Origin of the sequence: Deinococcus indicus (assembly GCF_002198095.1) — a bacterium.
Classification (GTDB): Bacteria; Deinococcota; Deinococci; order Deinococcales; family Deinococcaceae; genus Deinococcus; species Deinococcus caeni.
The window spans coordinates 25,001-79,896 of record NZ_NHMK01000016.1 but is presented as its reverse complement, the minus strand read 5'-3'; the positions used below and the strand labels follow the sequence as shown (position 1 = coordinate 79,896).

Sequence of the window (54,896 nt, the reverse complement as noted above, 5' to 3'; positions counted from 1 at the left end):
GAACGAAGGTGCGGGCGTCCCAGGCGGCGCGTTTTTTCAGGAACAGGGTGTCACCTGAGAAGTGGAACAGCCGATTACTCTAACGGCCCAGATCACAACTTGATCTGTCCCAGATAGACCTCCAGGGTGTTCGGATCACGTAGGCATCGGGGCTGACGTAACCAGCGTGCATAGGGCCTCCTGGGGTTGCTTTACCCTACTGCCATTGTCTGAGACTGTGCAACACGGTTTTGCAACGCGAGGAAGTCGATTCGCTCGGGGAGTCATAGAGGGCGCCGAGACGATCGTTTCCACACCGCCTGGTCAGGCATCCACCGTGATTCTGGATGGAGTAGGCAGCAAGGCACTGGCCTTCCCTGTACAGGGGGCACAGGAGCACCGTCCCTCTCCTGCCTCGCTGAAGATTGCCAGTCCATGCCGACAATTGGTGGCATATTGCCATTTTTTTATGGTATTTTAGCTATGAGCAATCATGCCAACCAAAACCACTTCCCGTGTTCAAGCCCTCGTCCGCCACGCGCTGGAGGAACAGGACGCCCGAGGCCACCAGGGTGAACTGCCCGACGGCAAAGTCACCCTGCGCCTCCAGGCCACCGACTTCTACTGGCTCTCCCAGCTGGCCGAGCTCATGGACGCCAGCCGCACCCGCGCCGCCAGTCAACTGCTGTCCGCCGCCATCCGCGACGCCGCCCAGACTGCCGGGCTTCCCACCAAAGGCGAGGCATTTCAGACGGCCTTCCAGGCCTTCCTCGCCCAGGAGTTCCCACACGAGACCTCCCCACCTGCCGACACCTGAACCACCAAGGAGCCGACATGCCTCACCACACCGAACTCATCGCCGCCCTCGCCGTGGGCCTGACCCTTGCCTTCCTGGGCGGCCTGCTCGCCACCCGACTGCGGTTGCCCCCCTTGATCGGCTACCTGCTGGCCGGCATTGTGGTCGGCCCGTTCACCCCTGGGTTCGTGGCCGACGCCAATATCGCCGCGCAACTCTCTGAGATCGGCGTCATTCTGCTGATGTTCGGGGTAGGCCTCCATTTCTCCTTCGGGGATCTCCTGGCGGTCCGGCGCATCGCTATTCCCGGCGCGCTTGTTCAGATTGCGGTCGCCACCCTGCTGGGCCTGGGCGTGACGCAATTGTGGGGGTGGTCCCTGGGGCAGGGTCTGGTCTTCGGCCTTGCCCTGTCCGTCGCCAGTACCGTGGTGCTGCTGCGCGCCCTGGAGGAACGCGGAACGCTCGACACCGAGAAAGGCAAGATTGCCGTCGGGTGGCTGGTCGTTGAGGACCTGGTGATGGTCCTGACCCTGGTGTTGCTCCCAGCCCTCGCCCCGCTGCTGAAGGGCACCACAGGCGCCAGTCTGGATGCGGGCGGCCTGCTCTCCTCCCTGCTGCTCACGGTAGGGAAGGTCGCCGTCTTCGTGGCACTGATGATGATTGCGGGCCGCCGCTTCATTCCCTGGATGTTGGCCCGCGTCGCCCGACTCGGCTCCCGGGAACTGTTCACCCTGGCTGTCCTGGGCACCGCCCTCGGCATCGCGTACGGGGCCGGAGTGCTGTTCGACGTGTCGTTCGCCCTGGGTGCCTTTTTCGCAGGTGTGGTCGTGAGCGAGAGCAAGTTCAGCCATCAGGCGGCGGAGGACGCCCTGCCGTTCCAGGACGCTTTCGCGGTTCTGTTCTTCGTCTCGGTGGGCATGCTCTTCAACCCGGCCATTCTGCTCACGGCTCCGCTGCTGGTGCTGGCGACGGCGCTGATCATCATCGTCGGCAAGACCCTCGCGGCGTTCCTGATCGTCCGACTGCTGCGGTATCCAGTCGGCACCGCGCTGACCGTGGCGTTCTCTCTCGCCCAGATCGGGGAGTTCTCGTTCATCCTCGCGGCCCTGGGCCGTGACCTGAACCTGCTGAGTGAGCAGGGTCAGAATCTGATTCTCGCGGGCGCGATTTTGTCGATCACCCTGAACCCGTTTCTGTTCCGCTTGATCACGCCGCTGAAAGATCGGCTGGAGCGCCGCTCGCCTGCTGCTCCCGGGGCGTCGACCACTGTGCCTGAAGGTGCGGCCATTGAGATGCACGGGCACGCCGTCATCGTGGGGTACGGACGGGTCGGGCGCCTGGTGGGCCAGGCCCTTCAGGCCCGCCAGTTGCCCTTTGTCATCGTGGAGCAGGACGACGCACTGGTCGAGGATCTGCGCGCCCAGGGCCTGAGTGTGATCTACGGGGACGCCGCCCGCACCCAGGTGCTGCGTCAGGCAGGGCTGCCGCAGGCGGGCGTGGTGATCGTCGCCACGCCGGACGCCGTTCAGGCCCAACTGGTCACGGAGCACGTCCGGCGAGTCAATCCACAGGTCCATGTCATTGCCCGGACCCATGACGAGCACACCCAGCAGGCCCTTGAGCAACTGGGCGCCAACGAAGTGCTGTTCGGGGAGCAGGAACTCGGCCAGGCCATCGGAGTCCAGGCTGTCATGGCTCTGGGAACGCGGCCTGTCCTGGGCACACCTCTTGGTCTGGGAGGACGGTGATATGCGCACCCGTCTCATGCCTGACTGGGTTCCCCTGCTGCCTTTCGCAGTGAGTTTCGCTCTGGGTGTCTGGGCTTTCCCGCGTCAGCCGGAGCGCGTCCCGGTCCACTGGGGCGCAGACGGACAGCCGGACCGCTGGGGAAGCCCTGCCGAGGGCTTGTTCTCGATGCCCATCATGCTGCTGTTCGTGTCGCTCCTGATCCTGGCGGTCTCCCGCGCGCAGCCTGCCGCGACGCACCTGCTGCGGACGGTCATCTTCGGGCTTGGCCTGCTCGCGCTGTTCAGTACGGCGGCCCAGGCTTTTGGCGGTGACGGCTTCCGCGTCCCGATGATCGCCCTGGGGAGCCTGTTCCTGCTGACGGGTACCGCGTTGGGCCAGACCCCGCCGAGCAGCCTCTCTGGACCCCAACTGTCCCCCACCACCTTGCGGCGTCTGGGAACTGCATGGACACTGTTCGGCGTCATTCTGATTCTGGTGAGTCTGCTGGCCCCGGTGCCGGGGTTGATCACCGCCACGCTGTTCCTGGGTCTGATCGGCGTCGTTCTGTTCCTGTTCTTGGGCGTGCGGCGCGATCGCCTGCGGTCCGAGGGCTGAGCGGTGCTGTTCAGCGTCGTAGTGGGTGCTGAGCACGCGTCCCCAGTGCTGCTCCTGCACGGTGGGGGGCTCAGTCATCGGCAGTGGACTCCGCAGTTGCAGGGATTGCCCCACCTGCGCTTGATCGCCCCGGACCTGCCGGAGCATGGGCGTAGCCGGGAGGCGGGACCCTTCACCCTGGACGGTGCGGCCCGGCAGGTGCTGGCGGTGCTCGACCAGCACGCGCCGGGCGAACGGGTGGCCGTGGTCGGCAGTTCGCTCGGGGGGGCGGTGGCCCTGCAACTGCTGCGTCTGGCCCCCGAGCGGTTCACCCGGCTGCTGGTGACCGGCAGCGCGGCGGGCCTGAGTCCGCTGGCGGGACGACTGATGCTTTCCAGCATCAGCGTCCTGCGCTGGTTTCAGGAGGAGCGGCTTGTGCGGCAAGCCCTCCGGCAATTTCACATTCCCGAAACTTACCAGGACGTGGTGCGTGAAGACCTGCGCCTGGCACTGAACAGCGCCACACAGCGGCACCTGACACAGGCGCTGATGGCGTTGCGCCTGCCCATGGGGATGGACGTGCCAGTCCTGGCGCTGGTGGGCGCGCGGGAGACCTTTCTGGCGCGGCGGGCGGCGCAGGTCATCGCCCAATCCTTCCCACGTGGTCGCTTCGCGGTCGTGCCGCACGTGGGGCATGTGTGGAATCTTGAAGTGCCGGAGCTGTTCGGGCAGACCCTCAACGCGTGGCTGCAGGACGGTCCTCTTCCCTGGGAGTCGCGGCTGGACAGCGGCAAGCAAACTCGAGGATTGTGACCGAGTTCGTTAGAGTAATTCGCTGTTCCTAATCTCAGGTGACCCCAACAGGTGCGGGAGGGCGGCGCTCGTGGCGGGCGCGGCGGTCCTGACGCGCTTCAGGTGGCGTTCGAGGCGGGCGAGCAGGGTGGGGTTGGCCTCGTGCTGCTGGGGCGGGTCGGTGGGGGGCGGGAGGTGCGTGAGGGTATTTAGGATGGCGCGCCGGGCGGTGTCGGCGGGGTCGCTGTCAGTCGACTCGGGTAGGACGGCCAGGAGGGAGCCTTTCACGACGAGCGGTAGGGGCCACTCCTGGCCGGTCGGTTCTGATCCTGCTGTGGTATCAGCCGGGCGTGCCGCACAACCATTTCTGTCATGGAGGAGGCAGCGAGTGGGACATCGCCTATGGAATGGGTGTGTCACTGGGAGTGGTGGGGTTTGGCGGACGATTGGCTGTACTGATGTATATATGGCCGTAGATACGACGATCCATACACTCCCTCACCACCCATCTCATCACCCCTCCCTCACTGCCGCCTTCCCCCATGCTCATGCCCCTGCTCAAGCACGTGGAAAGGCGGTCATGGGGAAATAAGTCCACTTGGAAGACAGCGAAGACAGACTACAACCCATGGTTTTCTCCTACCTTTTTTATGTACCGCCAGATAAACTATGCGACATGACCCACCCCCACGACCAGCTCGCCCAGCAGGTCACCACCGCCCTCAGGAACGCCGACCCCGACACCCTCATCACCACCCTCCACCACCACCACCTCATCGCCGGCACCCCCGCCCAGCACATCAGCAACATCCGCCCCATCCTCGCCGCCGCCCACCGCGACCACCTCAGCCTCCTCAGGCCCCCCGCCGACTTCCACCCCTGGCTGCACGGCATCCTCGCCAGCAACATCGACGGCACCCCCGCCCGCCCCAACACCCGCAACAGCCGCGTCTCCACCCTCCGCGCGCTCTACAAAGCCCTGCGCCGCCTCGGCCTCCTCACCGGCGACCCCCTCGTCGACTTCCAGAACGCCGCCGCCGAACGCGCCGACGACCCCCTCCCCACCACGCAGGACCTGGAGCGCCTCCTGAAAGCCTCCCACAAGGATCCGGCCCTCCACGCCGCCATCCTCCTCCTCTGGCACCACGCCCTCCCCATCGCCGTCCTCCTGCGCCTCAAATGGAGCGCCTTCACCCCCCAAGACGGCACCCTGCTCCGAGGCGACCTCATCACGCCCCTCACTCCCCAGACCGAGGCGGCACTGACCCGCCTCCACCAGCGCGCCGGGTACGACCCCCTCTACGCGGACACGCACGGCCGCACCGAGCACCTCCGCATGTTCCCCTACGACACCCAGGACGCCCTGCGCCTGCGCCTCCGCCAGGTTACCCGCGACGCCGACCTCCCCTTCACTCCCCCAGGCCTGATCCGCCGCGCCGCGCTGCGCGACCACCCCGGCTCGCCTCAAACCCTCGGCTACACCCGCGACAAGGACTACCGAAAAGCCCTCCGGCACGCGCAGGCGCTCGCAGACGCAACACAGACACCCTGAATCGCCCATCTACCGGACGCCGGATGAGTGGGCCAGGGAGGCTGGTGGCTGGCCTGCCGTCCCCATGTGCGGGCAGGACACCGCACATGCGGCCATCATCCCGACCACCGGGTGAAACAGGGAAGACGGCCGTGTACGCTCGTCCTTGAATCGAGTCTCTACTCGAAAGTGTCCAAGCTTTGGGGTCAGGCCACCCAGCCCGACACCCACGTTCACGCCGCGGCACAGCCGCGTGTGACGCGAGAAAGTGAAGAGGGAAACTCCTTAGCGGGAAAAACGGTCTGAGCCGATAGGTCCGCAACACATCCAGGACGGGCAAATCAGATGCCACGATCACCCTGTCCCCCGCAGGGGACAGGGTGATGACCACGTGCATCCAGCCCCCATACACCCACGTCCGCTCGAACAGGGTGCGCACCTGTCCCGGTTGCATCGTCGTGAACAGGTCTCGCACCAGTTCATCCTCAATTCTGATGTTCTCCCGGATGTGGATACAGTGCCGGATGCGTTTCCAGCGCAGAAACGAGCACCACTCGCGCCCCACGAACTCCCGGTCCGCAATCAACACGGCCCAGCGGCGGGCTGGCATCACCTTGAGGAGCCGGGCGACCAGCAGGATCCGGGCAGCAGTGCAGCTGTTGCCTTGATGCGGCAGAATCAACCAGACGAGGGGAATCACCGCGCCCCCAAGTAATACGCCCAAGACGAGGATGTTCAGCGGCGTCTGGCCATAGTGCCAGGTGGTGCGGTCCATGATCACGGTGAGCTTGCCGTCGGGCAGCAAGGGAAGCAGGACGTCTGTGACGTCCTGCGGCGTGAGCTGAGCGTCGTGGAACACGCGGGCCACCGTCCGGGTTTTTGATTCCAACGTGGCTGATCTAGGGAGATGAAGCGCGATCTTGCGGTGAAGCGTGGACTCGGCCTGGAGCACGGCCAGGAGCACTTCGGCAAGACGACGGAGCGCGTCCGTACGGCGGTGTGGCCAGCGAGTGTGCAGGTAGGTGGCCAACGTGTCAGCATGGAAGCGGGCAGTATCGGGGCTCGTCACAGACCCAGATACCGCCCTTTGTCATGTCGCACTGCGTTCAGGACGCCATTTCTCGTGAAGTGTCAGGTGCTGAGACGCGACCCCCAAGACTGGTCGTCGGTCGAGACCCGGCAATAGATGGCGGCGCGCTGTCCCATTTGAACCTCCTGAAATCCAGAGCCGTTTTTGTTCGTGTTCATCATGCCCGTGAGCTGTCCCCTCTGAAGGACTGTTCAATTGGGACACGCCGATCTGCGGATCGGAATGGGACTTGACCGTGTCCGCCCCAGGGTGGGGAGGGGCGTCCGGTTCGCTGACGGAAGCATTGAGGCCTCATCCGCACCACCCGCCGTTCTCCTTGTTCTTCGGCCTTTCCCTGGCGGACGAGCAACGGCCCACCTGTGCCGTGGGCTGCCGCTGGTTCAGCCTCCAGTTTCCTCACTCAGCAGCCCCAGCTCCATCGCCCGCCGTACCGCCTCGGTGCGGTTGCCTGCGCCCAGCTTCGCCAGGATGTTGCTCACGTGGACCTTCACGGTTCCCTCGCTGATACCCATCTGCTGCCCGATGCGTTTGTTGGGCTGCCCGGCGGCCAGGGCCCGGATCACCTGCACCTCGCGCCCGGTCAGGGCGCCGCTGGGTTCCAGGCGGGCCGGCAGCCGCAACTGCTGCGCGAGTGCCTGCGCGACTCTGGCGTGAATGACCTTCTCACCCCGGTGGACGCGCCACAGCGCGTCCAGAATCTCGTCGATCTCCGCGCTCTTGAACAGGTAGCCCGCCGCCCCGGCGTTCAGACCGCCCGTCATGTCCTCCACCTCCTCGAAGGTGGTCAGCAGCACCACCGGGGGACCATGCCTCCGGCGGAATTCCGCTGTGGCCTGAATGCCGTCCATCACCGGCATCCGCACGTCCATCAGCACCACGTCGGGACGCAACTCGTCCGCGAGGTCCAGCGCCTGCCGTCCGTTCTCGGCCTGGGCCAGTACCTGAACGTCGTCTTCCAAGTCGAGCAGCGAGGCCAGACCCTGCCGCACGAGGGGCTGGTCATCCACGATCAGGACCCGCAGGGGCGTCACGCCTGGGCCGGGAAGGGTAGGGTCAGACATAGCTCGAAGACCTCCTCGTCTTGAGTTACCTGGAGCGAACCGCCGAGCGCCTCCAGGCGCGAACGCAACCCGGCCAGCCCCGCGCCCCCACGTGGGTGCTCCGTCCAGCCGGCGTGGGCGGGGCAGCGCGGATTGCGGACCGAAAGGCGGAGTTCTCGCCTGTCGTGGGACAGCCGGGCAGCCACAGGCTGATCGGGCGCGTGCTTGTGGGCATTCGTCAGGGCTTCCTGCAACCCCCGGTACAGGGCGAGTTTGTGCGAGGACGGCAGGGCGGGTTCCTCACCTTCCAGGGTCAGCGTCACCGGGTCAGGCCAGGTCTGGGCCAGATCACGCAGGGCCTGGTACAGCGTCCCGTCAAGTTGCGGTGCTTTCAGGGTAGACACCACCTCCTGAAGCTGCTCCAGGGCCTCGCCGCTGCGTGCCATCACGTTGTCGAGGGACACCGTGATCCGGGGGTCGGTGCCGCCTGCCCTCTGCTGGAGCTTGCGGACACGCTGGGCTTCGAGCCGCAGGGCCGTCAGTTGATGACCCAGCGTGTCGTGCAGTTCGCGTGAGAGGTGGGCACGTTCCTCCAGGGCCGCGTGCTGCAACTCCAGCGCCTGGTAGGCGTGCAACTCGCGGTAGGCCCGGCGCAGGGCCTCCTGCTTCTCCTCGTTCTGGAGCATGAACTCGAAGGCCGCGTAGGTGAAGCCCCCCTGGGTCAGGGTGACGACCACCAATCCCAGCAGCCCAGACCATTCGTCCGGACTGGTGAAGGTGGGCAGCGGGGGAATCAGGATGTAGGTCAGCAGACTGCCCACGAACAGCGCCGCGAACAGACCGAGGGTCTGCCGCAGGGTCAGCCAGTAACGCGCCACGATGGGCGTGACCATCAGGACCGCCGCCGGACGGTCGGCCCAGACCACGAGGACGGAGAACACCAGGGTCGCCAGCAGCAGCAGGACGATCTCGGGTCGTCCGCGCTGACCGGGCCGGATGGCCCACAGGACCGCCGCGAATCCCAGTCCGGCGACCAGCACGCGCAGGAGCACATGTCCGGCGTCCAGCAGGGGCAGCGTGCTGGTGTCCACCGGACTGATGACCAGACTGCGCAGGAAGGTCGTCAGGACGCCCAGCCCCGCGAACAGCACGATGGGTGTCACGCGGGGACGATGGAGAAATGCCCGGACCTCTGGTCGGTTCAGGTAAGCACGCGCCGTCATGGTGTTTCAGAGGGGTGAAGAGACAGCATGAAGGACAGTGTAGGGGGGCAGGATGAGGCCGCGCGTCTGCTGGGGGCGTATGTCGAAAGATATAGGCCAGCTATGTCTTCTGGGAGATGGCAGATGGGGATCAGATGAGTAGATTGCTCACGTATGAGAATGGAAGCACTGCTCCTGTCGGCCCTGATCCTCGCTCCCACTGCTGGCGCTACCGCCGTGCAAGCTGTTCCCGCTCAGGATTTTCGCGTTAGCTATGCTCAGGTAGCACGGAAGACCACGCCCAGCATCTTCACCAAGACCGAGTTGCCCCAGGAGCTGACCGATGCTGAGATGGACGCAGCGAAAGGCGAATTCGTGGCCCTTGTGGCTACGGCTGCTCGTGCCTGCGCTGCAAGCACTGGCTGCTTGAAAGTCGTGGGGACAGCCGCTGGCAGCTTCGCATCGGGCTTCCTTATGGAGTATGTCCAGGTTAAAGTCGCCGATTGGCTCCCCTGATCCACATCTCTATCTACCATCAAGAGGAAAACCATGAAAAGTAAACTGATTGCCGTCCTGATGAGCGCACTGACTCTCTGTGTGTCTGCCACTGCCTCCGCGATTTCTCAGCCGAAACTCGCAGATACACAGACCTTCTCTACCAAGAACGTCGTAGCTTTTTCCTTTCAAACCCCCCTCTACTCCCTGGTATTGAGGGATGTGAAAACTTTATCTGACGAAGAGCTTGAAGCCGTCGAAGGCGAATTCATTCAAGTCGTGATCGCAGCGGGCGTTCGCTGTGCGGCCAACACTGCCTGTCGCGAAACTGCGCAAAAGGCCGCCATGTGGATCGCTGGGGGAGTTGGTTTCGGTACCGGTGCAGCAGTCGGCGGTTGGTTTGCTGAGAACCCTTGAACTCACTCAGGGCAGAGCCGAACCATTCGTAATGGAAGACTAAACCGGAGTACAGCCATACCGCCATGTGCTGTACTCCGGCGTCTGCACGATAGTGTCCGCTGCCCTCGGAGGATCTTGTGGAGTTGCTCGTCTTTATCATCGTATCTCTGTTTGTGACCCCTATGCTCATTCTTTGGGAGTCATACAACAATGTCTACTATGTGAACCCTCGTCGCTTTCTTCCTGTCGCCATTGGCAGAGTTATCTTCCTTCCTGTGATCTTTCTTTTGGCGCAGCGAGTTTCTCCCGGTGAATACATGGAGAACATTGCTCAGGCGCTCATTCTCACGACTTCTATGGCACTCAGCTATCAGTTGTTCGCGCACCGTATCCACCCCCAGCAGGCTCCCTATCATCTGCGGGCCCATACACGTGCCCGAAAGCTCGCTCTGGCCGCCTTCATTACCTTGATCTTGGTCCTCCCAACGGCGCTCAGCGCTTCCGAAGTCATTCGCAGCGTACTGAGCTATGGCGTGATGCCTTCCATGTTCGCAGCCCTAGTCGCCTTCATCGGGAGGGATAAGCTTGCTCCGTAAGCGTTTTGTGGTCGCGCTGATGATCCTTTTCTCCTCTGCTTCCGCCGACTACCGCACCCTCCGCTACTCCTCCGTCGTCGGCCAGACTTCCGACTTCACCTGCGGCCCGGCTGCTCTGGCAACCCTGCTCACCCACTACTACGGGCAGCCCGTGGCCGAGCAGACCCTCGCAGAGCGTTCGGTGGCCGATATGCAGGCACGCGGAAAGGAAGTGGTGGAAGGCATCACCCTACTGGCCCTGCGGAACGCCCTGACTACCGAGAACGTCCCCTCAGCGGGGTACAAGCTCACGCTGGAGCAACTGCGCGGCGTGCTGGCGCAAGGGCTGCCGGTGGTAGCAAACGTCGTCTATCCGAAGGGGCACTACTACCTCGTGCTGGCGGTGGACGACCAGAACGTGCTGCTGGCCGACCCCAGTTGGGGCGTGCGCTCGCAACCCATCCGCAACTTCCTGAACGCCTGGAACGGGGTCGTCCTGATTCCAGAACCCTCGGAAGCTGAAGCCACTCAGGCCCGGACCCAGGTGGCACTGCAACTCAGTAAGTACAGAGAACGCCTCGAACGCCTCAAGACAGGAGCCTGACCATGTTCAAGAACAACCGATGGCGGGCGGGGCTACTGGCCTCGCTCGTCAGTTTCAGTGGAGCGGGCGCTCAGAACCTGCAACCCATCGACCCCCTCCAGCGGCCCCGGACGGGGGCGGGCAGCGCCAGTTTCAGCGTCAGTGCCGGATACGCCCCTGACCTCCGGCAGACACCGGAGGGCCTGACTTCCAGCGTGTCGGGCGGGCTGGGACTCAGCGCCAGCTACAACGTGACGGAACGCTTCGTGGTGACGGCCTCCACCGGTATCGGCGGGGCAAGAACCGAGACCCTGAACGGTGACACCGTGGACGCGGCTTCCCGCCTGAACTGGAATGGCCTGGACGTGGGCGCGCAGTACACCTTCGAGGGGCGGTACGCTCCGGCGCTGGGACTGGACGTGTCTCTCCCAGTGGCGGGCGGCGGCTGGGCTGTGACGGGCAGCGCCTCTGCCTCTTTGCTGCGCGACCCGGTCATTCTGGACGGCACGCTGGCCGCGATCTGGCGCCCGGAAGGCGCCGCGTCCGTCAGCGCCGGTGCGGGTGTGAGCTTCGTGGTGAACGAGGCTGTGACGCTACGGACAGACGCCGTTCAGAGTCTGACCTTCGGCACCCTGACCGTTCCCTCAACCACCCTGGGACTGGGCGGGGCGTACAAGATTGACGAGCAGAACAGCCTCCAGGCCCGCACAACCCTGAACGTCACCGGGGGCCGCACGACCACCGGCCTGAGCGTGACGTACCTTTACCGCCCCTGAGGTTTGCTCATTTCCACTGCACCTGCATACGGCCTATATCGAAAGATATAGGCCGTTGGTGCGTAGGCGGGGCGTGCATTGCCCGGTAGCGTCAGGGGATGAAGACTGTCCCCCGTCAATGGCTGTCCGCCGCTACCCTCTCCGCCCTGCTGCTTTCCGGCGCCGTGCAGGCCGGGGGGGCCGGTGCGCCGCCCGTCGCCCGCCCCGCTGTCCCCGCTGTGCAACCTGCCCAGACTCAGGCCCAGGCTGGCCGCGCTCTGCTGGACAGGGCGCTGAAGGCCAACGGCGGCGACTCTCTCCGGGGGCTGCGCACCATGCAGCAGCGCTCCGAGATGACCTTCGTGGACGCGCAGGGCCAGCCGGTGCTGGTACTGGGCAGCGTGGCCAGCGTGGATTACGCCAACGGCTGGATGCGGGCCACCACCCGTCAGGGAGAGCAGGTCGTCAACGAGCAGTTCCTCACGCCCGAGGGAGCATTCGCGTCCACCCCCCAGTCGGGCACGGTGCCGCTGCCCCGCCAGGAGGCCAAGAGCCTGACCGACTCCTTCTTCTACGGTGCTCCTGGCCTGCGGCAGGGCAACCAGGGCCGCGAATCGGTGAAGAATCTGGGCGAGCAGACCTGGCTCAAGGTGGAAGGCCGCGAAATCAAGGGCACCGTGCTGGAAGTCGTGACCAAAGGCGTGAAGGCAACCTACCTGCTGAACTCACAGGGACTGATCGTGGCCGAGCGGTATCCGATTGAGGGCCTAGGCGAAGTCATCTCGGTCTATGGCAACTTCCAGGCCATCGGCGGGATGCAGGTTCCAGGGATGACGCTGGGCTTCGCGCCGAACGGCACTCTCCTCTACGTCATCAAGGACCTGGAGACCAGGATCAACGTGACGCTGCCCGCCGACACCTTAAAGGTCCCGGAGTGAAGAGGGCAGCCCTGGTTCTGGCCCTCGCGCTGACCCCCAGCGTGCAGGCGGCCCCGGCGCCCACCGTCACCGCCCAGGACCTGTTCGACGAGGTGGTCTACCAACTCGCTTCCTTCTACAGCGGGCCGTCTGATGTGCGGGCCAGCGACCTGCGCCGCAAATACCTGCCAGAGGTGCAGAAGCTCTGCGGCGGCAAGCCCGAGTGTGCGGCGGAGCAAGCTTACGGGCTGATCAAGCAGTTGCTAGGCGACCTGAAAGACGCGCACACCAACTTCTACACGCCGTCCCAGTTGGAGGAGGTCGGCAAGCTCCTCCTGGGCGAACAGGGGCAGCGCCGGACCTTCGGGGCCGTCACGGAAGCCCTGGGTGCAGGTGGGCGCGTGGTGCTGGAGGTGCTGCCCGGCTCCGCCGCCGAGCGGGCCGGGTGGAAGGCCGGGGACGTGCTGCGGCGGGTGAATGGCGTGGCGCTGGACGGTCAGGCCGGACAGGCGGCCCTCGGCCGGGCGTCGGCCCGGGGCACACCCGCCCGCTTTGAGGGGACGCGACAGGGCAAGACGATGAGCACGGTGCTCACGGCAGCGCCCCTCCAGGTCACGCCGGTCAGCCTGAGCCTGCGGCCAGATGGTCTGGCGGTGTTACGTCTGAGGCATTTCAACACGCCGGGCGTGGGGCAGCAGGTCCACGACGCCCTGCGGAAAGTACAGGCGGCGGGAACGAAGGGGGTCATCTTGGACCTGCGCTGGAACAGCGGTGGACGTGTCGAGGAGTTCCTGCTGAGCGCCGGGGCGTTCACCGACCCCACGCCCCTCTTCTTGAAGACCCGTGTCGATGCGGCGAAGATCGGATACGGCGCGGGCCGGTACCTGGTGAACGGCAAGGCGCAGGAACAGCCGAGGATCAAGACGCCGGTCCGGTACACGGGGCCGCTGGCAGTGCTGGTAGACGAGGGCACGGCCAGTTCCGCCGAGTTCCTCACCCGGACCCTGCTGGGCCGCCCCTCCACCCAGGTGATCGGGGAGGCCACCGCCGGCGTGGGCGACACCGCGACCCGCTTCATTCCCCTGACCGATGGCTCGGGGTTGCAATTGACCTTCGCCCGGATGCTCGACGCCGCAGAGCAGCCGTTGGGAGCCCGTATCACGCCGCAGGTGGGAGCCAGCGTGGACTTGGCCAGACTCGCCCGCACTGGTCGGGACAGCGCCCTGGAGCAGGCCGCCACGCTGCTGAACAGATAGCACCTCACTGGACGGGCCTGAGCACCATTCCAGTGAGGGCCAGATGGGGGGTAGTTGGCTGGAACTAGACTCTGTTGGCGAATTCAGGTGAGGGCTCCCAGACTCCGCATTTCTCGTTGCCGAGTCGCGATGATCCGCCCCGCTGAACAGCAGTTTTCGAATTTGCCAACAAAGTCGAACTATGCCCGACATCACTGAAATGGGAGCGTCCGGGGCCTATCCCCGGACGTGTCAAAAGAGCTCCCACTCGAGAGTTTCGTCTGTCAGAACCTCGTCTATCCAGCCCAACACCACGCTCAGCAGGGCAATATCAAGCTCCGCAGAAGATAGGGTAGTTGGCTGGAAACAGACTCTGTTGGCGAATTCCCGGGTGGGGGTAACAATGCGCTATGAGTCTGCATGCAGCCCCTCTGGCCGAGATCCCGACGCGGACAGCCGAGCTCGTCCGCATCATCCTCCCCAAAGGCAACACCATTACACAACTGCGAGACTGCTTTGGCGCCGTTTACTCCGACGATCAGTTTCGGTCCCTCTACCCGACTCGGGGTCAACCAGCCTACGCGCCCTGGCGGTTGGCCCTGGTCACGATTTTCCAGTTTCTCGAACACCTCAGTGATCGGCAGGCCGCGGAGCACGTCCGCACCCGACTGGACTGGAAGTACGCCCTGGCCCTCGAGCTCGAAGATCTCGGGTTTCACTACAGCGTCCTGAGTGAGTTTCGCGCTCGTCTGGTTGCAGCTGACCAGGGCGAGATGCTCTTCAACACGTTCCTACAGGCATGTCGGGATCACCACCTCCTCAAACCCGGTCGGCAGCGCACAGACAGTACCCACGTTCTGGCCCGGATGCGGATGCTGAACCGTCTGGAACTGATCGGCGAGACGCTGCGCGTCGCGCTGGATGACCTTGCGACCGTCATTCCCGAGACGCTGTGTCAAGTCATTCCTGCCGCATGGTGGGCACGATACGGCAGAAGAGTTGAGGAAGGTTCCCTTCCTCACTCTGAACCCAGCCGTTCTGAACTCGCGCAAACGATCGGTGAGGACGGCTTTTTTCTCATGACCTCGCTGCTGAATGACACCGCGCTCAACCCCTTGCTGGATCGTCCAGCGTTAGCCATGTTGCGGCAGGTCTGGTTGCAGCAATTTCAACGAGAACTTTCAGGCCTGGGTGTTACGCAGATCAAACTGCGTGCCCAGGAAGACACACCGCCGGCCGAATCCAGGCGGTGTACACCACATGAAGCCGAAGCGAGGGCCAGCATCAAACGCCACACTCGCTGGCAGGGATACAAAGTCCATTTCACCGAGTGCTGCGACGAAGCCGGACCCCGCTTGATCACCCACGTGAAGACGACAACAGCAACGCAGCCGGACGTGCAGGTCAACGACACCATTCAGACGGAGCTGATCGCAAGGGCCTTGCGGCCAGAAACGCATCTCGTCAATGCTGGATATCTTTCAGGGGATGGACTCGTCGAGAGCCAGGCGCGAGGAATCGATCTGGTCGGACCCCTCCGCGAATCCAGCAGTTGGCAAAGTCGGACAGCAGACGCTTTTGACCTCTCCGCCTTCGTGATTCAGTGGGAACAGCGTCAGGTGACCTGTCCTGCAGGACAGGTCTCTACGATGTGGTCGGAACGATCACTCTCATGGACGAGACGACCAGCGGTACAGGTCAAATTTTCTGCGTCCAGCTGTCGAAACTGCTCGCTACAGTCGCGCTGCACACGTGCGAAATCCGGAGTGAGAACTCTTGGCTTTCCTGATCGCGTGACATTCGAATTCTCAGGTCACCCCAACCACCGCAACACAGACGCGGGGAGGCATCGTCTCCCCGCATTCACCGGCTTCACAACTGCGCAATTGGTCTTCAGCCCTACGATTCAAATCTTACGTCCCAGTCTGTGCCGAACGTAGTCCTTTCCAGCGTGCAGGCCAGCATCACTGATGCTGGCCTGCAGATCGCCTGTGCGTGCGCTCCCGCTCGACCGTTAGAACTGAAAGCCCATCAGTGTGTACAGCGCGGCGCCCAGTTCGGCGCGGGTCACAGGTTCAGCTGGGCGGGCCGCGCTGGCGCGGAGATCCAGTAGCCCCGCGGCAATGGCCGCCCCCAGGGCCTGCCGGCCGGCGTCGGTGGTGGCCGTGCCCGCGTCAGTGGCGCCCAGTGGTGAGGCCGGCAGCGCCCGCAGCTGTACGAAGTCGTACGCGCCAGCGAGTGCGAGCGCCGTTTCCTCGCGGGTGGCGGGGCGGTCAGGTTCAAACCGGCCCCCGGGGGCCGTGAGCCATCCGCGTGACGTGGCCACACGGATGGCCGCCGCGTCCGCGTGGGTGGCCGGCACGTCACTCAGGTCCGGTACTGTTTTCTCGCCCGCGCCACTGGCGAACACCAGGGCCGCCGCCAGTTCCGCCCGGGTGACGCTGCGCTGCGGTGCAAACAGGCCGCTGGGCAGGGGGGGCAGCAGGCCACGGAACGCGACGGTGGTCAGTTCCGCCTCCCTGGAATGCCCGCGCAGGTCACGGGGCGCGGTGGGCGCCTGCCCGCCCAGGCTGACTGGGGCCACGTCCATGCGCGCATTCAGCACCGTGTACGCGTCCACGCCGGTCACGGAACCGTAGTGGCCCTGCGTGTCGGCTGTTTTGCTGAGGGTCACGCGGTACCCGTACCCGTAGGTGGTGCCCGGCCGGAAGCGCAGGTACAGGCCGGACGTCTGGGTGGCGGTGTTGTCCACGAGGCCGTAGGTGAGCAGCGTGCGGAAAGCGTCGTTGCCCGCCAGGTCTGTGCTCGTGCGGGGGGTGGCTTCGTACTCGTCCCCTGGTTTGATCAGGCTTTTCTTCGGGTTGACGGTGACCGCCAGCGTTGCAGGGTTCACACGGTCGCCGCTCATCAGGTAGTGCAAGCGCAGGTTGCCCAGATGCACGCCCAGCGGACCAGCCTCGCGCGTGGCGGCCCGGGCGTCCATGATGCTCAGGCCGCCGCTGCCCAGCACCTCGACCATGCCGTCGGGCGTGACCAGCATGGCGGTATTTTCATCGAGACCAAACCCGATTTTGGTGGCGCCTGCCGTCAGGTACGTGGCCATGCGGGCGTGTCGGCCGGCGTAGGTGTTGAAATGCTGATCGACAATGCCGGCGCTGAACAGGCCAAATCCAGGGGACAGGGACACGCCGCGCTGGTCCGCCAAGGGCGCCACGCCGAAGTCGAGGCTGTCCATCGGCACGCCGAACGCTGAGGGCATGATGACGCTCTGAATGCTTGCCCCGGCCGATGTGCCGCCAATCACGCCGCCGCGCTCCGCCCAGAGGGCGCGGATGTCTTTCAGGGCTGGCGTGTCGCTGCCGTCGGGGTTTACGAAGGCCTTCTGCAGCCGCAACTGGTCTCCGCCAACCAGCCACACGGCGGTGGCGGCGTTGATCGCATTCAGGACTTCAGGGGCTTTGACGGCACTGTCTGCATTCTTGCTGGTGATGTCCAGAATGGTCACGCGGTCGGCGGGCACGCCCAGGGCTTCCAGATCCTCTTTGAAGCGGCGGCTGCTGCTCAGGCTGCTGCTCGCTGTGGGCACGATCACCACCTTCGCTGCAGTTCGGCCGCCAGCCGCCTGCAGGAACGCGTCATAAACAGGGGCGTTGTCACTGCGCAGCCCACCGCCCACGATCAGAAGGTGTCCCCGCGCGGCTTGCGACGCGCCTGAGAGCGTCAGTGAAGCGAGTGTAAAAGCCAACGTCAACGTCCGTTTCCGCATAGTTCTCCCTCAATTGTGAACTTGGTCAGAATGCTAACACAGGCCCTGCGCCATGCCCTCGGGCACGCTTGCGGCTGGCCGCTGAGCGCGCTGACACGCAGGCAGAAGGCACGTCGCGTTCAGAGCGCTTCATCGCCTGTGGCGCAAAGGAGGAGCCCTGCCCTGATCTGTCAAGGGTTTGGTGGAGCCTCAGTTCGGGATGGGGGCCTGCTCCTCGAAGGCCATCGGTGACCGATAGCCCAACGACGAGTGACGACGACGACGGTTATAGAACACCTCAATCCACTCGAACACCTCTGTCCGTGTCTGGGCACGACCCCACTGCGCTTCACTGAGTCCCATCTCCGTCTTCAACGTCGCAAAAAAGCTCTCCTGGACAGCATTATCCCAACATTCTCCTTTCTCGCTCATGCTCTGAACGGCCTGCAATCTGTCCAGCGCCTGCTCGTATACGTCGCTCGTGTACTGACTTCCTCGATCCGAGTGATGCAGCAGTCCTCCTGGTGGTTTCCGACGCCCTACGGCCATCTCCAACGCCGCTGTGACCAGCGGCGTCTGAAGTCGCTCATTCAGCGCCCAGCCGACAATTTTCCGCGAATACAGGTCCATCACCGTCGCCAGGTACAGCCAGCCCTCATGCGTCGGTAAATACGTGATGTCCGTCACCCACTTCTGGTTCGGGCGGTAATGCTCCAAGGATGACTTCCAGAATCTGACCCTCTCGATGCGAGGGACGAGCAAACTGGGGTCACGACACGGATCGGCCCTGGCTGTACGCTAAGGTTGCGAAAACGGTCATTTCTGCACCGTTCGTCGCGGTCCAGGTCGTCCAGCGCACAGGGGTTGCGAATCGCCATCGCAGAACGCTGGCCATGGCAGCAGGGCAAGGTCACGGACTCGTATCGTGACCCCCCACTCCGACTATGTTCCGGGACGCCGTCTGGGCGATGCCAGGGCCAGCAACGCCACCACCGCACCGACCATGCCTAGCACGACCGGAGTCTGAGGCGCCCACCGCACCTCAGTGGGCGCCGTTCGATTCATGAAGGCCTGCACTGGAGCGCAGCCCTGGTCAGATCCGGACAGCCCCGCGAAGGCTTCGCCCGGATACGTCACAGCAAGCTGCACCACGAACGGATCGCTGTGGAACGCCGAAGTTCTCCCCTGCCCCCCGTGCAACGCGAACAGCAGCGCGGTGCTCAGTCCCAGCGCGACGAGCAGGCTCAACACCGGGGAGAGAACACGCCGCAGGGCAGCGGCGACCGCGAGCGCCACCACGCCGCGCATCCACAGCAGGCCCAGGGCCGCCCCGTACACGGCGTACAGTTGCTCCGGCGGCCACCACGCCGGCACGTTCAGCCCGGCGACGAGCAGCGCCACACCACTGACCAGGGTGGCCAGCGCGAGCAGCCCCAGACCGCTCAGCACCCGCGCGCCGAACAGTCCCCCCGGCGTGAGGGGCGTGAGCGACAGGAAGGCTTCGTCCTGACGCACCCGTGACCCGACCCAGGCCCCGAGCGCGATCAACAGCAGTGCTCCAGCCTCAGCAAACCAGGGCCGGGCAAAGTTCAGGGGCAGCAGGAGGGGCTCGCCCTGGCGCAGCACCCAGCCGCAGGCCGTCGGTCCCAGCGTACCGAGTTGCGTGGCGACGGTCAGGCCGGCGAGGGCGCAGATGACCGCGGTGCCCGGCGCCGCGAATCGCCACGTGCGCCCTTCGATCCAGCGCAGCGCCGGTCCCGGTCCAACGGCGCTCACGCCGCGCCCCGGTCGTTCATCAGGTCGGCGTAGGTGCGCGACAGTGGGCAGGGGCGGGCCTGCACGTCCAGGGGCCGCAGGGAGCTCAGGGCGGCGAGGACGCCGTCTGCCGGACCGCCGAGGTGCACGTGGAGCGTGCGGCCCTCCAGGGAGAGGTCGCGCACACCCTCCACCTGACGCAACTCGTCGAGTGCCCGGGCGGGTAGCACGTCGGGCAACACCACCTGAAGGGTGCTCGACGCGGCACGCAGGTCGTCCAGGTCCGCTGCGAGTCGGATCTCACCGGCCTTCAGGAAGACCGCGCGGTCGGCGAGGCCCTCGACCTCAGGCAGCACATGTGAACTGAGCAGCACGGTGCCACCATCGGCGGCGAAGGTCGCAACGGCAGCGGATAGCCGGTCGCGGTGCTCGGGGTCCAGGCCGTTGCCTGGTTCGTCGAGGAGCAGCACGCTCGCCCCGCAGCCGAACGCGCAGGCGAGGGCCAGTCCCATGCGCTGCCCGGTGCTGAGGGTTCCTGCCCGGCGGTCCAGCGGCACGTGGAGTGCGGCCGCAGCCTCGAGGGCGCGCCCGGCGTCCCACGCGGGATAGGCGCGCGCCCCGAAAGTGAAGTGGGCGCGCGCGTCCTCGCTGGTCATCACGGCGCCGCCTGTGGGGACGAGGACCACCTGCTGGCGCCAGGCGATGGACCCGGCGGCGTGCCTGTCACCGGCGCGCAGCGTGCCGGCGTGTGGCGGAAGGATGCCGGCGAGGACACGCATCAGGGTGGTCTTGCCGCCACCGTTGGGTCCGAGGAGCGCCGTGATCGACCCGGCAGGCAGGTCGAGGTTCACGTCCCGGAGAACTTCGCGTGCGCCTCGGCGGACGTGGAGGCCCTGCGCGATCAGTGCACTCACTGAACCCTCCGGCTGGTGGCTGGTTCATGCCAGACGTCGTCAACCACGGCGTGCGCTTCGGCGGCGCTGACGCCGGACAGCCGCAGCGCGCCGAGCAGCGTGCGGAGTTCCGTGAGGTCATCCGTGAGGGCCCCGCGTCCGAGGACGCTGGTGCCGGCTCCGGCGCGGTTCTCGGTGCGTCCACTGCGTTGCAGGCTCGCGTAGGCTTTGCTGACCGTGTTGGGAGCCAGGCGCAGGTGTGCGGCTAGCGTGCGGATGGTGGGGAGGGTGTCGCCGGGCCGCAGGACGCCGCGATCGATGGCCCGTTCGAACGCCTGCTGGAGTTGCACGGAGACGGGGATGCCGCTGTGGGGGTCGATGGCCGCGGCGAGCCACGTCAGTAGACCGGTCTGCCGCTCGTCTTCTTGTCTCATATAATTGAGACAATGCGACAGGAGGACGGAGAAGTCAAGTGCGAACGTCGTGCGTGCCAGCGAAAAAGTGCTGACTGCAGGACTCACCAATTTTTGTAAGGCAACGGGTCACGACACGAACTCGACTGCCCTGCCCGCTCATCCCATTGCAGCTCAAAAATGTGTGCAGGACGAACGACAGGGCCAAATTCACTTGACCGCGCACCGTGCGATTTCCTGTTGCCATGACCAAGGGTTCTGCAATATCGATTCGCAACACATGAATACCGTGCGCATCGGACCGCAACGCATCGTGCATGAACGACCGTTTTCGCAACCTTAACGTACAGCCAGGGCCCATCCGTGTCGTGACCCCAAACTGGAGATCACCATGGGAAAACAGCGAAAAACCTGGAGCACCGACGTCGGTAATGCTCCAGGTTTGACTTCAAGCGGCGTTACGAGCGTTCGCCGACGAGGTGAGTGTAGACCAGGGCGTGGCGTAGCCGAGCGCCGAATGACGGCGCTCGTGGTTGTACCACCGGCGAAAGTCCGGCATGGCCGCCCGGACATCGGCCATCGAGTGCCAGTCCTAGCGGAACGCGAACTGGTATTTGTACGTCCGGTTGAGGCGTTCGAGAATCCCGTGCCGCCCGGCTGAGACACCTTGCAGCGGACCCAACTGCCATACTGATGGGCGGCCTCGATGCGGAGCAGGCGAGGACGCTGCTGGAGCCGCTGGATAACGCGCGGGGTCTGCTGGGCACACTGGTAATGCTGAACAAACGAGTGCGGCGGCAGCAGGTGGCGGTGCGCGGGCCCGACCCAGTCAAGAAGACGCCCGAAGCCTGATCCGCTCAGGACTGGTGTTCAGTCACCCGGCTGCGCCCGCCGCGCCCGGCGGAACGCCGCCTCCCACTCGGCGTAATGTACCCACGCCGGATCGAGTCCTACCTTGAACCGCGCCACCACGAACGCCGCGTCAAGCCGTCGCAGCACCCCGCACCGCGCTGGACTCAGGTGATGTCGGTAGAGCCGCAGGATCACCGCGACCTTCTCCCGCGCACTCCCCTCCATGAACAATGCCCGGCACACCTGACCCTGTAGCGCGTCGAGCGGATGCCGCACCTCAGGCACGGGCACGTCCACCTCCGCCAGCCACTCCATCAGCGTCACCGTCTCTTCCGGGGTGGGCAGCGCGCCGGGCAGCGGCACGCCCAGCTCGTCCAGCCCCACCACCTGAACCGGGGTGTCCGGGCCGTACTCGGAGAGCAGATCCGCCGCGAACTGCGCCGCCGCTTCCGGCAGATCGAACTGCAACTCGTACTCCCCACCATGCACGAACTCATGCCCGTTCACCCGCACGACCCACCCCGCCGGAGCAACCTCCGGCGTGACCTGAGTCATGACCTCAGGAGTGACGTCCGCCGTACGCTGGGCGGACATCGGCTTGATGTGAATGACCCGTGCGCGTGACATACCCCACGGTACACGCCCTTACCGGCACCAGATAGTGACGCGCGAGACGACCGCCCACGCACCCACGTTGAGTCTCACCCGAGTAGAGTTCAGTCGGCCTCGCTAAACGCTTCACCCGGCACCCCGCGAATCACTCGGCCCGTGATCAGCACCTCCACGCGTGACCCCCGCCGACCCGTGCGGACCTCCTGCACGCTCAGTCGTCCCCCCTCCACATCCGCCGCCAGGGCCCGCAGCTGCGCTGCCACATCTGCCCGCACCTCCGCCTCACTGACCTGAAGCACTGGCAGCGGAGTGACCCGCCGCACCCGCACTTCACCCAGCTCCTCGTACCGGGACTTCACCCCGTCCAGGTAATTCGCCAGCGGCACACACGCATTCCCGTGGAAGCCCTCAAGGCGCGGCTCCCACGCCTCCAACACCGAGGCCGCCTCCTCCGCGTCATACAGCAGCGGCCCGACCGGCAAGCTGAACTGACGCAACTTCCCCAGCAGCAGCTCCTGTATCTCATCCAGCAGCGCCAGCCCCTCTGGATGCTCCCGCTGCATTCGCCGCTCCTCCTCCACGTCCCCCAGCAGCGCCGCCGCCAGCACCGCCGTGTCATCCGTCCGCCCCGTGTGTTCACCCATCAGTGACGCCACGTGATGCCCCATGCGGATAAACCACCCCAGGTACCCATGCGGGTACGCCTCGCCGTTCTCCTTCCCGTCCGTCAACCCCTCATTCGACCCGTACGAGTGCCGCACAAAATCCGGCCACGCCCGGTCTCCACTGGGTTCCGGAGGCTCCATGTTCAGGTTCACACGTTCAGACATGCTTACCAGTGTAGGCACCGCACCCGCCCCGTCCGCCCGCACCTGAGCACAGGAACAGGGGAGAAGACCAAAGCTTCTCACAGCTCTGCTCCACACACAAAGATGTCAGTCAACTCAGGCCGCAGTTCCCACTACGCCAAGTCATTCCAGGTACCCAGCTCTGAATCCCAGGTGCCTGCCGTACGCTCGCCACTCGCCACAGCCCCGGCATAGGCCGCCACCCGAGCCATGAGCGTCTCCACATCAGGCGGCAGACTGGTCAGATCGCCGCGCCAGGCCCGGACATACCGGTCCCACTTGCGCTTCAGGTCTGCATCAACCGCAAAGTCCGGGGCAAGCACCGAGGGGACGTCGTCAAAGCGGGTGTTGCGCTGGGGCCAGCTGCGCTCCATCACGTCCCGCAGCAAGCCGGCATCAAGGCCCTCACGCGAACTGGCCAGCCACAGGTCGTGCAGATCATTCATGCGGCTGACGCCGATGCCGTAATCCACCAAGGCGGCAAATTTGTCCGACACCATCACCTCCAGCGGGTAAGCCGCAAAGCGCACCCCCTCAGGAAGGAGCACCGGCGGGAATTCAAGGTCCATCGGCGGGAGCATCGACCCGGTGTTGAACGTGACATCGAGCTGAAGAGGGAGACGCTGGTTGGTGCCGCGCAAGCCCACGGCCATCACGACGCGCACCCCCGGCACGTCACGCTGCTCGTTGATCATCTCAGCCGTGAACGCCTGCGGGAACTCGAGAGCATCATCAACGGGGAGTGCACCACTGGCATGAGCAATGGCGCAGATCTCCTGAATGATGGCCCGCACCGCATCGACGTCGCTGTCAATGCCCTGGGCTGACAGGTCGATATCCCGCGTCGGGCGCGCCCGGTCTCCATAGCGCGCCAGCATCGTGACGCCCCCTTTGACCACGAAGCGGTCGAGATACGGACTCACCGCCAGGCGCGCCAGGAAGCCCTGCTGCACATAGCTCACCTGCAGATTCGGGAGCGCGGCGTTCATGTTGCCCGTCGCCTGCGCCAGATTCCGAAGCCGGGCGTGGACGCTCGCTCCGCTCAGGGGCCTAGACGTCATGGAACAGCACCTCCAGGTCGCGGCGCAGCTCATCGAGCACCTTGTTCACCTTGGCGGCGTCAAAAAGCGCGCTCCGGCTGCCGCCCTGGCGCAGGTAGTTCTTGAGGCCCTCAAGGTAGAGGGTGCGGCCCTGCTTGGCGCTGTATTTCAGCAGATCGGCCACCGTCTTGGCCGCCGAGTAAGTCACCAGCTTGCGGCCATTCACCCCGATCTCCTCGAGACCATAGTCATACGACGCGGTGCTGAAGTAGACCGCCTCGGCATGGGCGCGCTCGAGGTTGGGCAGGTGGCGGTTTCTCGGAATGGCCACTTGGAAGAGGCTGTTCACCCTGGTGGTCAGGCCGTGTAGCTCCAGCGCCGCGCCCAGGGCTGGGCGCGCCCACGGCACCCGCAGTTGCAGCTCAAGCAGCTGCTCAGCCGCAGCCGAACCTGTGACCGGCGCTTCCACGTCGCGGTAGACGCCGCGCTCAACGCGCTCGATCTTGCCCTCCTTCAGGAGCCGGGTGAAGTACACCGAGGGAAAGCCGCATTCCTCACCCTCCTGGCGGGTAAGGTAGCCCCCACGTGAGTGAAACACTGCGCGCAGCAGGTTCTCGCGCCGGGAGGCGTCATACACCTGCATCTTGTGATTGAAGTGACTCAGGACCTTGACGTTCATGTCCTCATGATCGTCAAACCACCAGGACAGTGGCGCACGAGTTTCAGGCGGCTGATTGGTCAGACACGGCACCGTGCGGTCACTCCGCTCCTGACCAATGGGCGCGCACATCGTCTCCGCTGAAAGGCGTGGCCGCTTCGAGTAGTCGGCTGTACTGGTGTACTTGCAGTGCAACAGCGGCCGAAGCTTGTTTCCACCACATGAGACAATCGGCGCGGCGTCATTTTCGCCACTGGTCAGCATCCACCACTTGTTGTCGTCGAGCGCTGCGGTGGTCTTCCCAACTGCCACGGGATTGGGCTCGCCCAGCACAAACGGCAGACCGGCGTGTTTCTTTTCCGGACTGGATAGTGTTGTTGTCGACATCGGTGCCTCCTGCACGGCATATGTTCCGAAGGGAAGGACGATCAGCAAATCATCATTAAGTTCGGAACTCTATGACATATATTAGATTATCATAGACTTTAGAACAAACCGACGGAATTTATGAGGTAGAACGGAATCTCATCACTCAGCCGCTTTCCAAAGCCCCCACTGGGCTCGGGTGCGCTTGCTTGCGACGTTCAGGATGGGATTCCCCCTCATTTGCGCAGGTGGGGTTGAGCCTCACCGTAGGAGGCAGGCACATGAGAAAACGGACCATGTACACGGCCGAATTCAAGCGGCAGGCCCTCGAACTGGCCGACCGTCCAGACATTGGTTCGAGACGAGCCGCTCAGGACCTCGGCATCAATAGACCTCCTGCGAAAGTCCCCCGCTCCCCTGCGTAAGTGAGCCACGACCGTCTGGAACACCTCCGAAAGCTGAACCGCACGCGCTTCAAACGGCACACTGGGATCCCCCGAAACATTCGCCGAGATGGAACTCGTCCTGAACCAGCGAGAACGCTCCAAGAAGGCGTCCCGACCGTCACGGACGGTGACACCCTGGTGATCCGGGGCGTGAAGGTCCGCCTGCACGGCATCGACGTGCCGGAATCCACTCAGCAGTGTCTGCGGACCGGGAAGACCTACGGCTGCGGGCGGGAGGCGGCATCCGCCCTGGCAGACCTGGTGCGGAACAAGACCGTCACCTGCATCCGCAAGGACACCGACCGCTATGGGCGCCTGGTCGGCGTGTGCACGGTCGGCGGGACAGAAGTGAACCGCTGACTGGTCCAGCAGGGCTGGGCGCTACCCTACCTCCAGTACGGGGGCGGCATTTACAGCGGCGCGGCGAGTCAGGCAAAGGTCTGTACGCGGACACATTCCAGAACCCGTGGGACTACTGCAAGAACCCCCGCAACCCGCCTACAGCCAGGACGGCCCAGACGAATACCCTGCCGCCCATCCCGGCCACGACCAGCGTCACCTACGCGAACTGCGCCGCAGTGCGGGCCGCCCGGACGGCGCCGCTCCTGCGTGACCAGCCGGGATACGCGCCGAAACTCGAACGGGATGACGATGGGGTGGCCTGCGAGTGAATTGCAGCGCAAGCACGCAGGGTACTCCCGCCCCCCCTTGGCTGGCGTGGTTCGTGCTTCGTGGCCTGCAGTCGGGCATGACGCTCGGGCAGCTACTGGGTGGGCACCTGCCTGCGCCGTGGTGGGCCTGGGCGGTCAAGCCGCCAATCGTCCTGCTCATCACGGTGCTCCTCGGCCGGCGCCGCAGTTCGCGCCTCTTCGCCGCAGGGATCATGCTCATCCCCAGCTGGACAGGCGGCCTGCTGTTACACGGCCTCGTCGCGGTCGCCGTGCGGGTCCTGCTGCGCGGCGCCACCAGCTGACGTCATCATCAACCACATACCGCACCTGCACCACGTCCCTGCCTCACCCAGCGGTCAGGCCGCCTGGTGGTCTTCCGTACGCCGCCACACCGCACAAGGCCCCCGCCATTTCTGGCGGGGGCCGACCGTGGAGATCCGTTACAGGTTGCCCTTGAGGGTGCTGGCGACCTTGAAGGCCACCTTCTTGCCGGCGGGAATCTGGATCCTCTCGCTGGTGCCGGGTTTCACGCCGGTGCGGGCGGCGGTGGCTTTGACACTCAGCGTGCCCAGACCGGGCAGGCCCACGCTCTGGCCCGCACGGATGGCATTCACGATGGCCTCCATGGCCGCGCTGACCGCTTCCTCACTCTGCTTCTTCGTCAGGCCAGTCTTCTCGGCGACCATGTCCACCATCTGGGTCTTGGCGACTTTGTTCACTTCGGCATTAGGCGCGGCTTTCGCAGCAGGTGCAGCCTTCTCAGCGGGTTTCTTGGCAGCAGGCTTCGTCGCAGGGGCTTTCGCAGATTTTTTCGTCATGGCGCGAGTCTGACCGTTCCCACGCCCAGACGCAAGAGGACGAGACCTTAAAGGAGTCAGCGTGTACGACGCCGCACCAGCCCTGACGTGGTAAATTCCAGCTCAGCGTGTCCTGCTCAAAGCGGTCGCTCGCTTCACACAAGCACACGGGATGCCACTGCTGGATCTCAGGCTGCCTGACGCCGGCGCACGCGCCGGGCTCCTCCTGCCAGACGTGATCCGCCATCCAAGTGCAGCGCCGCTGAACATCGTCACCTTGCTCGAACAGCACTGCGGACTCGAAGAAATCGATGCTGCGAACCAGTAGGACTTCCGTCAGGGAAGCTGCGATCAGGCCCTCGGAAGCGAATGACAGGATGGACGCTCTCCTGAAGTGAAGTCCCATTCACGCCCGCGTACAAGCCCCTCCCGGCGCTCTCCGCTGAGCGCCGGGAGGGGCTTGTACGCGGGCACCTTCCGGAATCCCTGGGACTACCGCAAGAATCCGGGCAGTCCGCCCACCGCCGACCGCCGGCACGGCCCGAACCAGCATCATGACGCTCGTCCTGGCCACGACAAGCGTCATGTACGCGAATTGCGCTGCTGGGAAGGCGCCTCTCCTGCGTGGGCCGCCGGGGTACGCGCCGAAACTCGACCAAGACGAGGGTGGTCTGCCACCAAATTTCGCCATGTACGTAATCTGTAGTGGTATTCTCGAAAAAGACGCCCTCCTCAAGGGTCAATCCTTCGCCACTCCTCCAGCAGAGGTACGCCATGGCCAACGTCCAGACCCACTTCATCACCTTCCACACCAGGATCAAACTCGCGCAGTACGATGAGAACAAGACGCTCCGTGACGCTCGCGACGAAGTTATCGACGCCCTCCGGGCCGGGCTGAAGACCCTGTTCCAGGACAAAGGCAAGCCAGTGCCCACCTTCACTTCCTTCAATCAGGGCAGCTACGCCATGAACACCGGCGTTAAGCCCCTCGACAGCCGCGAATACGACATCGACGTCGGCCTCGACTTCGACCTGATCACCGACGACCACGACCCCGTCGAGGTCAAAATCTGGATCCGTGACGCCCTCAAGCTTGAGAGCATCACCTCCGAGATCCGCCGACCGTGCGTGACCGTCTTCAAAGACGGATACCACGTCGATCTCGCCGTGTACGCCCGCCCGCGATACAACACCTCCCTGCACCTCGCCAAGGGCAAAGAGAACTCCGGCGCCGCTCACCGCGTGTGGCAGGTCAGCGACCCTCAAGGGCTCAAAGACCTGATCGCCAACCGATTTGCCGGTGACGACGCCCGGCAGTTCCGCCGCACCATCCGCTACTTCAAGCGCTGGCGGGACGAGAACTTCAGTGCCGACGGCAACGCCGCTCCCATCGGAATCGGCCTGACCGTCGCGGCCTACCACTGGTTTCAGGTGCAGAAGACCACCAGTTGGATGGACAACAAGGTCACGTACGACGATCGGCTTGCCCTGGAGCGCTTCGTCCGCACGCTCACCCAGAACTTCACTCAGGTCTGGGATCACGACGAGCAACGCCGGTACCCGCGTCTGGCCGTCACCCTGCCCGTCCAGCCCTCCAGCGACCTCTTCGAGAGGATGACTAACAAGCAGATGGACGCGTTCAAACAGAAGCTCGACGCTCTCCTGACTGCCCTCGAACAGGCCCGGCAGGAGCTCGACGTTCACGACGCCTGCGCCATCCTTGAGGCGCAGTTCGGTGAAGCCTTCCCCGTACCCGACAAGCAGGAATCCTCCAAGACTACACGGGCCGGCATCTCCGGATCGGGGTCGTCTGGCTGCTGAGCCGGGCAGCGCGGCCGCCTCACACGGGCCGCTGCTGCTCACGTTCGCGGCGGAGGTCGGGTGGACTGACGTCCGACTGATCCGGCCTGTTGACCGCCTCGGCACCTGGTACCAGAACCGTAAACTGACAGCCGCCGTGACCGGCAGAACGACCATCAGCGGACGTGACGTGACGCTGCAGGTCGGCCTGCCCAGCAACTTCCCCTACGACCTACCCGTCGTACGCCTCGACCATGCCAGGACGTTCCCCCATACGCCACACGTCGAACTGGACGGCACGGTGTGCTTCATGGTGCCCCGCGGCCTCGTGATCGACCGGCACCACCCGCTGGCGATCCTGCATGACGTGTACGCCCGGGCGGTTGCCACGCTGCACGACGGCTGGACGACCGACCCCGCCGATGAGTTCATGGACGAATTCGGAGCGTACTGGCAGCAGACGTTCCCGCGCTTCCACGTGCAGTCGTTCCTCCACGTCGACGACCGGCTTCGCGCCGTCAGTCTCACGCTGGCCCCACAGCGGATTCGCCGAAATCGCTCTCAGCAGGGGCACTCCGTCGAACAGGACTGGCATCACCGGCAGGCCCAGGCCCAGGAGGCGCGCCGCGCGCTCATCAGTGGCCCCGCACCACGACGACCCGCGCGCGCACTGGGCTGGGTGGCCGACGATGCGGCCGAGCCGGAGGCCTTCACGCACCAGACACAGGCGAGTGGTCGCCGCCACGCCCTGTACATTCCCCTCCGCCCGGACGCCCGACTCCAGCCCCCGAGGCCTGGTGAGCGCTGGTCGGCAGCAGAAATCCGCACGCTGATCCGCGAGCACCTGACTGATGAGAACCTGCGCCACCTCGACGAACTCGTGAAGCCGCGGGGTGACACCCTGCTGCTCATCATGGCGCTCCCCCGCCCGCGCGGCGGCGTTACCCTCATCGGCCTGCGCTACCTCCATCTGAAGGGCCGACATCCTCTCGCGCCACCCGGCCCGGATGATGGCCCGTGGGAGGAACCCGAACCTGTCACCGTGCAGCGCCTGGATCGTCCCCTCGTCACAGCCCGGGGTGGCGGGCGCACGACCCTCAGCGCGAAACGGGTGCTGCTCGTCGGCTGCGGCGCCGTGGGCGGTCACCTGGCGACCATGCTGGCCACAGCGGGGGTCGGCCACCTCACCCTGCTCGATCATGACCTCGTCGCGCCGGAAAACGTCTTCCGGCACGTGCTCGGCCGTGCGGCACTGGGGCGCCGGAAAGTCGAAGCGCTGGCCGCCGACCTCCGGAACCGCGTGCCGTACCTGACCGTGCGGGCCGTTCCGCTCACCCTGGACGGCGCGGTGATGAGTGGGGAGATTGACCTGGGGGCGTACGACCTGGTGATTTCGGCCACGGGGGAACCGGCTGTCGACCTCGACCTGAATGCCCGGCTGCGCCAGATCAACGCACCACGCGCAGTCTTCACATGGCTGGAACCCTTCGGGATCGGCGGGCACGCCCTGCTGTCCACAGGCGACGAGGGCTGCTTCGAGTGCCTGTACAGCCCGGACATCGCGGGCGACACGAATACCTTCCACAACCAAGCTGCCCTCTACGCCAGGACGCAACCCCGCGACTTCAACCTGGACGAGATCGGCTGCGGCAGCTTCTACACGCCGTTCTCCGACCTGGACGCCAGACGGACGGCCGAACTCGCGGTACGGCTGGCCGCTGACGCCTTGGAGGGTCGTCTGAACGACAGCATTATCCGCAGCTGGAAGGGCGACCCGGGCGCCTTCCTGAACGCGGGCTACGTCCTGGCCGAACGGTTCAGCCAGGACGCCGACCGGCTCCTGAGTGGCGGGCCGTACGCGGCCCAGTGGTGCCGAACCTGCGGGACACCGTGAGTCCACCCCTCGTGTTCCTGAAACGCAACGGCGGCCGACTGGGGATCTCCACTGAGGCGCTACGCACCATGCAGTCGTATGTGCAGCGGGAACCCGGAAGTCACGAAGCGGGCGGGGTCATGATCGGCCGGTACGTGACTGGGGGTGAGGACATCGTGGTGGATCTCGTCACGGGCCCCTTGCCCGGCGACCGACGCAGCCGCTTCCGCTTCCACCGGTCGAAGCGCAGCCATCAGGCCGTCCTGGACCGGGAGTGGCAGGAGAGCGGCCACACGCGGACGTACGTGGGAGAATGGCACACCCACCCGGAACCAGACCCGACACCCTCAACGATCGACCTGAACGATTGGCGACGGCGTGTGAAGCGCGATACGTTCCATGGGGAGGAACTACACTTCGTGATCGTCGGCCAGACCCAGCTGCGCGCCTGGGAGATGACCAGACAGACCAGTCCCGAGCTGCACCCTATGAGCCTCATGCATTGCGCACAATCCACATAGGACGGCGCACGTATTGATTGAGCTTGATCTGGAGCAACATGGCGAAAAAATCTAAAGCGGCCCCAACCATTCCACCTACAGCTCCGGCGGCAAAATCAACGAAAACCGGGAAACCGAAGTACGAGAAATCAGACAGACCCACCATTCCCGCGCAGACCCAGCGGGAACTGTGGGGACGAGCCGCAGGACGATGCGAATTCCACGGATGCAACGAGCCGCTGTTTATAGACTCGGTCTCACAAAAGAGAAGTAATCTCGCCACTATCGCACATATCGTTGCTTTCAGTCCTGCCGGGCCTCGAGGGCACGCAATCCGTTCAAAAGAATTAGAGATCGACATCAACAACTTGATGTTGACCTGCAAGAAGCACGGCGACCTGATCGACAACCTCAATTACGTGGATCAATTCACAGAGGAGATCCTACTGGACTACAAACAAACCCACGAATCCAGGGTTCGAGATGCCACCCAGGCCATCGAGAACGCCAAGACTACCCTATTGATCGTGCAGGGACGCATCCTTGGACGGGAAAGCTTCATCAACGAGGAAGCGGCCAAACAGGCGATCAAACCCCGCTGGCCAGGCAGTGACAGCAGCATCATCATCAACCTGAACGCCTACCGCATCAGTGAAGGGCGAGCAGCCTACTGGGAGGCCGCATCAGCGCAGGTCATTGATGAGACCCGTGATCTTCTCAAGAAGAAATTGAATAAGGAAGAGATCAAGCACGTGTCAATTTTTGCTCTCGCACCCGTACCGCTGCTCGTCCTATTAGGCCACGAACTGACCAGCCGACTGGATTTGGATCTCTTTCAGTACCACCGATCCGCTACTTCCAACCGCTGGTGCTGGCAGGCCGGCCAGCCCGGCAGCGACGATGGACTCGACCAGTACGCGCCAGAGAACATCGTCGATGTCGAAGACGTAGCCATTGCGGTGTCCATGTCTGGGATCGTTGAGCGCAGCGCCATCAGCAGGGCCATCGGCCGGGAACATTTGATCTACGAGATCCGGGCTCAGAAACCCGGGCCAGATTTTCTCAAATACAGAGCACAGTTGAGTGAATATGGAACAATGCTGCGCTCAATCCTGACATCCATACGAGCGAACGTGACATCGGCGAAGCGACTTCACCTTTTTCTGGCGTCCCCAGCATCAGTCGCCATTGATAGCGGCCGCAGCTTCATCGAGAAAGCAGATCCAGAGGTGCTCGTATACGAGTTCGACAACCCTAACTACAAGCATGCGCTCACCATCAATTCAGCGAGGACAGCATGAACGTACCGCGACTCTTCAGCATTGTCCGCGAGGTAGACGCTACGGGTATCAGTGGAACAGGCCACGTCTTGGACGGCGTGATCTTCCACACTGGTCAGGTCGTGGTGTGCTGGCGTTCCAATTTCGGCAGCATCACCATCTTTGAGAACTGGGACGCGTTTGAGAACGTGCATTTGAAGGCGCATCCCGAAAACAAAGCGAAGGTGATTTTCCATGACTGAAACCATGACGCAAGCCCTGACGTTCAGCACACGGAAATGGCCTACTCCATGAGGTAACCCCCGTTACGACAAGCGGTCCTGGCCTCACGTCCAGAACCGCCTTCAGTCATGGGTACGCACTCATCAATGGTGCGGACACTTTGCAAGGGCCAGAGGGGCGAAAGCATGGAACACGTCTTCTGTCACGCCATGCCTGCTCACCCCCTCCCAGCCTCCCCCCTCAAGGGGGAGGGGCAAACACGGCGTGTTCATCACTGGTCTGCCCTGAAGTGATGAACCTGTCCGCACCTCTGCTCGCGAATTCTGGCCAATCTGGGTCTGTCGCGGCGATTCGCCGAATTGGAGGAACATCCGTCCAGGTCGCTGGATCTCGGCGTCAAAGCTGCTTGAACCTGTCCGCACCATTGACTCATACGGATTCCGTTTGTTTCGCCAACAATCCGGAACTTCACCGGATTGCCAGCTCCACGTCCGGAGGGGCGTTTCTCTCCTTCTCTGCGGGGCAGCTCTCCGAGTCGCATCCGCTCGGATTGAATGGGCTTTGCAGCCCATTCAATCGGAGTTCGTATCACTCCAAGCACGTCACGAGCCCGCGCTCCAGCGCCAGCAGCGCCGCGGCCGCCGGCACCAGGAACACGTGCTGCATCCGCCCATCCTCCCCCACGACCTGCTCGCCCGTCACATGCATCGGCACGCCCGGACAGAACCACCGCGTCACTCGCGCCCCAGGCCCCCTCGGCGCGTCATTGCAGATCACCGCCAAGACCATCCCCGCATCCACCGCTGCCTGAAAGTGTGCCCGGTAGTTCGCCGCGTCCCCGCCCACCCACCGCACCGGACGAATCTTCACGCCCCGCGGCACTGGCCAGTCCAGCACCACCTCAGGCAGCTCGGGCGGCCACACCGCTTCGGGACTCACGGTTTCACCTTGGGCTTTACCTTCGGCTCATAGGCAGCCTCCACCCGGCACCCCGGCCGCCCTTGCAGCGGCAACGCGTACACGCCCACCCCGAACAACTCCGCCACCTCGACGGCCACATCCGCATCCAGATTCGCCACATCCAGCACCTCCCCCTCCGCATCCAGCAGCCCCACGCCAGCGCAACTGCTCACGATCACCGACGCGGCCTCCGGACAACACGCCACCACCCGCACCGCCAACGCCCGCACCGCCGCCTCTGTCTCACCCACGAGCGCCCGCTGCACCACCACCGTCCACCGGAACGGCTCCGACCACCCCGTCACGCGGCGAGCAGGACTGCCACGCCCCGCTGCACCTCCCCCCACACCCGCGCTGCATGCGACGCCGGCAGATCCTGCACCCGCGCCACCGCCCCCCGCAGCGCCCCATCCGCCCCACTCAATCCCTCCAACGCCAGCAGGTCCTCCAGGTGCAGGGCCATGATCCGGTCCAGGGCGCCCAGCACCCCCACATCACCCCAGATCCGCAGCAGACCGCCCAGCACCTCCCGCGCCAGGGTCCGCGTCAACCACCGTCCATCATCCGCACGGGGCACCTCGCCCAACGCCAACCGCACGACGGTCTCCACGGAGTCGGTCCGAAGGCCAGGGCCAGCATCAATCGCTCGCGTCATGCCCTTCACCCTCACGGGCCTGGGGGTGATCCGCCCGGCCCCCCAGGGGTCTCACGTTCGCCACCCCCACGCATGGCAGGGCGCAGGGCGTGACAGGACATGCCCTACGCGACGGCATCAGCACTCCGGCGAGCTGAACGAGCACCTCCGGCAGGCATCGCCTCGCCCACCACACACCCTCCATCCACAGGGTAGGGTGGGAGGCGCGGGGCCACTGGTTTGGAGAACTCGACCCGCAGCATCGACGCCGTGTCCCTGGGGAGGGACACGGCGTTTCCCCTGTCGTCACCCCTACGCACCCCACCCTGCAGAGCATGAGCGATCCCGGCGTGCCCATCCTCGGCACCGTCCTCCGCGCCTGGCGCACCCCCACCAGCGAAGGCTGCCAGCTCCGCACTCAGGACGGCTCCCTCACCCTGTACGGCCCCCTGCCCCCCGTCACCCCCGGCTGCACCCTCCGCGCCTGGACCCAGGGCTCCACCCTCACCCGCGCCGAACGCGTCATCACCCCCTACGAACTCGCCCGAACCTTCTACAGCCGAATCCGTGCACCCCGGCAGGCCGCCGCCCTCAAAGTGCTTCCCGCTCTGGGCCCCGACCCCCACCACACCATCACTCAGGATGCCGCCACCCTCGCCAGCCGCGTCCCCCCCAGCCTCGCCCGCGCCCTCACCCGCCACGCCCGCCGGGAAAGCCGCCTCTACGGCGCGCTCCAGGCCCTCGCTGATCTCGGTCTCCCCCCAGAACACACCCACGCCCTCCTCAACCAGTACGGCGCCGGCGCACCAGCCGCCTTCCGCAAGCAGCCGTACCTCGCCATCCGCCACGGCATCCCCCTGCGCGTCCTCGACCACGCCGCCCGACTCCAGGGCCTCAGCACCTTCGACCCCCGCCGCGGCCCCGCTCTCGCGTACGAACTCACCCGCCGCGCCGCCCTCGAGTACGGCCACACCTGCCTCCCCCTGCCCGTCCTCGCCGGGGAACTCCGGGACAGTCATGCACTCGACGATGACGAAGCCCAACAGGCCATTGAAGACGCCCTGAACGGTCAGCTCCTCCTGGAAGATGCTCAGGCAGTCTTCCTCCCTGAGCAGCACCGCGTGGAAGCCTGGCTCGCCGACGACATCGCCCGACTCATGGCCAGCACGCCCGCACGGGTGTCCGTCCCCGCCACGCCCGGACTGACGACGGAACAGCGCGCGGCCGTGCTCCTCGCCGCCGGCACGGCCGTCAGCGTCATCACCGGCGGGCCCGGCACCGGCAAGACCACCACCCTCCGCGCGCTCCTCGATGCTCTGGACGCCGCGAACCTCCGGAGCGTCCTGTGCGCCCCCACCGGGAAGGCCGCCAGTCGCATGCAGCAGAGCACGGGCCGCGACGCCACCACCCTCCACCGCCTACTCAGCTACGACGGTCACAAGTTCAGCAGCGGCATCCTCCCCGGCGACGTGTTCGTGGTCGACGAGGTCAGCATGGCGAGCAACGCCCTCCTCGGCGCACTCCTGCGCTCCGTCCGCGATGGCGCCCGTGTCATCCTCGTCGGCGACGAGGACCAGCTGCCCCCCATCGACCCCGGGCACCCCCTGGCCGCCCTCACCCGCACCGTTCCCACCGGGCGCCTCACGCAGACACACCGCCAGGCCGCCGGGAGTCCCATCCTCACCCTCGCCTCCCAGCTCATCAGCGGGGAGAGCCCCGCCCAAACCGGCGTGCCGTTCATAGGCGCGAAGTCCGCCGAGGACATCGTCCGACTCGTCCAGGCCCGCCAGGGCCAGGCACGCCCGATGATCCTCACAGCTGGACGCGCCGGCCCCCTGGGCGTAGACGCCCTGAACCTCGCCCTGCAGGCCGCCCTCAACCCCGGCGACACCCGCCTGCGCGCCGGGGATCCCATCCTCGTCACCCGGAACAACCACAACACCGGCCTGATGAACGGCATGACCGGCCTCGTCATAGGTGCGGGAAAGCAAGTCACCTGCATCATCGAGGACACCGAGCACACCTTCAGCCCAGGCGACCCCACCCTCACCCTCGCGTATGCCATGACCATCCACCGCAGCCAGGGCAGCGAGTGGCCGGACATCATCGTCACCCTCGCCCCGGAACACGAGCGCCTCCTCTCCCGGCAACTCGCATACACGGCCGTCACCCGCGCCAAGGAAGCCCTGACTGCGTCCGGCCTGCGCGCCGCCTGGACGCACGCCGCCCACACGGGCGCCCCCCGCCGGTACAGCCAGCTCGAAACCTTCCTCAAACGCTGAGTGGTCACGGTCACCCCTACGCACCGCCCCAGGATCCGCAAGAGCAGCAGATCGGGGGATACCCCTGTCGGGTGCCCCCACCCCCCCCCGCCCAGGCGGTCACCCCTATGCATGGGACGGTACATCCCATGACGACCGCACAGACCGTCTCCCTCTCACCGCCCACCTGGTGGGAACTGTGCTGGCCGGGCGGCGCCTTCCGCGTCCGCAGCCCAGCCCCCCACCCCGACCTCTTCGACGGCGCCTGGCAACGCCCACTCCAGAGCGGCGTTCACCCCCTCGCCCACCACCTCGGCAACGGCGGCACCGTCCTCTGGTCGGACGGCACTCTCCTCCCCGGCGTCGGCGACCTCACCCTCCCCATCCTCTCCCGCCCCTGGCTCAGCCTCCTCAGTGCCCTGCGCAGCCCCACCGACACCGCGGCCGCCCACCGTCAGCTCCGCAGCGACCTCCTCCACGTCGCCGCGTGTAGCCCCGACCCCACCTGGAGTGCGCCCCAGACGGAACACGGCCTGCACGTGCAGGTGACCACCTGCGGCCCGTGGACGCTCTACCGCCTGCATGCCGGCACCCTCCGCCACTTCATCTTCCCCGAGACCATCCCCGCCTGGGCACTCGACGAACTCGATGCCCGCACCGTGCGCCTCTGGGACGAGCAGGACCCCGAGCAGAGTCCCGTCATCCTCTGGCCACACGCCCGCCCCCTCGACGACCTCCTCACCGCCCTCCGCACCCCCCCACCGGTGAACGTGAAGACCCCACCCACGCCGCCACTCGCGTCGCCCACGCACTTGGCACCCACCTCGCTCTCCACCCGTCCAGCATCGACGCCGACGACGTCATCCGCCTCTGACATGCCGCCCAGAACACCCGGTTTCACCCTCATCGAGATCCTGCTCGTCACCGCCCTCCTCGGCCTGCTCGCAGCCGCCCTGATGCCTACCGTGACCGGCGCGCGGCAGCGCCCGTACAACACGGCCGCCCTGAAGTGCGGCCGGGCCATCGTCACCTTCGAGACGACCGCGCCCCTCACGCTCGGCCGGTACGTCAGTGACGTGGCCGACATGGGCCGCGACGTCAAGGCGGCCTGCATCACGGCCGGCGTGCAGGTCGCCCCGGACGGCGCGCGGGCCACCACCCCGGACGCACCCACGCCGCAGGCCGTCACCACCACCGCCACCGCGTACGCCTTCCAGGTGTTCCACCCGCGTGGGAACGGCTACTACCTCTTCGCCCCCCCGAGTGGCGCGGCCAGCGGTGGCCGGCTCAGCCACCTCCACCGCTGGCCCACCCAGGAGACCCCATGAACCGCACGCAAGGCTTCACCCTCATCGAGCTCCTCGTCGTCATCGCCATCATTGGCGTCCTCGCCGCCATCCTCCTCCCCACCTTCAGTGACGCGCAGAAACGACCCCACGACACGGCCGCCCTCCAGTGCGGCCGGGCCATCATCACGGGCGCCGTGGCGTACCGCGCCGGGAACGGCGGCGCACTGCCCGCCGCGCCCTTCTCCCCGGACACCCTCGGCGCGGACGTCACCGAAGCCTGCGCGGGGCAACGCGTCATGCCGTACGCCGTGCCCACCTCCACCGCCGGAACCGAGTACGCCATCACGAGCGTCGACAGCAAAGGCCTGCCCTCGTTCTTCGTGGCGAACAGCCGCGGCAGCGGCGCGTTCGTCACCACCAACGACGATCCATCCTGCGGTCCGCAGGGCTGCAAACTCCGCTTCCTCCGCTGGTCCGCCTGGGGCCTGTGATGACCCGCACTCAGGGCTTCACCCTCATCGAACTCCTCGTCGTCATCGCCATCATCGGCGTCCTCGCCGCCATCCTCCTCCCCACCTTCGCGGGTGCCCAGAAGAGACCGCATGACACTGCCACCGTTCAGTGCGGCCGGGCGATCATCACCGCGCAGACCACCCATAAGATCAGCACGGGCAGCTACGCGGCCTCCCCGGCCGCGCTGGGCGCTGACGTGACCGAGGCGTGCGCCGGCGTGGAAGTCCAGAGTTACGCCGCAGGATTCGTGCCCAGCGCCAGCCAGGCCGGGAACGGCACGATCGGCGCGGACGCCCTCAACTACAACTTCTGGGTGTACAGCCGCCGGGGCAGCGCCGCGTACTACACCAGCACCGGCGACGGCTGGAAGCTCCGCCCGTACAGCACCTACTGATGCGGCCCATCCCCTGCACCCCGGCCGAGCAGGCACGGAACGTGACCGTGCGCTCCCAGGAACTCCTGGACGACACCCTGCAGATCACGCAGGAACTCCTGCTCATGCTCACTATCACCCTCGAACCGCCACCCCCACGACATGACACGCCGCCGGGCGAGGTCCGCACCAACATCACCACCCGGCACGCCGAACTGCACGCGCGCCTGGAAACCATCACGGACGAGGCCACCACCCTCCGCCGTCTCACGCTCACCCACCCCGGAGGACCCACCATGACCCGCATGCAAGGCTTCACCCTCATCGAGCTCCTGGTCGTCATCGCCATCATCGGCGTGCTCGCCGCCATCCTGCTCCCCACCTTCTCGAGTGCCCAGAAGAAACCGTACGACGTGGCCGCCCAGCAGTGCGGCCGGGCCATCGTGGCGGCGCAGATCCCGTACCGCGCGGGCACCGGGTCCTACACCAGCGATCCGGCTCAGCTGGGACCGGACGTCGCCGAGGCCTGCCGGGACGCGGGCGTGCAGGTCGGCGTGCATAACACCGCGCCCGCCGCCGCGACCTCCGCTTACCTGATGAGCGGCGCGGACGCGAATTCCTTCGCGTTCACGGCCTTCCATCCGCGGGGGAGCGGCTTCTACCGTTACTGGAACGTCTCACCTGCTCCCATCGCTGAAGGAAACCGTCTGAACACCCTGTTCCCGTACTGACCCTGGGCGTTCGAGCTGCCGGCGGACTGGAGCACCGCGCAGTTCGAGGTGCTGGCCGCCCGCGTGAGCCGGTCAGTACCGGACAACTCAGGCGAAACGGCCACCCCGTGAGGGAAGTGACCGTTTCTGGTGCAGGGCCAAGGTCCACACCAGGAGACCTGCATCCACATCAGAGCATATCCTGATTCCTCTTACGGCCAGATGGTGACGTCCCACTGCCCACGCTCCACATCCACCCGGGATAGCCGGATGGTCAGACGACGGGACGGCTCATACCAGACTTCCACGTTCCGAGGCGCAGGCCCCGGATCAATAAGGTACGAATCGATCAGGTGACGGAACCACACAGGTTGTTTCAGTCCGCCGATCAGCACTTGAGTTTTCTGATGGTCCAGCACTTCGAGCTTGTCCAACACGCCTGGGATGATAGGCGTTCCCGATCACAACTGTTCTCTCCGCGCGCCCCAGCCACCCGGCCTGGGGCGCGGTTCATTCACCGCTGGGCACGAGGTGATCCCTATGCGACGCAGGCCACTGGCCCTTCTTCTTCTCGCCTGCGCGGCCCTGCTGGCCGTGCCGGTTGCCGCGGCCGTCCTGGCCCGCAAGCTTCCTCCCGACCCGCCCGGCTGCGCGGTCGGTGCGCGCCTGACCGGGCTACGCAGCCACCTCGGGCAGTACCAGGTGCGGATCGAGTTGCCGCCCACCTGCCCGCCGAACGAGCAGCGGCTCGCGCGGATCATCACCCGGAATGGTGGGCGCCTTCCGCCGATCGGGTACTTCCGCCTGGGCGCCGGGTACCCGCGCCGCATCGACTGGTGGGTGTTCCCCGGCGCGCAGGTCCAGGACCGTCCCGCTCCGAACGTCTGGGTGGACGCGCCCCTCCGGGGGGTGCCGACGTGGTGGTGATGCTCCGCCCGTACCGCACGCAGGTACTCCTCGGGCACGCCCTGCTCGCCCTGGCGGCGTACCTGGCCGTGCCGGTCGAGAAGGCCAGCCTGTGGCCGCTGGAGATCTGGGGCGGGCTGCACATCCCGGTGTGGGTGTGGCCCGCCCTACTGGGCGTGACGGGCATTCCGCTCGCCCGGACCCGGCGGGCGCGCGTGGGCATGCTGCTGTGCCAGTTGAGCGTGATCTGGCTGGTCACAGTCGCGCTGGCCGCGTACCTTGCCGCCGGGTGGAATCCGGTGACGGTGCTGTGCGGGGTGCTGGCCCTGCACGCGCAGTGGACGAGCGTGGACCTCAAGGCCGTCGCGGCGGCCAGCGGGAACGGGTGAACACGTGGATCTGGAACTGATCGGCAAACTCCTCGGGTGGGCCACGGCGGCCACCGTCGCCCTGACCGGGCTGTGGACGTACTTCGGGAAGAGCAAAGACAGCGCCTGGACGCGCCTCGTGTCGGAGAACGACCGGGTGCGCCGGGACCTGCAGGAGATGAAAGCGGACCTCCGGAGCACCAATGAGCGCCTGGAGAAGGTGGAAAGCGAGCTGGAGGAACTGCGCGCGGACCGGCGGACGCTGCTGGACTTCCTGCGGGACGTGGTGAGTGGGCAGTTCCCCCTGGACTGGATTCAGACCCGCGCGCAGGAACTGCTGACGCGCATGGGCAGAGGAGCACCATGACCGACTGGAAAGCACTGATCGCCGCTCGACCGGGTGGCGCGACGACGGCCGCGCTGATCGCGACGTACGGCAACCCGGAGGGCCCCGGCGCGGGTCCGAGTCCGCAGGGCGGCGCGTGGTTCACGCCCAGTCCGGCGTGGGCGCGGGAGAACCTCACGACCATCCCCATCGAGAAACTCCCGCACTGGCCGCTGCTGGGCGGGAAGGCCGTGAGTGGGGTGACGGTTCACCGGCTGGTGGCCGTGCCCCTGATCGCCACGTGGGCGGAAGTGAACCGGCGCGGGCTGGCCGGGCGGCTGCGGACCTTCAACGGGTCGTTTGCGCCCCGGCACATGGGGCACAGCCGCGCCCGGCCGTTGAGCGTGCATGCGTTCGGCGCGGCCCTGGATTTCGACGCGGCGTGGAACGCGTACGGGGTGCCGCTCGCGCAGCAGCAGATCGACCGGGACGTGATCCGGGTGTTCGAATCCTGCGGGTGGGAGTGGGGAGGCCGTTGGAGCGACCCGTACGAGGACGGCATGCACCTGCAGTGGACCGACCCCCTGCCCGGCGTGCCGCAGCCCGCGTGGCGGGACGCCATGGCGCGCGGGGAGGGCAGCGCCCCGAAGCCCAAACCGACACCCGCTCCGGCGCCGGTGACGGTGGTGAAGCCCGCCCCGCCCGCACCGGTCGTGCTCGTCCCAGATGGCCAGGGTGGCTGGCGCGACGTGGCCGGGCAGCGGACCACCCTGCCGGGCGGCACGGTCGTCAACGCGACCGACCCCGCCCGGATCTGGATTGCCGAGCGCTGAACATCAACGACCAGGGCGGCCACCTCCAGCGCGGGGGTGGCCGCCCGCTTTCGACCCCTGGGAGGGTGACATGAAACGAGGACTGAAGTGGATGGCTGGAACCGTGCGGCTCGTCGACGCGCAGGCGCGCTGGCTGCTGGCGCTGTTCTTGCTGGCGTGCGGGTACGCGTTCGCGCAGCCGGTCGTGCCGGACCTGGGCGCGGACCCGCTGGGGTGGCTGCGGATGATGGCGGGGAACCCGGTGGCGCTGGGCCTGGTGGTGTTCGGGCTGGTGGAGACGTGGAAGCGGAACGCGGCGAGGCGGGAGCCGCCGCTGAACTGGCAGCCGTGGCGCTGGTGGACGCTGGCGTTCCTGATCGGCATGGGAAGCAGCGTGGCGCTGAGCTTCGGGGCAGGCCTGCTGCCGGGCGGGGCGCCGCTCACCCTGGCGGACCTGCCGACCGCGTTGCTGAACGGGGTGCTGGCGGGCGTGGTGGCGATCGCCGGGCGGGACGGGACGCGCACGGTCCTGGGTTGGATCTGGCCGGCTGGCGGGGCGGGCAGTGCGGCCGTTCAGGCAGGCGGCACGGGGCCTGCGACCCTGCCAGTGGGGCAGGGTGAGGGTGAGCCCGACGCGCCGCCCGCCTCGGCCTTCCAGGCGGCGGAAACGACCCGCCTCCCATTGGGCCTGCTGGGACATTCGCAGCAGCCGGTGACGCCGGAGCGCACACTGATGCCAGCCGTGCTGGCCAGTCTGCGCCAGGTCCTGGCGGAGTCGCTGCCCGAGTGGTTGACGGCCGCGCAGGCGTCGGAACTCGCGGTCGAACTGACGCCAGTGATCGCGGATCTCGCGGACGGCCGCGCGTACCTGAGCGCGGAGGACCGGGAGCAGGTGCTGAACGTTCTGCAGGGCGCGTTGGTGGAAGTGGCGTGATGCTCGTGCTCCTGGCGTGAGGCAAGGGGGCCTTCTTTGCTTCCCGCCGACTGGAACGCGGGGCCCTGAACCACCGGGCGCGACCGGAAAATTTGTAACCATGGATCCCTTGTGCCTGTTCCGTAAGGAAAGCTGTCAAGTCCTGTCACGACTCGCTCAAAGCCCTTTTGACGGCGATGCAGTCTAATGGCCTGTAGCTATGACGCAGAGTCCCGCCCCCCGCATTGACCTCCCCACCTTCGCGGTGCAGGCGGCGCTTGACGCGCTCACGGACACCATCGCCATCGTCGACGGCGACGGCGTCATCGTGGCCGTCAACGCCGCCTGGACGAACTTCATGCTCGACAACGGGGGCGTGCCTGATACCTGCAGCGTCGGAGCCAATTACCTCAGTGCCTGCGACAATGCCCAGGGCGTCTGCTCCGACGAGGGTCCCCCGGTCGCGCAGGGCCTGCGCGACGTCCTCAGCGGACAGCGGGCGTCATTCACGCTCGAGTACCCCTGCCACAGCCCGACCGAGCAGCGCTGGTACCGGGTGCAGATCCGACCGTTCGCCAGCGGCGCGCACCGCTACGCCACGGTCCTGCACGAGAACGTCACCCGGGACCGTCTCGCGGAGATCCGCTCCGAGGACCTGGACGCGGAAGTTGCGCAGGGCGTCCGGCAGCAGACCGCTGGCCTGAGGCACGAGAACAGTGAACTCGACGCATTCATCGGCGCGGTTTCCCACGACCTGCGCGCACCAGTGCGGCACCTCAGTGGATTCTTGACCGTGCTGCGGCGCACTGCCGCGACACGACTGAACGACAGTGACCGCCGCTTACTGGACGTGCTGGACGCGTCTACCACCCGACTGGATCACATGATCAACGAACTGCTCGGGCTTTCCCGCGCGTCCCAGACCGCCCTGCGGATCGGGCCGGTCAACCTCGCGCAGGTGGTGCTCCGGGCCTGGGCGAACATGACTCCGGAAACGCAGGGCCGGGAGATTGAGTGGGTAGCCGGAGACCTGCCAGTGGTAGAGGGCGACCCGGACCTCTTACGACTGGCGTTCGAGAATCTGCTGAGTAATGCCATCAAGTACACGACTGGACGGGAAACGGCGCGTGTCGAGGTAGGGGCCAGGGAGGAAGATGACAGCTGGGTGGTGTTCGTCCAGGATGACGGGGTCGGTTTCGACCCGCGGTACACGCACCGGTTGTTCGGGCCGTTCCAGCGGCTCCATCATGAGAAGGACTTTCAGGGGGTGGGGCTCGGGCTCGTGAACGTCAAGCGAATCATTGAGCGTCACGGGGGAGAGGTGTGGGCGGAGAGTCATCCGGGGGACGGCGCGACGTTCTTTTTACGCTTCCCCAAACCGGGGAAATCGTAAGGCTACAGGCGTCAGAACTGCCCACTGACTGGAGCCCACTCAAGGCTAGGCGTGTTCCGTTTCTTCGCCCTTCAACACCCGGAGGGTATCCAGTACGGAAGGGGCGTCCTGACCTGGGGTGACGTTCTTCCAGTGGTGTCGGATCACGCCGGTTGGATCGATCAGGAAGGTTTCCCGGCGCGGCCGCTGGACCGTTTCGCCCGACCACACGTCGTCTAGCAGATCGAACTCACGGCTGAGGGCCTGGGTGCGGTCGTTCAGGATCGGGTAGTCGAGGCGGCACAGGTCGCGAAACCGCACCTGGTCGCGTCTCGGGTCTCCGTTCACGCCGATGACTGAGGCGCCCAGTCCAGAGAAGGCCGGCAGGTGCGCCTGGTACTGGCGGGCCTGCAGTTGGCAGTGGGTGGTGGCAGTTTTGGGAAAGAAGAACAGGACGGTCCACTGTCCGGGCGTGAAGTGGAAGGTCTGGTTGTCGTCCTGCCGGGCGGTGAAGGGGGGAACGTGATCGCCAGTGGAGAGGGCCATCTGTCCAGCAAGAGTTTCCACGCGAGAGAGAACAGCGACCAGCACGAAGGCCCAGGAGGCAGGGGCTTGAAATTCCCCGGTCTCATGGGCCTTGATGCGAAGTGACTATGCCTCGCATCCCCAGCCTACCGCACAGCATCATCACCGCCCAGCTGAACCGGGTCACCAGCCTCAGTGGCCTCGTTCCCTACAGCACCCTGCGGAAAAGTGCCATCTCCAAAGAGATGGCGCGGGACTCCTTCGCATCGACAGAAGACCTCCAGCGTCGAGCCAGGAACGCGCCTTCCGGCGCGTTCCTGGCCATCGATTTCGTCATGGTGCCGCACGCCGGACGGACGATGGAAGGCGTCAATTACCACTACAGCGGTCAGGCCCAGACCCGTCTGGGCCATCAGTTCACCTCCGCGGCCCTGGTCAGGTTCGGTGAAGATCCAGTTCCGTTGCTGGAGCGCTTCAAGGTTTCCCAGCCCCTTGAGACGACCTGTCACCCGTACCGCACCGCCACGCAGGAAATGATCCACGTCGTCCAGGATTGCCTCGCGGCGGGCGTCCCCATGGCGGGTCTGCTGCTGGATGGAGAGTTCGGGCGGGACGCCGCCGTGACCTTCAGTCGCGAGCATCAGATTCCGGTCTTGATTCGTGCCAAAGCCAATATGACCGTGCAGTTCGAGGGTGAGGGACTCACCCTCGGTGCGCTGAGCCGGCAGTTCCCTCCGGAACGCTGTCACCTGTACGCGGAGTTCGGGTGGCGTGTCCGTCGATTGTCGGTTGCCCGTGAGGTCGGTGGGTTCGATGTCCTGATCGTGTGGCGCAAGGTGCAAGGGGAGTGGACACGGTTTTTCCTGTTCAGCACGTTTGGTGGTGACGTCACGGTTCGCTCACTGCTGCGGGCCTGGAAGGCCCGCTGGGGAATCGAGGTGATCCACCGGTTCTTCAAGCAGAACCTGGGGCTGGGACGCTGTCATTGCCGGACGATGCAGGCGCAGGAGAACTGGGTGTGGTGCGTGGTGGAAGCCTTTCACGCGGTGCTAGGGGTGCGTCGGGAAGGACCGGGCATGACGTGGCGAGCCGCACAACGGCAGGCAGCTCAGAATGCGGAAAAGTACGTCCTGACCGGGCTTGAGCAGGACGGACCCCTGCTTGACGCCGCGTGACACGACATCAGCAGCGAAGTGGAAACTCTTGGTCCAGTGTAGGAGGGCGTCTGTGAACGCCCTGAGGAGGGCGCGAATATGGGCGGGTGGTAGCTGGGGGCCTGATTTTGTTACGGGAGTTCGATGGGTGGATCTGCCGGGACGTGGTAGGAGAGCGGGAATTTCTCGGCGTGCCACGTTTCTGGGTCGCGGGACCAGGTGAGCGGCTGGCCAGCGTGCTCGCCGGCAGCGGTTCGAGCGGCGGCGGCGGTGTCGTAGGGGCCGAGGTGGCGGACGACCTCTGCGGTTTCGACGTGCGCGACGGTCACGTACACGCCGGGCTGCGTAGGTTCGTTCATACGGCTTCCCTTGCTGCGGGCCACAGCAGGCGCGGGACGTAGATCAGCACCCCGATGCCCCAGACCACCCCGAACACCAGAAGAAGCCATTCCGGAGCGCTGGTTCCCGATTGCGTGACTATCTGCCACAGCAGGTACGTGTAGGCAGCCACACTCGACAGGCAGATCAGTAGCGGGTGCAGCAGCGTGGGAGTTCGCATCTTGGAAGTCACCATCAGGCGCAGCTTAATGGACACTTTCTCCTGTGGTCAGGCACGAACGGCACTCAGGTGCTCCCGCAGCATTTCCCGCAGGGAATCCGGAGTGTATGTCCCCTCGGCTCGCAGACGGACCAGCGGCAACCCTGCACTCCGGAACGCCACATCCTTCACCGCGTCGCGGTACTGCTGCTGCGCGTTGTCGTGACTCGCGCCATCCAGCTCAATCGCGAAACGCGGCTGGTGATCCGGCAGGGACACGATCAGGAAGTCCACATGCTTGTCACGCAGGCGGGCGTACGTTCCCTTCTGCTGCCCAGGGTGACGCGTGGTGATGAAGAACAGGTCGTTCAGCCGCACGTTCGGGAACACCCGGTACCCAGGCGGGAGGCAGGCCTCAAGCGCTGCAAGGAACGCCACTTCGCTTCTCGCCAGGAAGTACTGCTTGACGCGGACGGGCAGGTGATCAGGCACTCCATCCGGCATAGGCGTGGCTTCGGTCGGTTTGGGGGTGGGCTGAGTGGCGGGGCGGCTCGTGCTGGCGGGCGTGCCAGACCGGCTTGGTACATCCGGACGGAATGTGACGCGCGAACTGCTCTGACTGGGTGGCGGGGTGGTCAAGACGTGACGAAGCATCTTCAGGACCCGCGGGGTCAGTTTGACACCCACACCAATGCACACGCCCATGAAGACGAGGGCGATCACCATGCTCAGGAATTCCACGCGCGCAGGATGTCACAGACTCCCGCCTGGCGCGGGCGCGTTTGCGTGGCCATCCAGGGTGACGAATCTCGTCGCCAATCGGACTCCGTCGCAGTATCCACGGGCATGTTCGCTCCCTTCCGGCGGCTGATCGTGCAACACTCAGCGTCACGATGGATCTCGACACCTTCATTGCCCGCTGGGCCGCGTCCGGCGGGGCTGAGCGCGCCAACTACGGCCAGTTCCTCAGCGAACTGTGCCGCGTGCTCGGCGTGCCCGAACCAGAGCCGACCCGCCCCGACGACGCCGACAACGCCTACGTCCTGGAACGCACCGTGTACGAGGTCCATGACGACAGTGCGCCCACGCCGCGCCGCATCGACCTGTACCGCCGAGGGAGCTTCGTGCTGGAGGCCAAGCAGGGCGTCGAGAAGGAAGCGGCGGAGGAAGAAGAAGTGCGCGTCCGGGCCAGCAAGGGCAAGAAGACCAAGAAGGGTCACGGGACGCGCGGCACGGCCGGCTGGGACACCTTCATGCGCCGCGCCCGCACGCAGGCCGAAGGGTACGTGCGCCTCCTGCCGAAAGAGGAGGGGCGACCCCCGTTCGTGCTGGTCGTCGATGTCGGCCACGTCATCGAGATCTACGCGGAGTTCACCCGCAGTGGCGGCGCGTACCTGCCCTTCCCGGCCGCCGGGCCACACCGCATCACCCTCGAGGACCTGCGGCGCCCCGAGATCCGCGAGAGGTTGCGGGCCATCTGGATGGACCCGCTCAGCCTGGACCCGAGCCTGCACGCGGCGCAGGTCACGCGGCAGGTGGCCGTCACGCTCGCGCAGATCAGCCGCAGCATGGAAGGCCAGCACGACCAGGACGGGAAGGCCCTGACGCCCGAGCGGGTCAGTGCGTTCCTGATGCGGATGATCTTCACGATGTTCGCCGAGGACGTCGGCCTGATCGGCGGGTTCAAGTTCCGCGGGGCGCTGCAGGACATGCGCCGCGATCCGGACGCTTTCGTGCCGACCGTGGACGAACTGTGGCGGAACATGGCGACCGGCGGGTACAGCGTCGCGCTGCGCGAGAAGATCAAGCACTTCAACGGCGGCCTGTTCGAGAACGTCGAGGTGCTGCCCGTCACGCCGGCGCAGCTGGAGTTGTTCATCGCGGCGGCCGAGCACGACTGGAGTCAGGTGGAACCCAGCATCTTCGGCACGCTGGTCGAGCGGGCGCTGGACCCCACCGAGCGGCACAAGCTGGGCGCGCACTACACGCCCCGCCCGTACGTGGAGCGGCTGGTGAACCACGTCGTCCTGGCGCCCCTGCGGGAGGACTGGGCGGGTGTGCAGATCGAGGTGCAGGCGGCCATCGAGAAGGGCAAGGACCCGGAGAAGGCCCGCGTGAAGGCGCGCGGACTGGTCGAGGCGTTCCTGTCGAAACTGCAGCAGCAGCGCGTCCTGGACCCGGCGTGCGGGACGGGCAACTTCCTGTACGTCAGCATGGAGCTCGTCAAGCGCCTGGAGGCGGAAGTCATCGAGACGCTCGTGGATCTGGGTGGGACGCCGCCGCTGACGGACGTGAGCCCCGAGCAGTTCCTGGGCCTGGAACTGAACCCGCGCGCGGCGCGCGTGGCGGAGCTGGTCCTGTGGATCGGGTACCTGCAGTTGTACGCCCGCTCGCACGGCGGGGCGGGACCGGCCGAGCCGATCCTGAAGGCGTACCGCAACATCCGGCAGACGGACGCCGTGCTGACGTACAGCAGCCGGAAGCCGCACGTCGATAAGGCCGGGGTGCCCGTGACCCGCTGGGACGGCGTGACGCTGATCAAGGACCCGGTGACGGGGCGGGAGGTGCCGGACCCGGCGGCGCGGGTGCAGGACACCGTGTACGTGAAGCCCGGCAAGCCGCTGTGGCCGGCGGCGGACTTCATCGTGGGCAACCCGCCGTTCATCGGGGCGGGGCCGATGCGCGAGGCGCTGGGCGACGGGTACGTCCAGGCCCTGCGCGCCACGTACAAGCCGAAGAAGGACGTGGTGGGCGTGCCGGACAGCGCGGACTTCGTGATGTTCTGGTGGCACAAGGCGGCGGTGCAGATGGCGAGCCTGCGGCGACTGCGGCGGTTCGGGTTCGTGACGACGAACTCCATCAAGCAGACGTTCAACCGCCGCGTGATCGAGGATCACCTGACGGCGAGCGTGAAGGACGCCCATCCGCTGAGTCTGGTGTACGCGGTGCCGGATCACCCGTGGGTGGACGAGGCGGACGGCGCGGCGGTGCGGATCGCGATGACGGTCGTGGCGCGCGGGAAGCGCGACGGCCTGCTGGAACGCGTGGTGGATGAGCAGGCTGGGGAGAACGGCGAGTACGACGTGAAGACGACGGCGATGGTGGGGCGCATCAACGCCGACCTGACCGTTGGGGCGGACGTGACCCAGGCTGGGCCGCTGAAGGCGATGGACGGCATCAGCAACCCTGGCGTGAAGTTGCACGGCTCCGGGTTCATCGTGCCAGTGCGCGCTTTGCCAGATCCGAAGACCGGGCAGAAGGAGACGGACGCGCTCGATCTGGGGTTGGGGCGCGTGCCGGGCATCGAAGCGCACCTGCGGGAGTACCGCAACGGGCGCGACCTGACGTCCAGGCCGCGGGACGTGCGGGTGATCGACCTGTTCGGCCTGACGGAAGACGAGGCCCGGACGCGCTTCCCGGAGATGTACCAGCACGTCCGCCTGACCGTGAAGCCGGAGCGGGACGCGAACAACCGGGCCACGTACCGGGACAACTGGTGGATCTTCGGTGAGCCGCGCAGTGCCTTCCGCCCTGCCCTGGCAGGCCTGCCGCGCTTCATCGCGACGGTGGAGACGAGCAAACACCGCTTCTTCCAGTTCCTGCCCGACAGCATCCTGCCGGACAACATGCTGGTCAACATCGCCCACGATGATGCCTACGTGCTGGGCGTGCTGAGCAGTCGCGTTCATGTCGTCTGGGCGCTGGCACAGGGCAGTCGCCTGGGTGTCGGCAACGATCCCCGCTACAACAAGTCCCGCTGCTTCGAGACGTTCCCCTTCCCGGTCCCCACGCCCGCGCAGCAGCAGGCGATCCGCGAGAAGGCTGAAGCGCTCGACGCCCTGCGCAAGGCCCGCCTCGCCGCGCACGCCCACCTGACCATGACGGACCTGTACAACGTCCTGGAGAAGCTCCGGGGCGGCGCCGAACTCACGGACCGGGAACGCCGCACCCTGCAGGACGGCACCGTGACCGTGCTGCGCGAGTACCACGACGAGCTGGACGCCCTGGTGCAGGCAGCGTACGGCTGGGAGGGGGCGTTGGGTGATCAGGAGATCCTGTCGCGCCTGACGGACCTGAACGCGTTGCGGGGGCAGGAGGAACGCGCCGGGACGATCCGGTACCTGCGCCCCGACTACCAGGACCCCAGAGGCACGGCCGTGGGCGACCTGGGCATGAACGTGCAGGCCCCGGCGGCGGCGGCGCTGGCGAAGCCCGCGTACCCGGACCGACTGGCGGAGCAGTCGGCGGCGGTGCGTCAGGTGCTGGTGCTGGCGGAGCGGGCGCTGTCGGCGGAGCAGGTGGCGGCGGCGTTCAGCGGCGTGCGCGCCGGGACGGTGGACGAACTGCTGGAGCTGCTGGTGATGATGGGTCAGGTGCGGCAGGTCGGCACGGAGACGGTGGCGTATGCGGCGTGAGGTGGGACTGCTGCTGGGCATGAGCCTACTGGGATCCGCGCAGGGTCAGGGGACGCCGACCAGCTCGACAGCGGACGCGATGGTGAAGTCGCTGGGTGCGGCCTTCGCGGCGTGCGGGACGACGCCGGTGCTGAGCCGACCGTTGAGTCTCGCGGCGGCTGACGTGATGAACGGGTACGAGTTGCAGGCGGCGTTGCAGCGGCAGCAGTTCCGCGCGCACGGCCTGTACCTGGCGGGCATGACGTACAACGGCGACGTGGGCTGGGTGAAGGCGCAGATCACGCGGCAGTGCGGGAAGTTCGTGGGGTTCCGGTCCTTCGGACTGTCACTGGACGGGACGCGAATGAAGTTGATCCTGGCGACAGAGGCGCGGGTGGACCTGAGCCAGTCGCAGCGGTGGATGACGGAGTTCCTGGAGGCGACGAACCGGGCGCGCTTCCAGGGGCAGAAGTGCGGCGGGAAGCTGATGAACGCCGTGCCGCCCCTGAAGTGGGACGCGCGCCTGGCGGGAGCAGCGGCGCGGCACGCGGGCGACATGGTGCGCCTGAACTTCCGTGGGCACGTGAACCCGGTGGATGGGAGCCGGGCGCAGCAGCGGGCCGCGGCGCTGGGGTTCGTCGGAGTAGCAGGAGAGAACGTCGCGTACGGACCCATCACCGCACAGGAGGCCGTGAAGAACCTGTTGACCAGCCCAGGGCACTGCGAGAACCTGATGGACCCTCACTGGACCCTGTTCGGCGGCGCGGTGAACAACGGCGTGGCCGGGTCGATCTTCCCGACGTACTGGGTGCAGGTGTTCGGCGTCGAAACCCGCTGACGCGGCTGCGTACCCAGCGTGAGGTTCTGCGCTCAGCCTGAACTGAAGTCCGCACCTGCTGGAGGGCGGGCGTCACATCTGCTCGAAAGTCGCCGCTGAGAGTGATACGAACGGGGAACCCCGCCTGAGCTCCCACCCCTGCGCGCCCGCGCCGGGTCAACCTTTCCGCTCGGGCGCAGGAGACGTGCATGGGATGGTTCCTCGCGGTCGTGTTCTTCAGTCTTTACGTCTACACCGTCACCAGCGGAACCCGCCGCTTCAAGCAACTGGAAGCCCAGAAGGTGCTGGGAGACCAGCAGCACCGGGCGTTGCAGTCGACCCACGCGGCAGATGCGGACACCGCAGGGCGCCGCATCGCTGAACTGGAAGGCGACCTCGACAACATCCGGCGTGACTTCGAAGGCATCCAGGAAGCCTTCAGGCCATACCACGGCCTGCTGGACATCAACGCCCAGTACGCCAAGGTGGAGAGGGCGCTGAACGACAAGCAGAACGCCGCCCGCGACCTGGACCTGCGCATCGCGCGGCTTCAGAAGGAAGTCGATCCACTCGACCTCGAAAGCATCGCGCGGGACTTCGGGCTGTACGAACCCAAGTACGACTTCGGGACGTCCGCGCTCTACAAGCACGAGCTGGAGCGGGTACGCAAAGCGCAGAAGGAACTGATCCGGCAGGGTGGCGCCGTGAAGTCGCCGACCACCTGGACGATCAACGGGAACGAGGCGCTGGGCCGCAAGATGCTCAAGGAGATCGCGCAGCTGCAGGCTCGGGCCTTCAACGGCGAGTCGGAGGCGCTGATCCAGAAAGTGCGGTTCGACAACGTGCTCAAGATCGAGAGCCGGCTCGTTGAGCTCTGGAAGAAGATCAACGTGCTGGACGGCGAAACAGGCAGTCACCTGACGCTGCCGTTCCTTGAGTTGAAGTTGCAGGAGCTGCGCCTGGTGCATGAGTACCACGAGAAGAGGCAGATCGAAGCGGAGGAGCAGCGTGCGATCCGCGAGCAGATGCGCGAGGAGGAACGCGCCCAGAAGGAACTGGACCGCGCCCTGGCGGATGCGGAACGGGAGGAGCAGCGCTACGAGGTGGCTCTCGAACGCGCGCGGCGTGACGTCGAGTCCGCCGTGGGCGCGCAGCAGGAGCGGTTGCAGGGCGAGATCGCGCGGCTCTCCGAGGCACTGGCGGCAGCGCACGCGCGGAGTGAGCGGGCGATCTCCATGGCGCAGCAGACCCGTGTGGGGCACGTGTACGTGATCTCCAACATCGGCAGCTTCGGGGAGAACGTGTACAAGATCGGGATGACCCGGCGGCTGGAGCCGCTGGAACGCGTTCGCGAGCTGGGGAACGCGTCCGTGCCGTTCAACTTCGACGTGCATGCCGTCATCTACAGCGAGGACGCGCCGAAGCTGGAGGCGGATCTGCACCGGGAGTTCGCGGCCCGCCGGGTGAACCAGGTGAACCCGCGCAAGGAGTTCTTCCACATCACGCTCGAGGAGATCGCCGGGTTCGTGCAGCGACATCACGGGCAGATCGAGTTCACGATGGCGGCGGAGGCTGCGGACTACCGCAAGACGCGCGCCATGACCGCGTGAGGGTGAAGCCAGTATGAGGTAGAAGTGTATCGGCACAGACGCGCTTATTGGCGACCCATGCACTTTTGCGGGAATTGCCTGCACTGCGCATTCCACATGCACAGCTGAGATTGGGTACTGCTACGCAAAGTGTCTTGCGGCGCGTGTTGCACAGACCCCAGGATGCGGACATGCCGAAACCGTCCCGAACTGTAAAGCCCGCCGCCACTGCTTCCAAGATCGCCAAAACCGAACTGGTCGACCGGGTCGCCGCCCAGACTGGTCTGACCAAGAAACAGGCCGGTGACGCATTCGACGCCCTGGTCGATGGCATCGTCAGCGGCCTGAAGAACGGTCAGAGTGTGGGTCTGCCCGGCCTGGGAACTCTGAGCGTCCGCGCGACCGCCGCCCGGACCGGCGTGAAGCCCGGCACCAGCGAGAAGATCCAGATCCCGGCCGGCAAGAAGATCGGCTTCAAGGTCGCCAGCGCCCTGAAAGACACGCTGTAACCCGGCAGGAGCAGCGCCGGGCTTCACGTTCGAGGCCCGGCGCTGCTATCTATTCTTCGCCTGCTTGAGCGGGTGGAGACGGCCACGCACCCAGCAGAACGCTGACGGTAATCAATCCCAGGCCAGCCCACTGCGGGCCGCCCAGATGACGTCCGGCCAGCAGGTCCAGTGCGATGGCCGTTGCCGGGCTCAGTCGGGTCAGCAGCGAGATCTGCACGGGGGATGTGTCGCGGATGCCCCTGAACCAGAGCGCATAGGCCAGCGCCGTACCCACCACGATCAGATAGGCCAGCCACGGGAGTTGAGCAGGGGTGAGGGCAGGCAGGGGGCCGTCCAGCCACCAGGCGACGGGCAGAAGCAGCAGGCCGCCCCAGCACAACTGCCATGCAGTAAGGGCCACCAGGGACGCCCCGGGCGGAGTGTTCCACGTACCGGCCAGCAGATACCCGCCGGACGCGGCCATCACGCTGACCAGCCCGGTCAGCAGACCTGTTGCGTCGGCCTGCACGCCAGGGGACAGCACCAGCAGGGCCACCCCTGCCAGCCCCAGGACGCCGGCCTGTAGCGCCGTTCGTTGTGGCTTCTGGCCCAGGACAGCGTGGTTGAACGCCAGAATCAGCAGTGGGCCCAGGGCGCCGAGCGTGGCGGCGAGTCCGCCGCCCAGGTGGGCGGCGCTGATAAACAGGGTGCTGAAGAACAGACTGAAGTTCAGTGCGCCCAGCAGGGCACTTTTCCACCACCACTCCCCGCGCGGCCACTGCCGGACAAAGAGCAACAGGAGGAGACCTGCGCCCAGTGCCCTCAGCGCTGCGGCGCTGGTCGGCCCAACCGGGTGGAGGTTCTCCAGAACGACGTAACTGGTTCCCCAGCTGATGGGAGCTGCGGCGGCAATGAAGAGGGGCGAGGGTCGCACAGACTTATTTTACGCATAAAAATTTTATCTATAAAATAGATGATCGAATTCCTATACTGCACCCATGACCCTCCTCGACCTGCTGGACCGCATCCAGCGCGACTGGCAGAGCTGTGAACCAGCGCTGGACACTTCGCCCATGCTCACCTTCATCACGTTGACGCGCGCGCAGGCGCTGCTGGACGAACACGTCCGCGCCACCGCGCCACACGCCGATCTGACCGCCGCCACCCGCGACCTGCTGTTCACCCTGTACCGCTCCGGCAACCCGGGCGGCCTGAGCCCGGGCGAACTGGCGACGCTCCTCGCTGTCTCGCCGGCCAGTGTCACCGGCAGCCTCGACCGCCTGGAAGCGCGCGGACTGCTGCGCCGCACGCCCGATGCCCAGGATCGCCGTGCCCAGCGTATCCACCTGACGGAGGCCGGGCGTGACCTCGTGCGCGATCACCTGCCTGTTCATCTGCGCCGCGAGGAGGAACTGCTCAGTCCACTGAGTGTGGCCGAGCGCCAGCAACTCGACCAGTTGCTGCGCCGCCTCA

At 65.9% G+C, this 54,896-nt stretch carries 62 protein-coding genes and 2 pseudogenes (1 of these 64 cut by a window edge); 39 read left to right on the top strand and 25 right to left on the bottom strand.

The window, feature by feature from the left end; all coding sequences use genetic code 11:
* Positions 1-472 precede the first annotated feature (472 nt).
* The 4 genes from CBQ26_RS12145 to CBQ26_RS12130 are packed head-to-tail and all read left to right on the top strand — an operon-like array spanning position 473 to position 3,910.
* The gene (locus CBQ26_RS12145; protein ID WP_244898037.1) at positions 473-796 is read left to right on the top strand and encodes a hypothetical protein; all 324 of its coding nucleotides are present in this window, start codon (positions 473-475) and stop codon (positions 794-796) included.
* 17 nt (positions 797-813) lie between these two features.
* Positions 814-2,523 carry a cation:proton antiporter domain-containing protein gene (locus CBQ26_RS12140; protein WP_088248895.1) on the top strand — a complete coding sequence of 570 codons (1,710 nt, stop codon included), beginning with the start codon at positions 814-816 and terminating at the stop codon, positions 2,521-2,523.
* A gap of 1 nt (position 2,524) precedes the next feature.
* Positions 2,525-3,118 (top strand): DUF1648 domain-containing protein, encoded by a 594-nt coding sequence (locus CBQ26_RS12135; RefSeq protein WP_088248894.1) that lies wholly within the window; start codon positions 2,525-2,527, stop codon positions 3,116-3,118.
* Between the two features lie 3 nt (positions 3,119-3,121).
* Positions 3,122-3,910 carry an alpha/beta fold hydrolase gene (locus tag CBQ26_RS12130; RefSeq protein ID WP_088248893.1) on the top strand — a complete coding sequence of 263 codons (789 nt, stop codon included), beginning with the start codon at positions 3,122-3,124 and terminating at the stop codon, positions 3,908-3,910.
* A gap of 9 nt (positions 3,911-3,919) precedes the next feature.
* Here the strand turns inward: CBQ26_RS12130 and CBQ26_RS12125 are convergent, their stop codons facing one another.
* Positions 3,920-4,177 (bottom strand): hypothetical protein, encoded by a 258-nt coding sequence (locus tag CBQ26_RS12125; RefSeq protein WP_088248892.1) that lies wholly within the window; start codon positions 4,175-4,177, stop codon positions 3,920-3,922.
* A gap of 388 nt (positions 4,178-4,565) precedes the next feature.
* Here CBQ26_RS12125 and CBQ26_RS12120 point away from each other — a divergent pair, with 388 nt between their 5' ends.
* Positions 4,566-5,441: a hypothetical protein gene (locus CBQ26_RS12120; RefSeq protein ID WP_088248891.1), complete on the top strand. Its 876-nt coding sequence runs from the start codon at positions 4,566-4,568 to the stop codon at positions 5,439-5,441.
* 280 nt (positions 5,442-5,721) lie between these two features.
* Here CBQ26_RS12120 and CBQ26_RS12115 read toward each other — a convergent pair.
* The 3 genes and pseudogenes from CBQ26_RS12115 to CBQ26_RS12105 all read right to left on the bottom strand — a co-directional run.
* A pseudogene (locus tag CBQ26_RS12115) lies at positions 5,722-6,489 on the bottom strand (transposase family protein); the annotation flags it as partial.
* A gap of 401 nt (positions 6,490-6,890) precedes the next feature.
* A complete protein-coding gene (locus CBQ26_RS12110) occupies positions 6,891-7,571 on the bottom strand; it encodes a response regulator (RefSeq protein WP_088248890.1) in 681 nt (226 codons plus the stop codon).
* Positions 7,538-8,713, bottom strand: coding sequence for a sensor histidine kinase (locus CBQ26_RS12105; RefSeq protein ID WP_172418059.1), 1,176 nt, complete (start codon positions 8,711-8,713; stop codon positions 7,538-7,540). The genes CBQ26_RS12110 and CBQ26_RS12105 overlap by 34 nt, the downstream gene beginning before the upstream one ends.
* Before the next feature lie 219 nt (positions 8,714-8,932).
* Between CBQ26_RS12105 and CBQ26_RS12100 the strand changes: the two genes are divergently transcribed.
* The 8 genes from CBQ26_RS12100 (at position 8,933) to CBQ26_RS12070 (ending at position 15,651) form a co-directional block, all read left to right on the top strand.
* Positions 8,933-9,268: a hypothetical protein gene (locus CBQ26_RS12100; protein ID WP_143342089.1), complete on the top strand. Its 336-nt coding sequence runs from the start codon at positions 8,933-8,935 to the stop codon at positions 9,266-9,268.
* A 33-nt stretch (positions 9,269-9,301) separates the two neighbouring features.
* Positions 9,302-9,664: a hypothetical protein gene (locus CBQ26_RS21340; RefSeq protein WP_143342088.1), complete on the top strand. Its 363-nt coding sequence runs from the start codon at positions 9,302-9,304 to the stop codon at positions 9,662-9,664.
* 119 nt (positions 9,665-9,783) lie between these two features.
* Entirely contained in the window at positions 9,784-10,242 is a 459-nt protein-coding gene (locus CBQ26_RS12095) for a hypothetical protein (RefSeq protein ID WP_078305451.1), read from the top strand.
* Entirely contained in the window at positions 10,232-10,825 is a 594-nt protein-coding gene (locus tag CBQ26_RS12090) for a C39 family peptidase (protein WP_143342087.1), read from the top strand. The genes CBQ26_RS12095 and CBQ26_RS12090 overlap by 11 nt, the downstream gene beginning before the upstream one ends.
* Before the next feature lie 2 nt (positions 10,826-10,827).
* Positions 10,828-11,580, top strand: coding sequence for a hypothetical protein (locus tag CBQ26_RS12085; RefSeq protein WP_088248886.1), 753 nt, complete (start codon positions 10,828-10,830; stop codon positions 11,578-11,580).
* 98 nt (positions 11,581-11,678) lie between these two features.
* A complete protein-coding gene (locus CBQ26_RS12080; protein WP_143342086.1) occupies positions 11,679-12,497 on the top strand; it encodes a hypothetical protein in 819 nt (272 codons plus the stop codon).
* Positions 12,494-13,732, top strand: a complete 1,239-nt coding sequence (locus tag CBQ26_RS12075) for a S41 family peptidase (RefSeq protein WP_088248884.1) — start codon at positions 12,494-12,496, stop codon at positions 13,730-13,732. Before CBQ26_RS12080 ends, CBQ26_RS12075 begins: the two co-directional genes overlap by 4 nt.
* A gap of 389 nt (positions 13,733-14,121) precedes the next feature.
* Positions 14,122-15,651, top strand: a complete 1,530-nt coding sequence (locus CBQ26_RS12070) for a transposase (protein ID WP_088248883.1) — start codon at positions 14,122-14,124, stop codon at positions 15,649-15,651.
* 74 nt (positions 15,652-15,725) lie between these two features.
* Here CBQ26_RS12070 and CBQ26_RS12065 read toward each other — a convergent pair whose 3' ends face one another.
* From CBQ26_RS12065 to CBQ26_RS22540, 6 genes and pseudogenes are all read right to left on the bottom strand, one after another.
* Entirely contained in the window at positions 15,726-17,477 is a 1,752-nt protein-coding gene (locus CBQ26_RS12065; protein WP_088248882.1) for a cyanophycinase, read from the bottom strand.
* 189 nt (positions 17,478-17,666) lie between these two features.
* A pseudogene (locus tag CBQ26_RS12060) lies at positions 17,667-18,161 on the bottom strand (IS3 family transposase); the annotation flags it as partial.
* Positions 18,162-18,398: 237 nt separating this feature from the next.
* Positions 18,399-19,232 (bottom strand): hypothetical protein, encoded by an 834-nt coding sequence (locus tag CBQ26_RS12055; protein ID WP_088248880.1) that lies wholly within the window; start codon positions 19,230-19,232, stop codon positions 18,399-18,401.
* On the bottom strand, positions 19,229-20,125 hold the full coding sequence (locus CBQ26_RS12050) for an ATP-binding cassette domain-containing protein (protein WP_088248879.1): 897 nt from the start codon (positions 20,123-20,125) through the stop codon (positions 19,229-19,231). Before CBQ26_RS12050 ends, CBQ26_RS12055 begins: the two co-directional genes overlap by 4 nt.
* On the bottom strand, positions 20,122-20,538 hold the full coding sequence (locus tag CBQ26_RS12045) for a GntR family transcriptional regulator (protein WP_088248878.1): 417 nt from the start codon (positions 20,536-20,538) through the stop codon (positions 20,122-20,124). The genes CBQ26_RS12050 and CBQ26_RS12045 overlap by 4 nt, the downstream gene beginning before the upstream one ends.
* 427 nt (positions 20,539-20,965) lie before the next feature.
* Positions 20,966-21,076: a transposase gene (locus CBQ26_RS22540; RefSeq protein WP_244898039.1), complete on the bottom strand. Its 111-nt coding sequence runs from the start codon at positions 21,074-21,076 to the stop codon at positions 20,966-20,968.
* 134 nt (positions 21,077-21,210) lie between these two features.
* Here CBQ26_RS22540 and CBQ26_RS21910 point away from each other — a divergent pair, with 134 nt between their 5' ends.
* Positions 21,211-21,369, top strand: a complete 159-nt coding sequence (locus tag CBQ26_RS21910; RefSeq protein WP_172418053.1) for a hypothetical protein — start codon at positions 21,211-21,213, stop codon at positions 21,367-21,369.
* Positions 21,370-21,387: 18 nt separating this feature from the next.
* Here CBQ26_RS21910 and CBQ26_RS12035 read toward each other — a convergent pair whose 3' ends face one another.
* From CBQ26_RS12035 to CBQ26_RS12020, 4 genes are all read right to left on the bottom strand, one after another.
* Positions 21,388-21,924, bottom strand: coding sequence for a hypothetical protein (locus tag CBQ26_RS12035; RefSeq protein WP_143342085.1), 537 nt, complete (start codon positions 21,922-21,924; stop codon positions 21,388-21,390).
* 161 nt (positions 21,925-22,085) lie between these two features.
* Positions 22,086-22,811 (bottom strand): hypothetical protein, encoded by a 726-nt coding sequence (locus CBQ26_RS12030; protein WP_088248875.1) that lies wholly within the window; start codon positions 22,809-22,811, stop codon positions 22,086-22,088.
* A 131-nt stretch (positions 22,812-22,942) separates the two neighbouring features.
* The gene (locus tag CBQ26_RS12025; RefSeq protein ID WP_172418056.1) at positions 22,943-23,818 is read right to left on the bottom strand and encodes a nucleotidyl transferase AbiEii/AbiGii toxin family protein; all 876 of its coding nucleotides are present in this window, start codon (positions 23,816-23,818) and stop codon (positions 22,943-22,945) included.
* A 61-nt stretch (positions 23,819-23,879) separates the two neighbouring features.
* Positions 23,880-24,962 carry a type IV toxin-antitoxin system AbiEi family antitoxin domain-containing protein gene (locus CBQ26_RS12020; RefSeq protein ID WP_088248873.1) on the bottom strand — a complete coding sequence of 361 codons (1,083 nt, stop codon included), beginning with the start codon at positions 24,960-24,962 and terminating at the stop codon, positions 23,880-23,882.
* Between the two features lie 356 nt (positions 24,963-25,318).
* Between CBQ26_RS12020 and CBQ26_RS22210 the strand changes: the two genes are divergently transcribed.
* From CBQ26_RS22210 to CBQ26_RS12010, 3 genes are all read left to right on the top strand, one after another.
* Positions 25,319-25,699, top strand: coding sequence for a thermonuclease family protein (locus CBQ26_RS22210; protein WP_216360359.1), 381 nt, complete (start codon positions 25,319-25,321; stop codon positions 25,697-25,699).
* Complete coding sequence (locus tag CBQ26_RS22855; RefSeq protein WP_280522592.1) at positions 25,666-26,010, top strand: excalibur calcium-binding domain-containing protein; 345 nt, start codon at positions 25,666-25,668, stop codon at positions 26,008-26,010. The genes CBQ26_RS22210 and CBQ26_RS22855 overlap by 34 nt, the downstream gene beginning before the upstream one ends.
* A 77-nt stretch (positions 26,011-26,087) precedes the next feature.
* Entirely contained in the window at positions 26,088-26,312 is a 225-nt protein-coding gene (locus tag CBQ26_RS12010) for a hypothetical protein (protein ID WP_143342084.1), read from the top strand.
* A 138-nt stretch (positions 26,313-26,450) separates the two neighbouring features.
* On the opposite strand, the gene CBQ26_RS12005 is transcribed toward CBQ26_RS12010, so the two are convergent.
* Together CBQ26_RS12005 and CBQ26_RS21905 are read right to left on the bottom strand one after the other, a co-directional pair.
* On the bottom strand, positions 26,451-26,828 hold the full coding sequence (locus CBQ26_RS12005) for an HU family DNA-binding protein (protein WP_088248870.1): 378 nt from the start codon (positions 26,826-26,828) through the stop codon (positions 26,451-26,453).
* Complete coding sequence (locus CBQ26_RS21905; protein WP_172418052.1) at positions 26,770-27,213, bottom strand: hypothetical protein; 444 nt, start codon at positions 27,211-27,213, stop codon at positions 26,770-26,772. Before CBQ26_RS21905 ends, CBQ26_RS12005 begins: the two co-directional genes overlap by 59 nt.
* A 368-nt stretch (positions 27,214-27,581) precedes the next feature.
* Here CBQ26_RS21905 and CBQ26_RS12000 point away from each other — a divergent pair, with 368 nt between their 5' ends.
* From CBQ26_RS12000 to CBQ26_RS21325, 5 genes are all read left to right on the top strand, one after another.
* The gene (locus CBQ26_RS12000; RefSeq protein ID WP_088248869.1) at positions 27,582-28,628 is read left to right on the top strand and encodes a cyclic GMP-AMP synthase DncV-like nucleotidyltransferase; all 1,047 of its coding nucleotides are present in this window, start codon (positions 27,582-27,584) and stop codon (positions 28,626-28,628) included.
* Positions 28,629-28,764: 136 nt separating this feature from the next.
* Positions 28,765-30,501 carry a ThiF family adenylyltransferase gene (locus CBQ26_RS11995; RefSeq protein WP_172418055.1) on the top strand — a complete coding sequence of 579 codons (1,737 nt, stop codon included), beginning with the start codon at positions 28,765-28,767 and terminating at the stop codon, positions 30,499-30,501.
* On the top strand, positions 30,477-31,001 hold the full coding sequence (locus tag CBQ26_RS11990) for a Mov34/MPN/PAD-1 family protein (protein ID WP_143342083.1): 525 nt from the start codon (positions 30,477-30,479) through the stop codon (positions 30,999-31,001). Before CBQ26_RS11995 ends, CBQ26_RS11990 begins: the two co-directional genes overlap by 25 nt.
* A gap of 38 nt (positions 31,002-31,039) precedes the next feature.
* Entirely contained in the window at positions 31,040-32,281 is a 1,242-nt protein-coding gene (locus CBQ26_RS11985) for an SAVED domain-containing protein (RefSeq protein ID WP_143342082.1), read from the top strand.
* Positions 32,278-32,502, top strand: coding sequence for a hypothetical protein (locus CBQ26_RS21325; RefSeq protein WP_143342081.1), 225 nt, complete (start codon positions 32,278-32,280; stop codon positions 32,500-32,502). The genes CBQ26_RS11985 and CBQ26_RS21325 overlap by 4 nt, the downstream gene beginning before the upstream one ends.
* A gap of 568 nt (positions 32,503-33,070) precedes the next feature.
* On the opposite strand, the gene CBQ26_RS11980 is transcribed toward CBQ26_RS21325, so the two are convergent.
* The 3 genes from CBQ26_RS11980 to CBQ26_RS11970 are packed head-to-tail and all read right to left on the bottom strand — an operon-like array spanning position 33,071 to position 33,992.
* Complete coding sequence (locus CBQ26_RS11980; RefSeq protein WP_088248865.1) at positions 33,071-33,421, bottom strand: hypothetical protein; 351 nt, start codon at positions 33,419-33,421, stop codon at positions 33,071-33,073.
* The gene (locus tag CBQ26_RS11975; protein WP_088248864.1) at positions 33,418-33,747 is read right to left on the bottom strand and encodes a hypothetical protein; all 330 of its coding nucleotides are present in this window, start codon (positions 33,745-33,747) and stop codon (positions 33,418-33,420) included. Before CBQ26_RS11975 ends, CBQ26_RS11980 begins: the two co-directional genes overlap by 4 nt.
* Positions 33,744-33,992, bottom strand: coding sequence for a hypothetical protein (locus CBQ26_RS11970; RefSeq protein ID WP_143342080.1), 249 nt, complete (start codon positions 33,990-33,992; stop codon positions 33,744-33,746). The genes CBQ26_RS11975 and CBQ26_RS11970 overlap by 4 nt, the downstream gene beginning before the upstream one ends.
* Before the next feature lie 419 nt (positions 33,993-34,411).
* Here CBQ26_RS11970 and CBQ26_RS11965 point away from each other — a divergent pair, with 419 nt between their 5' ends.
* From CBQ26_RS11965 to CBQ26_RS22845, 5 genes are all read left to right on the top strand, one after another.
* Complete coding sequence (locus CBQ26_RS11965) at positions 34,412-36,358, top strand: AAA family ATPase (protein WP_088248862.1); 1,947 nt, start codon at positions 34,412-34,414, stop codon at positions 36,356-36,358.
* Between the two features lie 128 nt (positions 36,359-36,486).
* Positions 36,487-37,665, top strand: a complete 1,179-nt coding sequence (locus CBQ26_RS22205; RefSeq protein WP_143342079.1) for a prepilin-type N-terminal cleavage/methylation domain-containing protein — start codon at positions 36,487-36,489, stop codon at positions 37,663-37,665.
* A complete protein-coding gene (locus CBQ26_RS22530) occupies positions 37,662-38,117 on the top strand; it encodes a type II secretion system protein (protein WP_230269815.1) in 456 nt (151 codons plus the stop codon). The genes CBQ26_RS22205 and CBQ26_RS22530 overlap by 4 nt, the downstream gene beginning before the upstream one ends.
* Positions 38,117-38,533: a type II secretion system protein gene (locus CBQ26_RS22850; protein WP_088248860.1), complete on the top strand. Its 417-nt coding sequence runs from the start codon at positions 38,117-38,119 to the stop codon at positions 38,531-38,533. Before CBQ26_RS22530 ends, CBQ26_RS22850 begins: the two co-directional genes overlap by 1 nt.
* A gap of 41 nt (positions 38,534-38,574) precedes the next feature.
* On the top strand, positions 38,575-39,243 hold the full coding sequence (locus CBQ26_RS22845; RefSeq protein ID WP_342351780.1) for a type IV pilin protein: 669 nt from the start codon (positions 38,575-38,577) through the stop codon (positions 39,241-39,243).
* Positions 39,244-39,434: 191 nt separating this feature from the next.
* Here CBQ26_RS22845 and CBQ26_RS11940 read toward each other — a convergent pair whose 3' ends face one another.
* Positions 39,435-39,659, bottom strand: coding sequence for a hypothetical protein (locus CBQ26_RS11940; RefSeq protein WP_088248859.1), 225 nt, complete (start codon positions 39,657-39,659; stop codon positions 39,435-39,437).
* Positions 39,660-39,762: 103 nt separating this feature from the next.
* Between CBQ26_RS11940 and CBQ26_RS11935 the strand changes: the two genes are divergently transcribed.
* The 6 genes from CBQ26_RS11935 to CBQ26_RS11910 all read left to right on the top strand — a co-directional run bounded on the left by CBQ26_RS11935 (position 39,763) and on the right by CBQ26_RS11910 (position 43,939).
* Positions 39,763-40,149, top strand: a complete 387-nt coding sequence (locus CBQ26_RS11935; RefSeq protein WP_088248858.1) for a hypothetical protein — start codon at positions 39,763-39,765, stop codon at positions 40,147-40,149.
* Complete coding sequence (locus tag CBQ26_RS11930; RefSeq protein ID WP_143342078.1) at positions 40,149-40,517, top strand: hypothetical protein; 369 nt, start codon at positions 40,149-40,151, stop codon at positions 40,515-40,517. The genes CBQ26_RS11935 and CBQ26_RS11930 overlap by 1 nt, the downstream gene beginning before the upstream one ends.
* 4 nt (positions 40,518-40,521) lie before the next feature.
* The gene (locus CBQ26_RS11925) at positions 40,522-40,863 is read left to right on the top strand and encodes a hypothetical protein (protein ID WP_088248856.1); all 342 of its coding nucleotides are present in this window, start codon (positions 40,522-40,524) and stop codon (positions 40,861-40,863) included.
* On the top strand, positions 40,860-41,654 hold the full coding sequence (locus tag CBQ26_RS11920) for a M15 family metallopeptidase (RefSeq protein ID WP_088248855.1): 795 nt from the start codon (positions 40,860-40,862) through the stop codon (positions 41,652-41,654). Before CBQ26_RS11925 ends, CBQ26_RS11920 begins: the two co-directional genes overlap by 4 nt.
* Positions 41,655-41,724: 70 nt before the next feature.
* Complete coding sequence (locus tag CBQ26_RS11915; protein ID WP_143342077.1) at positions 41,725-42,567, top strand: hypothetical protein; 843 nt, start codon at positions 41,725-41,727, stop codon at positions 42,565-42,567.
* A 199-nt stretch (positions 42,568-42,766) separates the two neighbouring features.
* Positions 42,767-43,939: a PAS domain-containing sensor histidine kinase gene (locus CBQ26_RS11910; protein ID WP_088248853.1), complete on the top strand. Its 1,173-nt coding sequence runs from the start codon at positions 42,767-42,769 to the stop codon at positions 43,937-43,939.
* Positions 43,940-43,984: 45 nt separating this feature from the next.
* Here the strand turns inward: CBQ26_RS11910 and CBQ26_RS11905 are convergent, their stop codons facing one another.
* A complete protein-coding gene (locus CBQ26_RS11905; protein WP_088248852.1) occupies positions 43,985-44,464 on the bottom strand; it encodes a peroxiredoxin in 480 nt (159 codons plus the stop codon).
* A gap of 107 nt (positions 44,465-44,571) precedes the next feature.
* Between CBQ26_RS11905 and CBQ26_RS11900 the strand changes: the two genes are divergently transcribed.
* Complete coding sequence (locus CBQ26_RS11900; protein WP_088248851.1) at positions 44,572-45,618, top strand: transposase; 1,047 nt, start codon at positions 44,572-44,574, stop codon at positions 45,616-45,618.
* A 110-nt stretch (positions 45,619-45,728) separates the two neighbouring features.
* Here the strand turns inward: CBQ26_RS11900 and CBQ26_RS11895 are convergent, their stop codons facing one another.
* The 3 genes from CBQ26_RS11895 to CBQ26_RS22515 are packed head-to-tail and all read right to left on the bottom strand — an operon-like array spanning position 45,729 to position 46,876.
* On the bottom strand, positions 45,729-45,956 hold the full coding sequence (locus CBQ26_RS11895) for a hypothetical protein (RefSeq protein ID WP_143342076.1): 228 nt from the start codon (positions 45,954-45,956) through the stop codon (positions 45,729-45,731).
* A complete protein-coding gene (locus tag CBQ26_RS11890) occupies positions 45,953-46,192 on the bottom strand; it encodes a hypothetical protein (protein WP_143342075.1) in 240 nt (79 codons plus the stop codon). The genes CBQ26_RS11895 and CBQ26_RS11890 overlap by 4 nt, the downstream gene beginning before the upstream one ends.
* A gap of 12 nt (positions 46,193-46,204) precedes the next feature.
* Positions 46,205-46,876, bottom strand: coding sequence for a DUF2726 domain-containing protein (locus CBQ26_RS22515; RefSeq protein WP_244898035.1), 672 nt, complete (start codon positions 46,874-46,876; stop codon positions 46,205-46,207).
* A 152-nt stretch (positions 46,877-47,028) separates the two neighbouring features.
* Here CBQ26_RS22515 and CBQ26_RS11880 point away from each other — a divergent pair, with 152 nt between their 5' ends.
* The 4 genes from CBQ26_RS11880 (at position 47,029) to CBQ26_RS11865 (ending at position 53,444) form a co-directional block, all read left to right on the top strand.
* A complete protein-coding gene (locus CBQ26_RS11880; protein WP_088248848.1) occupies positions 47,029-50,550 on the top strand; it encodes a class I SAM-dependent DNA methyltransferase in 3,522 nt (1,173 codons plus the stop codon).
* A gap of 19 nt (positions 50,551-50,569) precedes the next feature.
* A complete protein-coding gene (locus tag CBQ26_RS11875; protein ID WP_088248909.1) occupies positions 50,570-51,367 on the top strand; it encodes a CAP domain-containing protein in 798 nt (265 codons plus the stop codon).
* A gap of 188 nt (positions 51,368-51,555) precedes the next feature.
* Entirely contained in the window at positions 51,556-52,956 is a 1,401-nt protein-coding gene (locus tag CBQ26_RS11870) for an SNIPE associated domain-containing protein (protein WP_088248847.1), read from the top strand.
* Between the two features lie 143 nt (positions 52,957-53,099).
* Positions 53,100-53,444 (top strand): HU family DNA-binding protein, encoded by a 345-nt coding sequence (locus tag CBQ26_RS11865; protein WP_280522590.1) that lies wholly within the window; start codon positions 53,100-53,102, stop codon positions 53,442-53,444.
* A gap of 49 nt (positions 53,445-53,493) precedes the next feature.
* Here the strand turns inward: CBQ26_RS11865 and CBQ26_RS11860 are convergent, their stop codons facing one another.
* The gene (locus tag CBQ26_RS11860) at positions 53,494-54,357 is read right to left on the bottom strand and encodes an EamA family transporter (protein WP_088248845.1); all 864 of its coding nucleotides are present in this window, start codon (positions 54,355-54,357) and stop codon (positions 53,494-53,496) included.
* A gap of 64 nt (positions 54,358-54,421) precedes the next feature.
* Between CBQ26_RS11860 and CBQ26_RS11855 the strand changes: the two genes are divergently transcribed.
* On the top strand, positions 54,422-54,896 hold the 5' portion of the coding sequence (locus CBQ26_RS11855) for a MarR family winged helix-turn-helix transcriptional regulator (protein WP_088248844.1). It continues 29 nt past the right edge of the window; the window shows 475 of its 504 coding nt (coding positions 1-475); it begins with the start codon at positions 54,422-54,424; the stop codon falls past the right edge of the window.

Excerpts from the sequence above, each read along its gene's own strand:
- CBQ26_RS11900 (WP_088248851.1), top strand. The coding sequence starts at position 44,572 with ATGCCTCGCATCCCCAGCCTACCGCACAGCATCATCACCGCCCAGCTG.
- CBQ26_RS12030 (WP_088248875.1), bottom strand. The coding sequence starts at position 22,811 with ATGTCTGAACGTGTGAACCTGAACATGGAGCCTCCGGAACCCAGTGGA.
- CBQ26_RS22205 (WP_143342079.1), top strand. The coding sequence starts at position 36,487 with ATGACGACCGCACAGACCGTCTCCCTCTCACCGCCCACCTGGTGGGAA.
- CBQ26_RS11920 (WP_088248855.1), top strand. The coding sequence starts at position 40,860 with ATGACCGACTGGAAAGCACTGATCGCCGCTCGACCGGGTGGCGCGACG.
- CBQ26_RS12000 (WP_088248869.1), top strand. The coding sequence starts at position 27,582 with ATGGCCAACGTCCAGACCCACTTCATCACCTTCCACACCAGGATCAAA.
- CBQ26_RS12080 (WP_143342086.1), top strand. The coding sequence starts at position 11,679 with ATGAAGACTGTCCCCCGTCAATGGCTGTCCGCCGCTACCCTCTCCGCC.
- CBQ26_RS11930 (WP_143342078.1), top strand. The coding sequence starts at position 40,149 with ATGCTCCGCCCGTACCGCACGCAGGTACTCCTCGGGCACGCCCTGCTC.
- CBQ26_RS12035 (WP_143342085.1), bottom strand. The coding sequence starts at position 21,924 with ATGACTCAGGTCACGCCGGAGGTTGCTCCGGCGGGGTGGGTCGTGCGG.
- CBQ26_RS12070 (WP_088248883.1), top strand. The coding sequence starts at position 14,122 with ATGAGTCTGCATGCAGCCCCTCTGGCCGAGATCCCGACGCGGACAGCC.
- CBQ26_RS22530 (WP_230269815.1), top strand. The coding sequence starts at position 37,662 with ATGAACCGCACGCAAGGCTTCACCCTCATCGAGCTCCTCGTCGTCATC.
- CBQ26_RS12140 (WP_088248895.1), top strand. The coding sequence starts at position 814 with ATGCCTCACCACACCGAACTCATCGCCGCCCTCGCCGTGGGCCTGACC.
- CBQ26_RS12085 (WP_088248886.1), top strand. The coding sequence starts at position 10,828 with ATGTTCAAGAACAACCGATGGCGGGCGGGGCTACTGGCCTCGCTCGTC.
- CBQ26_RS12135 (WP_088248894.1), top strand. The coding sequence starts at position 2,525 with ATGCGCACCCGTCTCATGCCTGACTGGGTTCCCCTGCTGCCTTTCGCA.
- CBQ26_RS21340 (WP_143342088.1), top strand. The coding sequence starts at position 9,302 with ATGAAAAGTAAACTGATTGCCGTCCTGATGAGCGCACTGACTCTCTGT.
- CBQ26_RS11915 (WP_143342077.1), top strand. The coding sequence starts at position 41,725 with ATGAAACGAGGACTGAAGTGGATGGCTGGAACCGTGCGGCTCGTCGAC.
- CBQ26_RS11905 (WP_088248852.1), bottom strand. The coding sequence starts at position 44,464 with ATGGCCCTCTCCACTGGCGATCACGTTCCCCCCTTCACCGCCCGGCAG.
- CBQ26_RS11880 (WP_088248848.1), top strand. The coding sequence starts at position 47,029 with ATGGATCTCGACACCTTCATTGCCCGCTGGGCCGCGTCCGGCGGGGCT.
- CBQ26_RS11935 (WP_088248858.1), top strand. The coding sequence starts at position 39,763 with ATGCGACGCAGGCCACTGGCCCTTCTTCTTCTCGCCTGCGCGGCCCTG.
- CBQ26_RS12045 (WP_088248878.1), bottom strand. The coding sequence starts at position 20,538 with ATGAGACAAGAAGACGAGCGGCAGACCGGTCTACTGACGTGGCTCGCC.
- CBQ26_RS12145 (WP_244898037.1), top strand. The coding sequence starts at position 473 with ATGCCAACCAAAACCACTTCCCGTGTTCAAGCCCTCGTCCGCCACGCG.
- CBQ26_RS21910 (WP_172418053.1), top strand. The coding sequence starts at position 21,211 with ATGGGCGGCCTCGATGCGGAGCAGGCGAGGACGCTGCTGGAGCCGCTG.
- CBQ26_RS12005 (WP_088248870.1), bottom strand. The coding sequence starts at position 26,828 with ATGACGAAAAAATCTGCGAAAGCCCCTGCGACGAAGCCTGCTGCCAAG.
- CBQ26_RS11965 (WP_088248862.1), top strand. The coding sequence starts at position 34,412 with ATGAGCGATCCCGGCGTGCCCATCCTCGGCACCGTCCTCCGCGCCTGG.
- CBQ26_RS11875 (WP_088248909.1), top strand. The coding sequence starts at position 50,570 with ATGAGCCTACTGGGATCCGCGCAGGGTCAGGGGACGCCGACCAGCTCG.
- CBQ26_RS12065 (WP_088248882.1), bottom strand. The coding sequence starts at position 17,477 with ATGCGGAAACGGACGTTGACGTTGGCTTTTACACTCGCTTCACTGACG.
- CBQ26_RS12100 (WP_143342089.1), top strand. The coding sequence starts at position 8,933 with ATGGAAGCACTGCTCCTGTCGGCCCTGATCCTCGCTCCCACTGCTGGC.
- CBQ26_RS12110 (WP_088248890.1), bottom strand. The coding sequence starts at position 7,571 with ATGTCTGACCCTACCCTTCCCGGCCCAGGCGTGACGCCCCTGCGGGTC.
- CBQ26_RS22850 (WP_088248860.1), top strand. The coding sequence starts at position 38,117 with ATGACCCGCACTCAGGGCTTCACCCTCATCGAACTCCTCGTCGTCATC.
- CBQ26_RS11985 (WP_143342082.1), top strand. The coding sequence starts at position 31,040 with ATGGCGAAAAAATCTAAAGCGGCCCCAACCATTCCACCTACAGCTCCG.
- CBQ26_RS22540 (WP_244898039.1), bottom strand. The coding sequence starts at position 21,076 with ATGCCGGACTTTCGCCGGTGGTACAACCACGAGCGCCGTCATTCGGCG.
- CBQ26_RS12120 (WP_088248891.1), top strand. The coding sequence starts at position 4,566 with ATGACCCACCCCCACGACCAGCTCGCCCAGCAGGTCACCACCGCCCTC.
- CBQ26_RS11895 (WP_143342076.1), bottom strand. The coding sequence starts at position 45,956 with ATGAACGAACCTACGCAGCCCGGCGTGTACGTGACCGTCGCGCACGTC.
- CBQ26_RS11910 (WP_088248853.1), top strand. The coding sequence starts at position 42,767 with ATGACGCAGAGTCCCGCCCCCCGCATTGACCTCCCCACCTTCGCGGTG.
- CBQ26_RS12025 (WP_172418056.1), bottom strand. The coding sequence starts at position 23,818 with ATGAACGCCGCGCTCCCGAATCTGCAGGTGAGCTATGTGCAGCAGGGC.
- CBQ26_RS12010 (WP_143342084.1), top strand. The coding sequence starts at position 26,088 with ATGACGCTCGGGCAGCTACTGGGTGGGCACCTGCCTGCGCCGTGGTGG.
- CBQ26_RS21325 (WP_143342081.1), top strand. The coding sequence starts at position 32,278 with ATGAACGTACCGCGACTCTTCAGCATTGTCCGCGAGGTAGACGCTACG.
- CBQ26_RS21905 (WP_172418052.1), bottom strand. The coding sequence starts at position 27,213 with ATGGGACTTCACTTCAGGAGAGCGTCCATCCTGTCATTCGCTTCCGAG.
- CBQ26_RS11870 (WP_088248847.1), top strand. The coding sequence starts at position 51,556 with ATGGGATGGTTCCTCGCGGTCGTGTTCTTCAGTCTTTACGTCTACACC.